Source organism: Variovorax sp. 679, from assembly GCF_003952185.1.
Taxonomy (GTDB): domain Bacteria; phylum Pseudomonadota; class Gammaproteobacteria; order Burkholderiales; family Burkholderiaceae_C; genus Variovorax.
On sequence record NZ_RXFS01000024.1, the window covers coordinates 1 to 52883 of the forward strand.

Here is a 52883-nt window from a genome sequence, read left to right on the forward strand (position 1 = left end):
TTGATTGCGAAAAAGACAGGCTCGTTCGCAAGATTGGTGTTCTTGCCCGCATTGACGTTGAAGTAGTACAGCGGCTCCGTGGCGTCGATCGGGATGTAGCCGGCCTGCCTGATCTGCTGGCCCAGCAGCCTGAACGCCAATGCCGACGATTGGTTGAGCGCGTTGACGTCGTCGCCCGTCATGGCGGTACTGCGCGTGCCGAGCATGCTGGCAATGGCGGCTAGCACCACCAGCATGCTGATGATCAGCGCGACGAGAAATTCGACCAGCGTGAAGCCGCCCTGCCACGGGCCGGGAGCGATTGCCCTGCAATTCATGGCAGCGGCGCCGCGACGATGACTTCCAGGCAGGCCTTGCCAGTCGGACAGCCCCAACTCGAATCCGGCGCGATCGGGTTGACGGCGGCGGGCTCGTCCCAGGCGACGTGCACGAACAGCAAGCCTCCGGCCGCCGCCTTGGCCTGTATGTCGGCCAGTCCGCCTGGCAACGCGCTCGCCACCATGCGCTTCCAGTTCCACAGGTCGTCAGCAGCAAGATCGGCTGCGCTGCAGCTGGCGCGCGCCCCTGCGCATGAGGACTCGGGTTCGTCGACACTTGCCGGCGACCAGTCGACCACATAGGGGCTGGCGGCTGCAGCGCCTGCAATGAGGTTGGAACGAATGCGATCGGCCATGTCGCCTGCCAGTTGCACCGCGATGCTCTGGTTGCTGGCGCCTGCGCTGTCGGCGAGCACGCGCAGTTGAAAGCCAGCCAGTGCCAGCAGGCCGAACGAGAGCACCAGAACGGCCACCATGGCCTCGATCATCGAGAAGCCCGCTTGCGCATTGCGCCCACTGCGCGGCTTGCGGATTGGAACGCTCAGCACCCCCTGCCTCCCTTCGCCAGCCGCACGCGCCCGCCGAGCGCCATGCACACCGTGACGGCATTGGATGAAGAGCCGTCGCTTCCCACCGGGTGAAAGCTGAAGCCGGCAGCGCCTGCGGAATGGCCCATGGCGTCGAAGGAGATGCTGCCGAGAGTGCCTTTCTGGACCGCGACGCGCGTGTCGGGGTCTTGCCGCTTGAGGGTTTCGGCGGCGGCCCCGCTGCCAACCACCGTGTCCCAACCGCAGCTCCAGTCTCTGCCGCGGCACCCCGCGCGCTGCTGGATGGTCACGGTCTTTCCGCGCCGCGCAGCCTCCGAGCGCGCATGGCTCACGCTCGCCATCAAGGCCGAGGCCATGCCTTCGACGCGATACTTTTCAATGAGGCCGCTGAAACTCGGCAGCGCCATTGCCAGCAGCACGGTCATCAGTACGATGACGACCATCATTTCGACAAGCGTGAAGCCCCGCAGCCTTTTGGCATGGCGCAAGCGCTCCCGCGAGGACGCGCAGAATCCGTTGTTCATGTTGTACCGTCCACCGCCTTGCACGACCGTGCCGGATGGGCGCCTCTCCCTGATTGCAATAGCCGGAAATTCTATTTTTCAATTTCTCATTGGCCGCCTATTGCACGACAAACGGTCGAAGCAAATGAGTCAGCGGTCAATTGTTTTCAGTTGACTTCGAATTGACGTCTCAAATAGATTTGATTTAACAAAAGAATGACAAAAGAAAATTCGAATTTCATGATCCAGGCGCTGAATCTCGCGCGCCAGGCCGGACCCGAGACCGATCCCAATCCGCGCGTCGGCTGCGTCCTCGTGGCTGCGAACGGCGCAGTCATCGGCCAGGGCTACACCCAGCAGGTCGGCGGCCCGCACGCCGAGGTCATGGCGCTGCGCGATGCGGCGGCGCGGTGCCATTCGGTCGCCGGCGCAACCGCGTACGTCACGCTCGAGCCCTGCTCGCACCATGGCCGCACCGGTCCGTGCTGCGATGCGCTGATCGCGGCCGGCATCGGCTGGGTCGTGGCATCGATCGCCGACCCCAATCCGCTGGTCGCCGGCCAGGGTTTCGAGCGGCTGCGCGCGGCAGGCGTCGAGGTCGAGGTTGGCCCGGGTGCGGAGGAAGCGCGCGAACTCAACATCGGCTTCTTCAGCCGCATGGTCCGCAAGACGCCCTGGGTCCGGATGAAGATGGCCGCCTCGCTCGACGGCAAGACCGGTCTCGACAACGGCGTGAGCCAATGGATCACGGCGCAAGCCGCGCGCGCCGATGGCCATGCATGGCGAGCGCGCGCCAGCGCGGTGCTGACGGGTGTCGGTACCGTGCTCGAAGACAACCCGCGCCTGGACGTGCGCCTGGTCGAAACCCCGCGCCAGCCGCACCTGGTGGTCGTGGACAGCCGGCTCCAGACACCGCCCGACGCTCACATATTCATAGCCGGCCGTCCCGTGTGGATCTATGCCGCCAGCCGGGACGAGAAGAAAGCCCAGGCGCTGGAAGCACGCGGCGCCACCATCACCTGCCTGCCCAACGCCGACGGCAAGGTCGACCTGGGCGCCATGCTGAAAGACCTGGCGGCCCGCGGCGTCAACGAGCTGCACGTCGAATCGGGCCACAAGCTCAACGGCTCGATGCTGCGCGAAGGCTGCGTCGACGAGCTGCTGGTGTACCTTGCGCCCAAGCTGATCGGCAGCGGGCTCGACATGGCAAGCCACATCCACGCCGACGGCCCGCTCACCTCGCTGACAGGTGTTCTGCCCCTGGAATTCAGGTCCGTCGACATGCTCGGGCCCGACCTGCGCATCGTGGCCCGGGTCGCCGGAAGGGACGCCTTCTAGCCCGCCAGCCCCGAAGCCCCTTCGTTCTCTGCGAAAATGCCGGGATGTTCACCGGAATCATCACCGGCGTGGGGCGCATCGCCGCCCTCCACGACCTCGGCACCACCTCCTCCCATGGCAAGAGACTCAGCATCGAGGTGCCTGACGGCTACCTCGACGACGTCGGTCTCGGCGACAGCATCGCGCTCAATGGCGCCTGCATGACCGTCACGACGCTCGTTCCCGAGCGACGGCAGTTCACCATCGACATCTCCGCCGAATCGCTCGACAAGACCGCGGGCCTGACCGACGAAGGCAGCCGCATCAACCTCGAGAAGGCCCTGCGCGCCAGCGACCGCCTCGGCGGCCACATCGTGTCGGGCCACGTGGACGGCATCGGCCGCGTGAGCTTCTTCGAGCCTGTCGGCGAAAGCTGGGAGCTGCGCGTGGTCGCGCCGCCCGAGCTGGCCCGCTTCCTCGCCTACAAGGGCTCGATCACCGTCAACGGCGTGAGCCTCACCGTCAACAGCGTGAAGGACATCGCCGACGGCGCCGAGATCAGCATCAACCTGATCCCGCACACCGTCGAAAACACCTCCCTCGGCGGCCTGAAGGCCGGCTCGAAGGTCAACCTCGAAATCGATACCGTGGCGCGCTACGTGGAGCGCATGCTCCAGGCGGGCGCGATCACTCCCCCACCCAAGGACACTTCGAAATGAACGCCTCCGTCACGCCGATCGGCGCTCCCCGCGCCGCGCGCGCTCCAGCCCCGATCTCGCCGGTCGAGGAAATCGTGGCCGAGCTCGCCGCCGGCCGCATGGTGATCCTGGTCGACGAGGAAGACCGCGAGAACGAAGGCGACATCGTCGTCGCGGCCGACCACATCACGCCCGAAGCCATCAACTTCATGGCGCGCCATGCCCGTGGCCTGATCTGCCTCACGCTCTCGCGCGAGATGTGCGAGCGGCTGAACCTGCCGCCGATGGTCCAGCGCAACGGCGCCAAGCACTCGACCGCGTTCACCGTCTCCATCGAGGCGGCCGAAGGCGTTACCACCGGCATCTCGGCCGCCGACCGCGCCCGCACCGTACAGGCAGCCGTCGCGCCCAACGCCGTGGCCGCCGACCTCGTGCAGCCCGGTCACATCTTCCCGCTGCAGGCGGTGGACGGCGGCGTGCTGATGCGCGCCGGCCATACCGAAGCCGGCTGCGACCTGGCCGCCATGGCCGGTTGCTCGCCCGCCTCGGTGATCTGCGAGGTGATGAACGAAGACGGCACGATGGCCCGCCTGCCCGACCTGCAGATCTTCGCGGCCGAGCACGGCCTCAAGATCGGCACCATCGCCGCGCTCATCGAACACCGCAGCCGGGTCGAATCGCTGGTCGAGAAAGTCGGCTGCCGCGAGATCCAGACCAACTGGGGCGCCTTCACCGCCCACGCCTTCCTCGATAAGCCCAGCCGCGGCGTGCACCTCGCGCTGGTGCGCGGCAAGTGGGCGCCCGAAGACACGGTGTCGGTGCGCGTGCACGAGCCGCTGTCGGTGCTCGACGCGCTCGAGATCAACCGCTCGCTGCATTCCTGGAGCCTGGACGCCAGCCTCTCGCACATCGCGAACGAGGGCAAGGGCGTGGCCGTGCTGCTGAACTGCGGCGAAACCGCCGGCGAGCTGCTCGCGCAGTTCGACGGCACCGCGCGCCCCGCGCAAGCGCCCGAGCGCGGCCGCATGGACCTTCGCAGCTACGGCATCGGCGCGCAGATCCTGCGCGAATGCGGCGTGCACAAGATGAACCTGCTCGGCACGCCACGTCGCATGCCGAGCATGGCTGCGGGCTACGGGCTCGAAATCGCCGGCTACCTCACGAAAGACTGAAAAGGATGAGGCAAACCCCCAGGCTTGCCCACTTCGTGTGGCCGCCAACCCCCTTTCAGGGGGCAATACCTGCGGCCCGGCGAAGCCGGTTCCGCGGTATTTCTGATAGGAGCAATTGAGATCATGCAAGATGCAAACAAGGGAGCGGACGCAAAGCTGCTCAACGGCAAGGGGCTGCGCATCGGCATCGTGCAGGCGCGCTTCAACGCCGACATCACCGACGCGCTGGCCTCTGCCTGCCTCTCGGAGCTCGAAGCCCTGGGCGTGGCCGCCAGCGACATCCATCACGTGCAGGTGCCGGGCGCGCTCGAAGTGCCCGTGGCGCTGCAGGCACTCGCCGAGCGCGGCGGCTATCACGCGCTCGTGGCGCTGGGCTGCATCATCCGCGGCGAGACCTACCACTTCGAACTCGTGGCCAACGAGTCGGGCGCGAGCGTGAGCCGCGTTGCGCTCGACTACCGCCTGCCCATCGCCAACGCGATCCTCACCACCGAAAACCTCGAGCAGGCCGTCGCCCGCCAGACCGACAAGGGCCGCGACGCGGCCCGCGTGGCTGTCGAGATGGCGCAACTGCTGGCCACTCTTTCATGACCGAAGACACCTCCAAGCCCACCAAGCCCGCTGGCGCCAAGCCGCGCCAGTCGCGCGTCGGCCTCACCAGCACCGGCGCGCGCAAGGCTTCGGCCAAATCGAACCGCAGCCGCGCACGCGAGTTCGCGCTGCAGGCGCTCTACCAGCACCTGGTGGGCCGCAACGACCCGACCGACATCGACCACTTCACGCGCGACCTCGCGGGCTTCCACAAGGCCGATGCCCTGCACTACGACGCGCTGCTGCACGGCTCCATCGAAGGCGCCGAACAGCTCGACGCGCTGATCCGACCGCTGCTCGACCGCAAGTTCGAAGAAATTTCACCCATCGAGCACGCCGTGATGTGGATCGGCGTCTACGAATTCCAGAACTGCCCCGACGTGCCATGGCGCGTGGTGCTCAACGAGTGCATCGAGCTCGCCAAGGAATTCGGCGGCACGGATGGACACAAGTACGTGAATGCAGTACTCAACGGGCTGGCGCCTCAGCTTCGTCCGCTCGAAGTGGAAGCAGACCGGGCTTCGGGGAAAGCAAGGGCATGAGGATCTCGACGCGCGCGCAGCGCATCGAGCCCTTCTATGTGATGGAAGTGGCGAAAGCGGCCGGCGTGCTGGCCCGCGAGGTCGCTCACACCGACCGCCCGATGATCTTCCTGAACATCGGCGAGCCCGACTTCACCGCCCCGCCGCTGGTGCAGGAAGCCGCCGCCCGCGCGGTACGTGCCGGCGCCACGCAGTACACGCAGGCCACCGGCCTCGACCACCTGCGCGAACGCATCAGCGCCTGGTATCGCCAGCGCTTCAATGTCGACGTGCCGGCCCGCCGCATCGTCGTCACCGCCGGCGCCTCGGCCGCGCTGCAGCTGGCCTGTCTCGCGCTGATCGAATCGGGCGACGAAATCCTGATGCCGGACCCGAGCTATCCGTGCAACCGCCACTTCGTGAGCGCTGCGGAAGGCAAGGCCGTACTGGTGCCGACCACCGCCGAGGAGCGCTTCCAGCTTACGGCCGCCAAGGTCGAGGCCGCCTGGACCGACAAGACGCGCGGCGTGCTGCTGGCGTCGCCGTCGAACCCGACCGGCACATCCATCGCGCCCGACGAGCTGCGCCGCATCCACGAGGTGGTGTCGCAGCGCGGCGGCATCACGCTGATCGACGAGATCTACCTCGGCCTCTCGTACGACGACGCCTTCGGGCAGACGGCGCTGGCCATCGACGAGAACGTCATCAGCATCAACAGCTTCAGCAAGTACTTCAACATGACCGGCTGGCGCCTCGGCTGGCTGGTGGTGCCCGAAGTGCTGGTGCCGGTGGTCGAGCGCCTGGCGCAGAACCTCTTCATCTGCGCAAGCACCGTGTCGCAGTTCGCGGCACTGGCCTGCTTCGAGGACGAAAGCATCGCCGAGTACGAACGCCGCCGTGCCGAGTTCAAGGCACGCCGCGACTGGTTCATTCCGCAGCTCAACGCGCTGGGCCTGAACGTGCCCGTGGTGCCCGACGGCGCCTTCTACGCCTGGGCCGACTGCACCGCCTTCGCCGAGAAGCTCGGCATCTCGGGCAGCTGGGACTTCGCCTTCGAGACCATGAAACGCGCCCACGTTGCCGTCACGCCCGGCCGCGACTTCGGCACTGCGGAGACCGCGAAGTTCGTGCGCTTCTCCACCGCCAGTTCGATGGCGCACCTCCAGGAATCCATCGAGCGCCTGCGGGCGATGGCAGAGAACCGGGCGCAATGAGCTACGCGTTCCCGATCCGCGTCTACTGGGAAGACACCGACGCCGGCGGCATCGTGTTCTACGCCAATTACCTGAAGTTCATGGAGCGCGGCCGCACCGAGTGGCTGCGCTCTCTGGGCGTCGAGCAGCGCAAGCTGCGCGAGGAAACGGGCGGCCAGTTCGTGGTGAGCGAGACGCAGCTGAAATACCATCGGCCCTCGCGGCTGGACGACGAACTCCTCGTTACTGCCGATCTTCAACAATTGGGCACCGCGTCACTGATAATCGGACAGCGCGTGCTATCGAAAACAGAGCAGGAGCGAACGGGTGCCCCGGAACCCGTCCTGCTGTGCGAAGGCACGATCCGCATCGGCTGGGTAAACGCCACCACATTGCGGCCCGCACGCATTCCGAAGCAGGTGACGGGAACCCTCGAGCGCTACAGCGGCTCCATGACTCAACCTTTCAAGCCATGAACCAAGACCTCTCCATCATCAATCTCCTGCTCCATGCGAGCTTCGTGGTTCAACTGGTCGTGCTGCTGCTGGTGATCGTCTCGATCGCAAGCTGGGCCGCGATCATCCGCAAGTACTTCGCACTGCGGCGCATGCGTGCCCTCAACGACGACTTCGAGCGCGAGTTCTGGTCGGGCACCAGCCTCAACGAACTGTTCGCCTCGGCCGCGCAGAACGCCAAGTTCGCCGGCCCCATGGAGCGCATCTTCGCCTCGGGCATGCGCGAGTACCAGAAGCTGCGCGAGCGCCACGTTAGCGACGCCGGCACGCTGCTCGACGGCGCCCGCCGCGCCATGCGCGCGAGCTTCCAGCGCGAGCTGGACGCGGCCGAGCAGAACCTGTCCTTCCTGGCAACCGTCGGCTCCGTCTCTCCGTACGTGGGCCTCTTCGGCACCGTGTGGGGCATCATGCACGCCTTCACCGGCCTGGCCGCCCTGGCCCAGGTGACGCTGGCCACAGTGGCCCCCGGCATCGCCGAGGCGCTGGTGGCCACCGCCATCGGCCTGTTCGCCGCCATTCCGGCCGTCGTGGGCTACAACCGCTTCGCCCGCGAGATCGACAAGATCGCCATCGCCCTCGAAACGTACATCGAGGAGTTCTCCAACATCCTGCAGCGCAACCTGTCGGCCAACCCGGCTGCCGGCGGCGGCGTCGCTCCCTCGGTGGCTCCGGCCAACCGCTGAACGGAGGCGCAGCGCATGCCCGCCGTTTCATCCCGGGGCCGCGGCCGCCGGACGATCAACGAGATCAACATGGTCCCGTTCATCGACGTGATGCTGGTGCTGCTGATCATCTTCATGGTCACAGCGCCGCTCATCACGCCGAGCGTGATCAACCTGCCCTCGGTCGACCGCGCCAACAAGCAGCCAGACAAGCCCATCGAGATCGTCATCAAGAGCGAAGACGAAGTGCAGATCAAGAAAGATCCGTCCACCGGCTCCGGCAGCACCTCGATCCCCATGACCCAGATCGGCTCGGCCGCCAAGCAGGCCCAGGGCGGCGACGACCAGCGCCCGGTGGTCATCAGCGCCGACAAGTCGGTGAAGTATGAGACCGTCGTGAAGGCGATGAACCAGCTCAAGCGCAGTGGCATCGAGCGCGTGGGCCTGTCGGTCACGACCACGGGCGGCAAATAAGGCATGTCGCTCGCACTGGATCGCCCAGAGTTCGCGCCGCCGCCGCAGCGCGGCACGCCGCGCGCCGTCGTGCTGGCACTCATCGCCCACGCGCTGCTGATCGCCGCGCTGACGTGGGGCGTGCGCTGGCGCAGCGATGCGGACGAAGGCGCCGTCGATGCGGAGCTGTGGTCGTCCACGGTGCAGCAGGCGGCTCCTCGCCTGCAGGCACCGCCGGCGCCTACCCCGGTTCCCGCACCGCCGCCGCCCGCTCCCGCTCCGCCCCCACCGCCGGTGGCCAAGGCCCCCGAGCCCGCGCCTGCGCCGAAGGCTCCTGACATCGCCCTCGAGCGCGAGAAGAAGCTCAAGGAGCAGAAGGAACAGAAAGAGCGCGAACTCGAGCAGCAACAGCAGCAGAAGAAGAAAGAGCTCGAGGCCAAACAGCGCGCCGAGGACGAGGCTCAGCGCAAGAAGGAACAGCAGCAGAAGCTGGCTGAACAGAAGAAGCAGCAGGAAGCCGAGGCCAAGCAGGTCGAAGCGAAGAAGGCCGAGGCCGCTGCGAAACAGGCGGCAGCCGACCGTGCCGCCGCGCTCAAGCGCATGCAGGGCCTTGCGGGCGCCAGTGGTGCCGACGATTCGAAGGGCACGGCGCTGCGCTCCTCGGGCCCGTCGAGCGGCTACGCCGGACGCATCGCTGCGGCGGTCAAGCCCAACATCACCTTCGACAACACCACCGTGGACGGCAATCCCGCAGCCGAGTTCGCGGTGAATCTCGCACCCGACGGCACCATCGTCGGCGTGAAGCTCACCAAATCGAGTGGCCTGCCAAGCTGGGACGAAGCAGCCGAGCGTGGCCTGCGCAAGACCGAGAAGGTGCCGCGCGACATCGACGGGCGCATCTTCCCGTCGCTCATCGTGACGCTGCGCCCCAAGTAAATCCCGGTCAGGGCGCATCTAACGCGCAGCTAAGAAAACGAGGCCTTCCGGGTGACGAAGACGTCACCCGGAACTCGATAATTCGGGTTCATGAACCCCAACGGCCGCATCCGCTACGGCAGCAGTCCACTGCTCGCCAGTCCCACCCCCGTGTGGCGCAGCAAGTTCATCGTGGCCAGCGTCGCCTTCGGCTTCGTGCTGCTGGCTGGGCGCGCAGCCTACGTCCAGATCTTCGCCAACGACTTCTTCCAGCACCAGGGCGAGGTGCGCTACCAGCGCACACTGGAGCTGCCGGCCAACCGGGGCCGCATCCTCGACCGCAACGGGCTGATCCTGGCCTCCGACATCCCCGCCCCCAGCATCTGGGCCATTCCCGAGGACATCGAGCGCGACGATCCCGCCACGCTCGAAAAGCTCAGGCAGGCCGCAAAACTGCTCGGCATGCCGCAGAAGGACTTCGACAAGAAGCTGGAGGACGAGGACAAGAGCTTCGTCTGGATCAAGCGGCAGGTCGACGAGCCCGTCGCGAAGCAGGTCGCGGCGCTCAACATCAAGGGCATCTACCTGCGCCGCGACTACCGCCGCCAGTACCCCGAGGGCGAAGCGGCGGCGCACCTGGCGGGCTTCACCAATGTGGAGGACGTCGGCCAGGAGGGCATCGAGCTGGCCTTCGAGCACGAGCTGGCCGGCAAGGCCGGCTCGCGCCACGTCCTGAAGGACCGGCTGGGCCACATCGTGGAGGACACCGAGGACCAGGTGCCGCCGACGCCGGGCCACGACATCCAGCTCAGCATCGACGACCAGGTGCAGTTCGTGGCCTACGAGAAGATTCGCGATGCCGTCATCGCCAACAAGGCGCGCGCGGGCAGCGTGGTGGTCGTCAATGCGCAGACGGGCGAGCTGCTGGCCATGGCCAACTACCCGAGCTACAACCCCAACGATCGCCGCAGCCTCACCGGCGAGCAGTTGCGCAACCGCGCGATGACCGACGTGTTCGAGCCGGGCTCGACGATGAAGCCCATCACCATCGCCACCGCGCTGCAGCTGGGCCGCGTCACGCCCAAGACCATCATCGACACCAACCCCGGGCGCATCACCGTCTCGGGCGCGACCATCCACGACGACGAGAATTTCGGCGTGTTGACGGTCGAGGGCGTGATCCAGAAGTCGAGCAACGTCGGCGCCACCAAGATCTCGCAGCGCATGTCGGCGCAGGAGATGTGGAATTCGCTCACCGCCGTGGGCCTCGGGCAGAAGCCGCAGACGCCCTTCCCCGGCGCGGTGACCGGCAGGCTGCGGCCGTGGAAATCGTGGCGCCCGATCGAGCAGGCCACCATGTCGTACGGCTACGGCCTGTCGGCCTCGCTCTTCCAGATCGCGCATGCGTACACGGCCTTCGCGCACGACGGCGAGGTGATCCCGATCAGCCTGCTGAAGAACCAGGGCGAGGAGCCCGCCGGCGTGCAGGTGTTCTCGCCGCTGGTGGCGAGCGAGGTGCGCCAGATGATGCACATGGCGGCCGCCCCCGGCGGCACCGCACCGCTGGCCCAGACCGTGGGCTACTCGGTGGGCGGCAAGACCGGCACCGCGCACAAGCAGGTCGGCAAGGGCTATGCGAGCAACAAGTACCGCGCCTGGTACACGGGCATGTCGCCCATCGACAAGCCGCGCATCATCGTCGCGGTGATGGTCGACGAGCCCAGCGCGGGCAAGTACTTCGGCGGACTCGTGGCCGCGCCGGTGTTCAGCCAGGTGGTGCAGCAGACGCTGCGCATCATGAACGTGGTACCCGACCTGGCCGTGGCGCCGATGGCGCACTGACGACGCACACGACGGGTCTCTCGCCGCGCTTCAGTCGTAGACGATCAGCGCCTTGCCGGCTTCCGCCTGCGCGGTCCAGCTGGCCAGCGCCGCGTCGGTCGGGAAGAACTTGGCGCGATCGCCCAGCTGCAGCTCGACCTGTGCGCCGCCGCGCGCCATCGACAGCCGCACCGGCAGCCCCTGGATCAGGTCACCGACCTCGGTCTGCTCGGTGCGCGGCGGAAAGTCTTTCAGCAGGCGCGCGATGTCGGGCGCCTTGCCGTTCACCGCCACGCGCAGGAACTTGCCGAAACGGCAGCGCGCCGAGGCCAGGTCCCACACCTGCTGCACCTGGAAGCGCGCCTCGAAGCCGCCGCGCGCGGGCTGCAGCCGGCCGCTGACGATGACCAGTTCGTCGTCCTTCAGCGTGTTGCGGTTGGCGTTGATGGTCGCCTCGTCGGCGGTGGCGTCGATGGCTTCCGACTTGTCGTCGAGCTTGAAGATCGCCAGCCGGCCGCGCTGGCCGTTGATCACGCGGAAGTCGCTCACGATGCCGGCAATGACCTGCTGGTCGCGGCTGTCGAGCAGGTCGGCGATCTCGCGCTTGCAGAAGCGCCGCACCTCGTGCGAAACCTCGTCGAACAGGTGGCCCGAGAGGTAGAAGCCGACGGCCGTCTTTTCCAGCGTCAGGCGCTCCTTCACGCCCCAGGGCGTGGCGTCGACGAGGTCGGGCTCGGCGGTGGCCGAGCCGTGCTCGGAGTCGCCGAAGATGTCGACCTGCGAGGCATTGGCCGCCGTGGCGTTGGCAAACTCGAAGGCGCGGTCCAGCGAGGCGACCAGCGACGCGCGGTTCTGCTGGATGGCATCGAAGGCGCCGGCCTTGATGAGCGCTTCCACCGTGCGCTTGTTGATGCGCTGGCGGTCGATACGCACGCAGAAGTCGTACAGGCTCTTGAACGGCCCGCCTTCCTCGCGCGCGCGCACCACGGCCTCGACCGCAAGCTGGCCCGTGCCCTTCACGGCACCCAGCCCGTAGCGGATCACCTTGTTGGTGACCGGCTCGAAGCGGTAGTTGCCGCGGTTCACGTCCGGCGGCTCGAAGGTGATGCCGAAGTTCTTCTGGGCGTCCTCGAACAGCAGCTTGAGCTTGTCCGTGTCGTCCATTTCCACGGTCATGTTGGCGCAGAAGAACTCGGCCGTGTAGTGGACCTTGAGCCAGCCCGTGTGGTACGCCAGCAGCGAGTAGGCGGCGGCGTGCGACTTGTTGAAGCCGTAGCCCGCGAACTTCTCCATCAAGTCGAAGATTTCGTCGGCCTTGTCCTGGACGATGCCGTGCGTGGCAAGGGCGCCCGCGCGGAATTTCTCGCGGTGCTCGGCCATCTCCTCGAGCTTCTTCTTGCCCATCGCGCGGCGAAGCAGGTCGGCGCCGCCGAGCGAGTAGCCGCCCAGGATCTGCGCGGTCTGCATCACCTGCTCCTGGTAGACCATGATCCCGTAGGTCTCGGAGAGCATCTCGGCCACGGCCGGATGCGGGTACTCCACATCTTCGCGGCCGTGCTTGCGCGCCACGAAACTGGGGATCAGGTCCATCGGGCCCGGGCGGTACAGCGCGTTCAGCGCGATCAGGTCTTCCAGGCGCGTCGGGCGCGCGTCCTTCAGCATGCCCTGCATGCCGCGGCTTTCAAACTGGAACACGGCCTCGGTCTTGCCGTCGGAGAAGAGCCGGTAGGTGGCCGCGTCGTTCAGCGGAATGTTCTCGAACGCGAAGTTCTCCTGGCCCTTGTGGCGCTTCATGATGAACTCGCGCGCGATCTCAAGGATGGTGAGCGTCGCAAGACCCAGGAAGTCGAACTTGACGAGGCCGACGGCTTCGACGTCGTCCTTGTCGTACTGGCTCACGGCCGATTCGCTGCCGGGCTGCTGGTAGAGCGGGCAGAAGTCGGTGAGCTTGCCCGGCGCGATGAGCACGCCCCCGGCGTGCATGCCGATGTTGCGGGTCATGCCTTCGAGCTTCTGCGCGAGCTCGACCAGCATCTTCACTTCTTCTTCCTTCTCGATGCGCTCCGCAAGCTGCGGCTCCATCTCGATGGCGTAGTTGTTCTTGTCGCCCTCGATCTTCTTCTCGGGCGGGTACTGCAGCGTGACCGACATGCCGGGCTTGTTCGGAATCAGCTTGCTGATGCCGTCGCAGAACATGTAGCTCATGTCGAGCACGCGGCCCACGTCGCGGATGGCCGCGCGCGCGGCCATGGTGCCGAAGGTGGCGATCTGGCTCACGGCGTTGCGGCCGTACTTGTCCTTCACGTAGTCGATGACGCGGTCGCGGTTGCCCTGGCAGAAGTCGATGTCGAAGTCGGGCATCGAGACGCGCTCGGGGTTCAGGAAGCGTTCGAAGAGCAGCTTGTATTCGAGCGGGTCGAGGTCGGTGATCTTCAGCGCATAGGCCACCAGCGAGCCGGCGCCCGAGCCCCGGCCCGGGCCCACCGGGCAGCCGTTGTTCTTGGCCCACTGGATGAAGTCGCCCACGATCAGGAAGTAGCCGGGGAAGCCCATGTTCAGGATCGTCTTGATCTCGAACTCGAGCCGCTCGACGTAGCGCGGGCGCTCGGCATCGCGCTTGGTTTCGTCGGGGTACAGGTGCTTCAGGCGAAGCTCGAGACCCTCGTACGATTCCTGGCGGAAGAAATCGTCGATGGGCATGCGCACGCCCTCGGCGATGAAGGGCGTCGGAAAGTCCGGCAGCTGCGGCTTGCCCAGCACCAGCGTCAGGTTGCAGCGCTTGGCGATCTCGACCGTGTTGGTCAATGCGCTGGGCACGTCGGCGAACAGCGCCTGCATCTCGGCGGTCGACTTGAAATACTGCTCCTCGGTGAACCGGCGCACGCGGCGCGGGTTACCCAGAATTTCGCCTTCGGAAATGCACACGCGCGCCTCGTGCGCCTCGTAGTCTTCGCGCCCCGCGAACTGCACGGGGTGTGTGGCGACCACCGGCAGATGCAACCGGGCCGCCAGCTGCACGGCGGCAACGACGTGCGGCTCGTCTTCAGGCCGGCCCGCGCGCTGCAGCTCGATGTAGAAGCGATGCGGGAAGATGCCCGCCAGCTGCAACGCCAGCTCGGCGGCGCGCTCGCCCTGCCCTTGCAGCAACGGCTGCCCCAGCGGCCCTGCCTGCGCGCCCGAAAGCGCGATCAACCCACCCGAGAGTTCCTGCAGCCATTCAAGCTTGCAGGCCGCCTGCGACTGGCCCCGGCCCACGTTCTGCGTCCATGCCCGCGCCAGCAGCTCGGACAGGTTCAGGTAGCCCTCCATGTTCTGCACCAGCAGCACGATGCGGGTCAGCGCGCCGGGCTCCTTGCCCAGCCCGTCAATGAAGGCTTCGGCGCCGATGATGGGCTTGACGCCCTTGCCCCGGCCCTGCTTGTAGAACTTGACGGCCCCGAACAGGTTGTTCAGGTCGGTGATGGCCAGCGCGGGCTGCTTGTCGGCAGCGGCGGCCTTGACGACATCGTCGATTCGGTTGGTGCCGTCGACGACGGAAAACTCGGTGTGCAGGCGCAGGTGAACAAACATGCTTCCATTGTAGAAAGCACCGTCTCCACGATGTGGGTTGGCAATCCCTGAAATCGCCCCCGGCCTTCGGAGAAGAGGCCCCGAGCCCGGGAGCAACCCCGGCGGCACCTAAAATCCCGCCCCGTGCAAGAGATTTTGAATATCGCGGCCTACAAGTTCGTGGCCATAGACGACAGCCCCGCGCTGCGTGAAGACCTGCGCGCCCGCACGCAGGCCCTGGGGCTCATGGGCACCATCCTGCTGGCACCCGAAGGTATCAACCTGTTTCTGGCCGGCACCGGCGAAAACGTACGGGCTTTCCTGGCCCATCTGCGCGCCGACGCCCGTTTCGCCGACCTCGAAGCCAAGGAAAGCTGGTCCGCCACGCAGCCCTTCCGGCGCATGCTGGTGAAGCTCAAGCGCGAGATCATCCGCATGGACCACCCTGCCATCCAGCCCGCCGCGGGCCGGGCACCCGGCGTGGACGCCCCGACGCTCAAGCGCTGGCTCGACCAGGGCCACGACGACGAGGGCCGCGAGATCGCCCTGCTCGACACGCGCAATGCCTTCGAAGTCGACTACGGCAGCTTCGAAGGTGCCATCGACTGGCGCATCGGCAAGTTCACCGAATTCCCGCCCGCCCTGCGCGCGCACAGCGACGAGTTCAAGGGCAAGACGGTAGTGAGCTTCTGCACCGGCGGCATCCGCTGCGAGAAGGCGGCGATCCTGATGCGCGAGGAAGGCGTGGAGCACGTGCTCCAGCTCGAAGGCGGCATCCTCAAGTATTTCGAGGAAGTCGGCAGCGCGCACTACAAGGGCGACTGCTTCGTGTTCGACGGCCGCGAGGCCCTGGCGCCCGACCTGAGCGCGCGTTCGGCACGCGCCAGCGCCCGCGCCTCGGAAGACCCCGACCTCGCCATCAAGCAGTAACGACGACGACAACGAGACGCGACAGGCCTCCCATGCGCATCCTCCTGGTGGAAGACGAACTGGACATGGCCTCCTGGCTGATCCGCGCGCTCACCCAGAGCGGCTTCGTACCCGATCACGCGCCCGACGGGCGCACCGCCGAAGCCTTCATGGCCGGCACCGAATACGACGCCATCGTTCTCGACCTGCGCCTGCCCGACAAGCACGGACTTAGCGTGCTGGCCGACATGCGCGGCGCCGACGACCGCACGCCGGTGCTGATCCTCACCGCGCAGGGCGCGCTGCAGGACCGGGTGCGCGGCCTGAACCTCGGCGCCGACGACTTCCTCACCAAGCCCTTCGAGCTGGCCGAGCTAGAGGCTCGCCTGTCGGCGCTGGTGCGGCGCAGCCGGGGCAAGCAGCACCCGCGCCTGCAGTGCGCCTCCCTTTCGTACGACAGCCAGAGCCGCGCCTTCACGCTGCGCGGCACGCTGCTGTCGCTCACGCCGCGCGAGCAGGCCGCGCTCACCGCCCTGCTGCTGCGCAGCGGATCGCCGGTCGGCAAGTCGCAGCTCTTCGCCAAGGTGTTCACCAACGACAGCACCGCCGGCCCCGACGCCATCGAGGTGGTGCTGCACCGGCTGCGGCGCAAGCTCGCCGACAGCGACGTGCGCATCGTCACCGTGCGCGGCCTGGGCTACATGCTGGAGAGCATTGCCGATGGTTCCTCAGCCCCGGTCCACACCGAGCTCCCCGGCGAAAGCGGCTGAGCAGCCGCAGCGCTTCGGCATCCGCGCGCGCCTGCTCGCGCTGCTGCTGCCAGGCATCGGCGCGCTGCTGGCGCTGGACAGCTGGAACGACTACCGCGCGCTGACCGAGTCGCTCGTGGTCGCCTACGACCAGAGCCTGCTCGAACCGGTGCAGGCGCTGGCCAACGGCATCGTGGTCGCGAGCGACGGCAGCGTGCGCGTGCAGGAGCCGTTCTCGATCCAGGCGATGTTCGATTCCACGCGCCTGCGCTACAAGTACCTGCACGTCGGCGTACAGCGCATTCCCAAGGGCGGGACGCTGGACGTGAACTCGCCCGAGACCACGCTCATGGGCGTGCCCGGCCTGCCCCGCCCCGCGCAGCGCCCGCCCGACGGCACGCCGGTGTTCTACGACGCGGTGCACGAGCAGCACCCCGTGCGCGTGGCCGCGCTGCGGCAGACGGTGTACGACACCGTGCACCCCGGCGTCGCCTACAGCGTGCTGATCCAGGCGGCCGAGGGCACCGGCCCGCGCACCGAGGCACAGGCCGAGACGCTGCGCCAGGAGCTGCTGCGCGACACGCGCACGGTGCTGGTGATGGCGCTGCTGGTATGGCTGGGCGTGGCCTGGACACTGCGGCCGCTGGAGCGCCTGCGCCGCTCGCTGCGCGAGCGCCCTCGCGACGACCTGACACCGCTCGACGCCGGCGGCGTGCCGCGGGAAGTCGCGCCGCTGGTCGACGCCGTCAACCACCACATCGCAGGCCACCGGCGCATGGTGGCGGAGCAGTCGCAGTTCCTGGCCGATGCTTCTCATCAGTTGCGCACGCCGCTGAGCATCCTGTCGATCCAGGCCGGCTACGCGGTGCGCGAGACCGATCCTGCACGCATGCGCGAATCGCTGCACGCCATCGTCGCGCAACTCGCGCGCACGCGCCGCCTCAGCGAGCAGCTGCTGGCGCTGGCGCACGCAACAACAGAAAGCGAAGCCGCGCCTGCCGAGCCCCCGGTGGCCGACCTCAACGCCGTCGCGCGCGCGGTGGTGCTGCAATACCTGCCGCTCGCACGCGAGAACGACCAGGACCTCGGCTGGGTCGATGCGCGCGGCGACGTCGGCGATGGAGACGACACCGACGGAACCGACGAAGCAGGTGAAGGAGAAGACCCACTCGTGCTGCCCGTCGCCGCCGATGCCGCCGAGCTGCACGAGGTGCTCTCCAACCTCGTGCACAACGCCATCAAGTACACGCCGCGCGGCGGCAACATCACGGTGACCGTGCGGCGCGAGACTGCGCATGCGATCGCCGAGGTGTGCGACAGCGGACCGGGCATCGCGCCCGATCGGCGAGAGAGCGTGTTCGAGCGCTTCCATCGCGACACCTCCGCGAGCACCGGTGCTGCACAAGGCGCGGGCCTGGGCCTGACCATCGCGCGCAGCTATGCGCGGCGCAACGGCGGCGACATCGAACTGGCCAACGCCGACACGCCCGAGAGCCCCAACGGCGGCGGATTGCGCGCAACGCTGAGGCTGCCGCTGCGCGCCTTCTGAGAAGCGCGTTTTTGCGAGGGTTTCACCGGATGGGCCGGTACGTGATTACACGTATTTTGCGGCTCGCCGAGCCATTTGCACCCGTTGCGAAAGGCGATTGAAAGTCTCGATTCCTAGACTGCGCTCCTTCCAATCGAAGGAGACTCAATGCAGCACCAGCTCGGTGAAGATCCGGCCTCGCACGCGCTTCGGCCCGCTTCAAGATTCAAGAAGGATTACTACGGCGGCGCACTGCTGATCGTCATCGGACTGGCCGCCGTCTACGCCGGCATCGGCTATCGCGTTGGCGAACTCGCGCACATGGGACCGGGCTTCTTCCCGGTCGCGCTCGGCGCGCTTCTGGCGCTCACGGGGCTGCTGATCGCGGTGTCCGCGCGCGGCGACAAGACCAGCGACGGCCCGAGCGAGGAAGCCGCCTCGCATGGCCACCCGGGCGGCATGCCCGACCTGCGCGGCTGCATCTGCATCGTGCTCGGCATCCTCGCGTTCCTGCTCTTCGGCGAATACGGAGGCCTGCTGCCTGCGACCTTCGCCATCGTGTTCATCTCGGCGCTCGGCGACCGCGACAACACGCTGACCGAAGCGCTGCTGCTCTCGCTCGCGATGTGCTTCATCGCGGTGGTGGTCTTCTGGTGGGCGCTGAAGCTGCAGCTGCCCCTGTTCCAGTGGGGAGGCTGAAGCCATGATCGGTCAATCGCTCCACGACCTCTGGTTCGGCTTCGGCGTGGCCTTCCAGGGCTCGAACCTGATGTGGTCCTTCTTCGGCGTGCTGGTGGGCAACCTGATCGGCGTGCTGCCGGGCATGGGCGCGCTGCAGGCCATCTCGATCCTGCTGCCGCTCACCTACGTGATGCACCCGGTGCCCGCCATCCTGATGCTGGCCGGCATCTTCTACGGCTCGCAGTACGGCGGTGCCATCGGCGCCATCCTGATGAACATGCCCTCGCACCCGCCGCACGCGGTGACCTGTCTCGACGGGTACCCGATGACCAAGCAGGGCAAGGGAGGCGTCGCGCTCGGGGTGACGATGATCGCCTCGTTCCTCGCGGCGTCGGTCGGCATCATCGTGATGATCTTCGCCTCGCCGCTCCTGGTGCAGATCGCGTTCAAGTTCGGCCCGACGGAGATCTTCTCGATCATGCTGCTGGGCCTGCTCGCCGGCTCCACCATGTCGCGCGGCTCGCCGCTCAAGGGCGTGGCGATGACGCTGTTCGGCCTGCTGTGCGGCGTGGTCGGCACCGACGTGAACAGCGGCAGCTTCCGCTTCGCCTTCGGCCTGCCAGAGCTGAGCGACGGCCTCGAGCTGGTCGCGATCTCGATGGGCCTGTTCGGCGTGGCCGACTTCCTGCTCAACGTGAACCGCATGAAGACCATCGGCGACACCGGCACGCTCAAGCTCAGCGACATGCGCCCGAGCAAGGAAGAGCTCAAGCGCGCGTTCCCCGCGATGATCCGCGGCACCATCGTCGGCACGGTGTTCGGCGCGATGCCGGGCACGGGTCCGACCATCACCACCTTCATCGCCTACGCGCTGGAGCGCAAGGTGTCTAAGACGCCGAACAAGTTCGGCACCGGCATGATCGAAGGCGTGGCCGGCCCCGAGGCCTCGGCGCACTCGAAGACGCAGGTCGACTTCATCCCGACGATGAGCCTGGGCATCCCGGGCGACGCGGTGATGGCGCTGATCCTCGGCGCGCTGCTGATCCAGGGCATCCAGCCCGGCCCGCAGCTCATCACCGAGCATCCGGACATCTTCTGGGGCCTGATCGCCTCGTTCTGGATCGGCAACGTGATCCTCGTCATCCTGAACGTGCCGTTGATCGGCGTGTGGGTGAAGCTCTTGAAGGTGCCCTACAAGTACCTGTTCCCGGCCGCGATGTTCTTCATTGCAACCGGCGTGTACAGCACGCAGAACAGCCTGTTCCAGATCTGGGAAGTGCTGGTGTTCGGCATCGTCGGCGCGGTGCTGATGACGCTGGAGTTCTCGGTCGCGCCGATCCTGCTGGGCTTCGTGCTCGGGCCGATGGTCGAGGAGAACTTCCGCCGCGCGCTGCTGCTGTCGCGCGGAGACATGTCGGTGTTCGTGACGCGGCCGATCAGCGGCACCTTCATCGGGCTGTGCGTGCTGCTGCTGCTGGGCGTGGGCTACTCCGCGTGGCGCGGCCGCGGCGGGCGCAAGAGCGTGGTCGAGTTGCCGAAAGCGCCGCCGGGCGCATCGCCGTCGGAGACGGTGGCGATCGGCAACGAGTAACTGCAGAAACAAAAAGGGCCCGATACGTCGGGCCCTTTTTCATTGGTGCTTCAGTTTCAGCTTCAAGCCGGCCTGGTACCCGTGTCAGGCTCGCGCACGCCGAAGGGCTTGCCCGGCAGCGGAATGAACTCAGTCTCGCCCGGCACGTGGCCCATGCGCTGGGCGGCCCAGTCGTCGCCAGCCTCGAGGATGCGCTCGCGCCGGCTCGACACGAAGTTCCAGGTGATGTAGCGCGGGCCATCGAGCGGCTCGCCGCCAATCACCATCAGGCGCACGGCGGTGTCCGACGTGAGCACCGCGCCCTGCCCGTCGGGCAGCACGGCCATGGTGTGCGCCTCGACCGGCTCGCCATTGACGCGCGCGTCGGCATCGACGGCGTAGACAGCCAGCTCGGGTGCAAGCGCAGGCAGTTCGAAGCGCCCTCCCGCTGGCAAGGCGATGTCGAGATACACGGTCTGCGAGAGCGTCTTCACCGGCGAGCGAACGCCGAAGGCTTCGCCCACCAGCACGCGCACTGCCGTGCCCTGCTCCACCAGCTCGGGAATCGCGTCGGCCGGCGTGTGCTCGAAGCTCGGTTCGACTTCTTCATGCGCCTGCGGCAGCGCGGCCCACAGCTGCAGGCCGTGGTTCACGTAGGTGTCGGCCTTCAGGCGCTCGGGCTTGCGCTCGGAGTGCACGATGCCGCGCCCGGCGGTCATCCAGTTGATGGCACCCGGCAGGATCTCCTGCACGCTGCCGAGGCTGTCGCGATGCATCATCGCGCCCTTGAAGAGATAGGTGACCGTCGAGAGGCCGATATGCGGATGCGGCCGCACATCGTGTTCGGTGCCCGGCTGCTCGGTGGCCGGGCCGAAATGGTCGAAGAACACGAAGGGGCCGACCGAGCGGCGCTGCGCCGCGGGCAGCAGGCGCCGCACCTTGAAGCCACCGCCGAGGTCCTTGTCGTGCGGCTTGAGCAGTTGAGTCTCGGGGGTGGCGTCGGTCATCGTGTTTCTCCGTGGGTGGCGAGGTGCCGGTCAGTTATCCGCGTGATCTTGCCACTGCCGCGACGCGCTCGCCGAAGGCGCGGGCGGTGTCGAAGTCGCCCTTCTGCATTTCTGCGGGGCTGGCGTCGGACGGCGACTGCGTCAGCAGGCCACCGTAGCCGCCCACGTAGTTCAGCGCGTCGCGCGTGGCGGCCTTGCTGTTGCTCGGAAGAATGCCCATGCTGACCCAGATGCCGCTGTGCTGCATCGCGAGCGTCCACAGGTAGGTCATGGTCGTGACCTTGTCGCCGTTCATGGTGGCGCTGTTGGTGAAGCCGGCGAAGAGCTTGTCCTTCCAGCCCTGCGTGTACCAGACCTTCGACGACGCATCGGCGAACTTCTTGAACTGCCAGCTCACGCCGCCCATGTAGGTCGGCGAGCCGAGGATGATCGCGTCGGCCGCGGCCAGCAGCTCCCAGCCGCCTTCGGGCAGGTTGCCGTCCGCGTCGATGGCGAGCAGCTGCGCGCCCGCGCCGTCCGCCACGGTTTGCGCCACGCGCTGGGTGTGGCCGTAGCCGGAATGGAAGACGACGACGATGTTTGCCATGTTTCGGTGCTCCTGGTGATTGAGGGTGATCAGCGCTTGTCGATGCTGAAACGGCCAGCGCCGAAGGCAGCAAACGAGAGCAGGCCGCCGGCAATGGCCATGTTCTTGAAGAACTGGATGTTCTGCGTCGCATCGGCCCAGAACTTGTGGAAGAACAACGCCGTCGCGACCGTGAAGATGGCCATGATCAGGGACACCAAGCGCGTCTTGAAGCCGACCAGCAGCGCGATGCCGAGGCCGAGCTCAACGACGATGGCGATCACCGCCGCGATCTCCGGCAGCGGCAGGCCTGCGCTGGTGATGTAGCCGACGGTGCCCGAAAAGCCCATGAGCTTGCCGAAGCCGGCGGGAATGAACAGCGTGGCGACCAGGATGCGACCGATCAGGGCCTGCAGGTCTTGTGCCGAATTGGGGGTGGTTGTAGTTGCCATGATTGAAAAACTCCTCGGTTGTTGAAATAGAAAAGAAAAGGGGAAGAAAAAAGCCGGGCGACAAGCGCCCGGCAAGGGGGAACTCAGGCGGCCAGGTCGAACACCAGCACTTCGGCGTCCTTGCCGGCGCCCAGCGTCACCTGCGACTCGCCTTCGAGCATCGCGGCGTCGCCGCCCACGAGCTTCTGGCCGTTCACTTCGAGCTCGCCGCGCACCAGGTGCACGTAGCTCTTGCGCTTCGGGTCGAGCGCCAGGCTGGCCTTTTCATCGCCGTCGAACAGGCCTGCGTACAGGCTGGCGTCGGCATTCACCTTCACCGAGCCTTCGCTGCCGTCGGGCGATGCCACCAGGCGCAGCTTGCCGCGCTTCTCGGCGTCGCTGAACTGCTTCTGCTCGTAGCCCGGCTCGATGCCGCGCACGTTCGGCAGGATCCAGATCTGCAGGAAGTGCGTGGTCTGGTCGGCCTTGTGGTTGAACTCGCTGTGCATCACGCCGCGTCCCGCGCTCATGCGCTGCACGTCGCCGGGCGGAATGCTTTCCACGTTGCCCATGCTGTCCTTGTGCGCCAGCTCGCCCGAAAGCACGTAGCTGATGATCTCCATGTCCTTGTGGCCGTGGGTGCCGAAGCCGGCGCCCGCCGCCACGCGGTCTTCGTTGATCACGCGCAGGTTGCCGAAGCCCATGTGGGCCGGGTCGTAGTAGTTGGCGAATGAAAAGCTGTGGAACGAGCGCAGCCAGCCATGGTCGGCATAACCGCGTTCCTGTGATTTACGGACTTGCAACATCGTCTTGCTCCTTCTGCCCTGCCCCGATTGGGGGGTGTTCGGGCTTTTTCGTATGCCGCGCCGGATGCGCAGCGGATGTGAAGAATTTTGGGCCGACGCCCCCTTCGGAAAGACGCCGCGGTTTGATGGCACCATTCAAATATTTTGATCAATGGAGCCGCCATGCCCAGCCCCAGAGACGTGCTGACCCCCGACGCCCTTGCCATGCTCCAGACCGTGGCCGCCGCGGGCAGCTTTGCCGCCGCCGCGCGCGAGCTGAACCTCGTGCCCAGCGCGCTGAGCTACCGGGTGCGCCAGATCGAGGACGCGCTCGACGTGCTGCTGTTCGACCGCAGCGCCCGCCAGGCCCGGCTGACCGAAGCCGGCGCCGAGCTGCTGCGCGAGGCCGACCGGCTGCTCAACGAGATCGACGCGGTGGCCAACCGCGTCAAGCGCGTGGCCACCGGCTGGGAGCCGATGCTGACCATCGCGGTCGACAGCGTGATCGCGCGCGACCCGCTGCTGGACCTGGCCTGCGCCTTCTTCGCGCTGGAGCCGCCCACGCGGCTGAAGCTGCGCGACGAGACCCTGCTGGGCACCATCGAGGCGCTGACCAGCGGCGAGGCCGACCTTGCCATCGGCGCGGTGCTCGATGCGGCGAGCCTGGCGCTCACCGCCACGGGCATCCGCACCCGGCCGATCGGCGAACTGCGCTTCGTCTACGCGGTGGCGCCGCACCATCCGCTGGCGCGCCTGCCCCAGCCGCTGAGCGACGCGGTAATGCGGCAGCACCGCGCGGTGGCGGCGGCCGATTCGGCGCGCCACGGGCCGAGCATGACGGTGAACCTGATGGGCGGGCAGGACGTGCTCACCGTGCCGAGCATGCAGGCCAAGATCGCGGCGCAACTGCACGGGCTGGGCGGAGGCTTCCTGCCCGACCCGATGGCCCGGCCGTACATCGAGGCCGGGCACCTGGTCGAGCTGAAGACCGAGCGCAAGCCGCCGATGGGAACGATGCACTGCGCGTGGCGCGTGCGCAGCGCCGGAAAGCCCGGGCGCGCACTCGAATGGTGGCTGGAACAGTTCGAGCACGAAGGCACGCGGCGCGCGCTGCTCGAACGGCATCGGGGCCGGTAGGAGGCCGATGCGAGACCGACGAAGAGCTGACCAGTATTGCCGAGGATCGCGCGGCGCCGCTAAGGGTGTGCCCTCAGGCGGAGCCGCTGCCGGACCGATGTAGAGTGCAGACACATCCATCCGCATTCCATCCAGAAGAAAAGAGTCCGACATGAGCACTCGCGCAACTGCAAAGCCCGCCGTCCGCCACCGAACCCCCGCCACCCCGCGCCCGTCGCGCCATTACGCCGTCGTCGGCGCCGGCATCGCAGGGGTGGCTTGTGCACGAACGCTGGTCCAGGCCGGCCACAAGGTCACGCTGTTCGAACGCGAGGCCACGGCCGGCGGGCGCATGGCGAGCATCGACACCGCATTCGGCCGCTTCGACAGCGGCGCGCAGTACTTCACCGTGCGCGATCCGCGCTTTGCCCTGGCACTTGAAAACGCGCCCGGCGTCTGCAAGCGCTGGAGCGCCAACCTCGTGCGCGTGCTCGACGCCCACGGCCGCGTGGCCGAGGCGGCCCTGCCCTCGCTCGAACCGCACTGGGTGGCGCAGCCCGGCATGGACGCGCTGGCGGCCCACTGGGCGGCACCGCTGGGCGACAGCCTCGTCACCGGCACGCAGGTCACGCAGATCGAGCCCGATGCGCTCGACCCGAAGCGCTGGCAACTCCGTACAACGGGCGCCGACGACTCGCGCCACGTGTACTCGGGCTTCGACGCCGTGCTGCTCGCCGTGCCGCCCGCCGGCGCCCGCGCGCTGCTGGGCGACGGCAAGCTCTCGGCCACGCTCGCCCGCAAGATCGAACCCGTGAGCATCGCGCCCTGCTGGACGCTGATGATCGCCTACCCCCAGGCCAACCAGCCCAACATGTCGCACCTCGGTCCGCAGTGGAACGCGGCGCGCAGCACGCACCACCGCGTGGCGTGGCTGGCGCGCGAATCGTCCAAGCCCGGCCGCGAGCAGGTGGAGCGCTGGACGCTGCAGGCCAGCGCGACGTGGTCGCAGGAACATCTGCGCGACACGCCCGCACGCGTCGAGGCCAAGCTGCTGCGCGCCTTCTCCGAGATCACGGGCATCCATGCCACGCCCGCTCACGCCCAGGCCCTGTGCTGGAACGAAGCGCAGACGCAGGTGCCCGTGGGCACCACGCACCTCTGGGACGCCAAGGCCCGCATCGGCGTGGCCGGCGACTGGTGCACCGGCCACCGCGTGGAAGACGCCTTCCTCTCGGGCCTGTCGCTCGCGCTCGACGTGATCTGACCGGGAGATGAGGGAGACCGGCCGCTTCGCGCCTTCGCCCACCGGCCCGCTGCACGCGGGCTCGCTGGTGGCCGCGCTTGCGAGCTGGCTCGACGTGCGCGCGCGCGGCCCTCAGGCGCGCTGGCTGATCCGCATCGAGGACGCCGACACCGAGCGCTGCCTGCCCGGCATGGGCGAACACATCCTCCAGCAACTGGCCGACTGCGCCCTGCTGCCTGACGAGCCTCCCGTGTGGCAGACCGCGCGCACCGACCGCTACGACGTCGCGCTGGCCCGGCTGAAGGCGCGCGGCCTGGCCTACCCCTGCGGCTGCTCGCGCAAGGACATCAACCAGGCTCTCGCGCGGCTGGGCCAGCATCACGAGCGCCACGGCGAGCGCGTCTACCCCGGCACCTGCCGCGACGGGCTGCACGGCAAGCCCGCACGCGCCTGGCGCTTTGCCACCGAGAAGTTCGAGACCGACCGCCCACCCACGCCCGGGGTGCCCTGGGAGGAAGACGGCGATGACGCGGCAGCCGCCGCCGGCGATCTCTGCTTCGTCGACCGGCGCCTCGGCCGCCAGTGCCAGAACGTGAGCCGAGAAGTCGGCGACTTCGTGCTGCGCCGCGCCGACGGTCCCTGGGCCTACCAGCTCGCCGTGGTGGTCGACGACGCCGAACAGGGCGTGACCGACGTGGTGCGCGGCGAGGACCTCACCGACAACACCGCGCGCCAGATCCTGCTGCAGCGCGCGCTGGGCTTTCCCACGCCGAGCTATCTTCATACGCCGCTGGTGCGCGGCGCGGACGGCGACAAGCTCTCGAAGCAGAACGGCGCCACCTCCATCGACACGGACTCACCAGCCGCCGCGCTGGCAGCGCTCGACGCCGCCGCGCGGGCGCTGGGCCTGCACCCCGCCACGGCCACGGACTGCCCGGCGGCACTGGCCGGCTGGGTGCCCGAATGGCGCGATCTCTACAATTCGCGGCCGTGATGAACCTTTCCGATACCGTGTCCAACGACCTCCCACCCAGCGACGACGAGGACTCCAAGCCCCATCCGCTGCACCGCCGCCTCAAGAGCTTCGTCAAGCGCGGCGGCCGCACCACCGAGGGCCAGGCACGCGCCTTCTCCGAACTGGGCCCGCTCTACCTCGTGCCCTACAAGCCCGAGCCGGTCGACCTCACTGCCGCCTTCGGCGGCCGCGCCGGCCCGACCGTGCTGGAGATCGGCTTCGGCATGGGCGAGGCCACCGCGCACATCGCGACGGTGCTGCCCGACACCAATTTCTTCTGCTGCGAGGTGCACGAGCCCGGCGTGGGTGCGCTGCTCAAGCGCATCGGCGAGCAGCAGTTGTCGAACATCCGCATCTGCGCGCACGACGCGGTCGACGTGCTCGACCACATGCTGCAGCCCGGCACGCTGGCCGGCGTGCACGTGTTCTTTCCTGACCCATGGCACAAGAAGCGCCACAACAAGCGCCGCCTGATCCAGCCCGGCTTCGTGACCAAGCTCGCGCAGCACCTGCGCCCCGGCGGCTACATCCATTGCGCCACCGACTGGCAGCCCTACGCCGAGCAGATGCTCGAAGTGCTCGCCGCCGAGCCGCTGCTGCGCAACACGGCCGAGGGCTACGCGCCCAAGCCCGACTACCGTCCGCTCACCAAGTTCGAGAACCGCGGCATCAAGCTGGGCCACGGGGTGTGGGACCTGGTGTTCGAGCGCAAGGCCTGATCCTTTCCCCGCGCCGGCCCCGCCCGCCGGGGCTGCCGGGTTGAGCCTGCCGGTCCGGCATGGCACGATCCCGCGGATGACCAGCAGCAAACCCGACGCCGAGCAACTGCACCTGCGCGAACTCGCCCGCTTGCGCCGCGTTCGCGACCGCATCGACCGCGACTACGCGCAGCCCCTGGACGTCGAAGCCCTCGCCTTCGGCGTGCACATGTCGGCGGGCCATCTCAGCCGCCAGTTCAAGCTCGCGTATGGCGAGTCGCCCTATTCCTACCTGATGACGCGGCGCATCGAGCGCGCGATGGCGCTGCTGCGCCGCGGCGACCTGAGCGTCACCGACGTCTGCTTCGAGGTCGGCTGTTCGTCGCTGGGCACCTTCAGCACGCGCTTCACGGAGCTGGTGGGCATGCCGCCCAGCGCCTACAAGCGCGAGGCCGCGCTGCAGACCGCGGGATTGCCCTCGTGCGTGGCGAAGCAGGTCACGCGACCGATCAGGAATCGAGAAGCGCCGGTGGTGGAGCCACATCTAGACTGAGCGCTCCTCGACAACACACCGACCGGACGACCACCATGAACCTCAGCATCCACGCCAGCTTTCTTCCGCACAACGACCCCGAAGCCTCCCTCGCCTTCTACCGCGACCTGCTCGGCTTCGAGGTTCGCAACGACGTCGGATACGGCGGCATGCGCTGGATCACGGTCGGCCCGGTGGGCCAGCCCGCCGTGTCCATCGTGCTGGCGCCGCCGGCCGCCTACCCCGGCATCACCGACGAAGAGCGCCGCACCATCGCCGAGATGATGGCCAAGGGCACCTACGCCGCCATCCTGCTGGCCACGCCCGACCTCGAAGGCACCTTCGCGAAGCTGCAGGCCAGCGACACCGAGATCGTGCAGGAGCCGACCGACCAGCCCTACGGCGTTCGCGACTGCGCGGTACGCGACCCCGCGGGCAGCATGATCCGCATCCAGCAACTGCGCTGAGGCGGAGAACCGATGAGCACGAAGGTAGCAAGGAAGACCACGACCGCGACGAAGACAGCGAAAGCAGCGACGACTGCGCCCTCCGCGCAGCACGCCGCCGACAGCCACGACATGATCCGCGTGCACGGCGCGCGCGAGAACAACCTGAAGGACATCAGCATCGAGATCCCGAAGCGCAGGCTGACGGTGTTCACCGGCGTCTCGGGCTCGGGCAAGAGTTCGCTGGTGTTCGGCACCATCGCGGCCGAGTCGCAGCGGCTCATCAACGAGACCTACAGCGCCTTCGTGCAGGGCTTCATGCCCACGCTGTCGCGGCCGGATGTCGACGTGCTCGACGGCCTGACCACCGCCATCATCGTCGACCAGCAGCGCATGGGCGCCGACCCGCGCTCCACCGTGGGCACCGCCACCGACGCCAACGCGATGCTGCGCATCCTGTTCAGCCGCCTGGGCAAGCCGCACATCGGCCCGCCGGGTGCGTTCGCCTTCAACGTGCCTTCGGTCAGTGCGGCCGGTGCCATCACCATCGAGCGCGGCGCGAAGACGAAGACCGTGAAGGAAACCTTCAATCGCATCGGCGGCATGTGCCCACGCTGCGAGGGCCGGGGCTCCGTCACCGACTTCGACCTGTCGCAGCTCTACGACGACGGCAAGTCGCTCAACGAGGGCGCGCTCAAGATTCCCGGCTACAGCATGGACGGCTGGTACGGCCGCATCTTCCGTGGCTGCGGCTTCTTCGACGCCGACAAGCCGATCCGCAAGTTCACGAAGAACGAGCTGCACGACCTGCTCTACAAGGAGGCCACGAAGATCAAGGTCGAGGGCATCAACCTCACCTACGCGGGGCTGATCCCGACGATCCAGAAGTCATTCCTGGCGAAGGACGTTGAAGCGATGCAGCCGCATGTGCGTGCCTTCGTCGACCGCGTCGTGACCTTCTCTACCTGCCCCGAATGCAACGGCACGCGGCTCAGCGCGGCCGCGCGCTCGTCGAAGGTCAAGGGCATCAACATCGCCGATGCCTGCGCGATGCAGATCAGCGACCTGGCAGTGTGGGCACGCGGCCTGAAGGAGCCCTCGGTGGCGCCGCTGCTCGAGGCGCTGGCGGCGACGCTCGATTCCTTCGTGGAGATCGGGCTGGGCTACCTCTCGCTCGATCGGCCCTCGGGCACGCTCTCCGGCGGCGAGGCGCAGCGCACGAAGATGATCCGGCACCTCGGATCCTCGCTCACCGACGTCACCTACGTCTTCGACGAACCGACCACCGGCCTGCATCCCCACGACATCCAGCGCATGAACGGCCTGCTGCTGAGGCTGCGCGACAAGGGCAACACGGTGCTGGTCGTGGAGCACAAGCCGGAGGTCATCGCCATCGCGGACCACGTCGTCGACCTCGGCCCGGGCGCGGGCACGGCGGGCGGCAGCGTGTGCTTCGAGGGCAGCGTCGAGGGGCTGCGCGCCAGCGGCACGGTCACCGGCCGTCATCTGGACGACCGGGCCACGCTGAAGAAGAAGGTGCGCAAGCCGGCCGGCAAGCTCGAGATCCGCGGCGCGACGGCGCACAACCTGCGCAAGGTGAACGTCGACATTCCGCTCGGCGTGCTCGCGGTCGTCACCGGCGTGGCGGGCTCGGGCAAGAGCTCGCTGGTGCACGGATCGATTCCGGCCGGAGCAGGCGTGGTGAGCATCGACCAGGGCGCCATCCGCGGCTCGCGGCGCAGCAACCCTGCAACCTACACCGGGCTGCTCGACCCGATCCGAAATGCCTTCGCGAAGGCCAACGGCGTGAAGCCGGCGGTATTCAGCGCCAACTCCGAAGGTGCCTGCCCCACCTGCAACGGCGCGGGCGTCGTCTACACCGACCTGGCGATGATGGCCGGCGTCGCCACCACCTGCGAGGAATGCGGCGGCAAGCGCTTCCAGGCCTCGGTGCTGGAGTACCGCTTCGGCGGGCGCGACATCAGCGAGGTGCTGGCAATGCCGGTGGACGAGGCCTTCGCCTTCTTCGGCGAGGGCAAGGCGCGCACACCGGCCGCGCACGCCATCCTGCAGCGGCTGGCCGACGTGGGGCTGGGCTATCTCAGACTCGGGCAGCCGCTCACCACGCTCTCGGGCGGCGAACGGCAACGGCTCAAGCTGGCCACGCAGATGGCGGAGAAAGGCGACATCTACGTGCTCGACGAGCCGACCGCAGGCCTGCACCTTGCCGACGTGGCGCAGCTGCTCGGGCTGCTCGACCGGCTCGTGGATGCGGGCAAGTCGGTCATCGTGGTCGAGCACCACCAGGCCGTGATGGCGCATGCCGACTGGCTCATCGACCTCGGCCCCGGCGCAGGCCACGACGGCGGCCGGGTCGTCTTCGAAGGTACGCCGGCCGACCTCGTCGCGAAGCGCTCCACGCTGACCGGCGAACACCTCGCAACCTACGTCTCCGGAGGCTGATTCCCCCTCGCGCTTCCCGCCTTTCCCCCTGGCCCCGATATTGCTACACTTTTTTACTAATGTGAAAGAAGGTGTCCAATGAACAGGTCACGCAGGGAATGGTTGGGCAAGGCATGTGGCGCGCTGATGCTGGGAAGCGGCATCGGGGTTACCCACTCCGCCATGGCGCAAGCCACGCGGGCGCCAGCGGCGGGCGGAGCGCGCGTCGTGCTGCTCGGGCAATCGGTGCCGCTGACGGGCAGTGCTTCAGAAATCGGCACCGCCTTCGCCGCCGGCAGCCGCCTCGCGGTGAGCAGCTTCAACGAACGCAACGCCGCCAGTGGCCTGCAGCTGAAGCTGCTGCAACTCGACGACGGCTATGACGCGGCCCGCGCCACGGCCAACGCACGCACCCTGCTCGGCACCGACAAGGCCGACATGCTCTTCGGCTTCGTCGGCACGGCCAGCAGCGAGGCCGGCGCGAACGTCGCCACGCAGCAGGGCAGCCTGCTGTTCGCGCCCTTCGCCGCCTCCGACACGCTGCGCGGCGCCGACCATCCCAACGTGTTCCACGTGCGCCCCGGCATGATCGACGAGGCGATGAAGATCGTGAAGCAATGCGCCACCGTGGGACAGACGCGCGTCGCGCTGGTGGGCGACGACGATGCCATGGGCCGCGCCGGGCTCGCGGCCGTGGAACAGGCCATCACCGAGCTCAGGCTCACGCCGCTGGTCGCGTCGGCTCTGGTGCCGGCCACGGGCGACAAGCTCGACGCGGCGCTGAAGGAAGTGCAGAAGCAGTCGCCGCAGGCCATCGTGCTGGTGTCGCTCTCGGGCACCACCGCCAATGCCATCCGCAAGCTGCGCAAGAGCGGCTATGCGGGCAGCTTCATGGCCTTCTCGATCGTCGGCATCGACCCGCTCTACGCCACGCTCGGCAAGGACATCGGCGGCATCGTGATCTCGCAGGTGGTGCCCTCGCCGCGGCCCTCGGCCATTCCGATCGTCAAGGAATACCTCGCGGCCGTGGACAACTCCGACCAGACCGCGTCGTACGAGGGCCTCGAAGGATTCATCGCGGCCAAGGCCGCCGGCGAGGCGGTGCGCCGCGCGGGCAAGGGCTTCAACACCGCGAGCCTGCAGCGCGTGATGTCGGGCATGACCGACTACGACGTGGGCGGCTTCCGCATCAACCTGCGCCCGGGCCTGCGCGACAGCGTGCGCAACATCGACCTGATCAGCATCTCGGCCGACGGGCGCGTGCTGCGGTAGTTCGTTCGCGGCGCGCGGCGGACAGTCACGCCGGCGTGTCGCGCAGCAGCTCGGTGAAGCGCTTCTGCACGTAGCTCGCCGTCGCGCCGAGCTGCCGCCCCTGCAGCCACAGCATGCGCACCGACAGCCTCGGCAGCGCCAGCGAGGGGCAAGGCACCTCCTGCAGCGCCTGCCTGAAGCCCTCGTAGTGCGCGATGTTGACGGGCAGCACCGCCCAGCCCAGCTTGTCGGCCACCATCTCGGCCGTGCTGTAGAAGCTGTCGGAACGCCACACCCTGGGGCTGTAGGCCACCTCGTGCACGTCGTCGGCATGCATCAGCAGTTGCCTGTGCCGGGCCAGGTCCTTGCGTCGCACGACGCGCCCGTCGGCCAGCGGGTGGCCATTGGCGACGAACACCCCCTGCGGCACGGTGCCGATGTGCCGCTGGTCGAAGCTCTCGCGCACCGGGCCCCTGTCGAAATGGAAGGCGACGCTGGCGCGCTCCTGCTCCACGTAGTCGGCCACCTCGGTGGCGGTGCCATTGAGCAGCGTGAGTTCGAGGCTGGGGAATTTGACCGAGATCTCGCGCATCAACGTGGCGATGGCGGTATACGGCAGCGCCTCGTCGAGCGCCAGCGACAGCGCAGCCTCGTTGCCCGCATTGAGCGAGCGAGCGCGCTGGTCGAGCTGCTCGGCCTGGCGCAGCAGCTCTCGCGCCTCCAGCAGCAGCACCTGCCCCGCCTCCGACAACTGCGCATTCCTGCGCGAGCGGTCGAAGAGCGCCACGCCCAGGTCGACTTCGAGCAGGCCGATGGCGGTGCTCACGGCCGACTGCGCCTTGCCCAGGTGGCGCGCAGCGGCCGAGAACGAACCGCACTCGGCGGTGGTCACGAACTGGCGCAGTTGATCGACGGTCCATTCCATACGGTATTCCCGAACTCCATCCATCTTGTTTTCAGATGGATTTCATCTTTATCCATCCATTTTAATGGCGCAACATGGCGCCCATGCAAAAAAACTCCCGTCAAACCAAGGCTCCGCTGCAAATCGAGTGGTGCAGCGATTCCACCAAGGAGCGGGCCATCGTCGAGTTGTTCATGAAGCAACTGAGCCCCCGCTACATCTCCCACTCCGAGCTGCAGGAGCAGCGCGCCGTCGCCATCGGCGAATGGCGCTCCGACCTGCCCGAGGTGCTGGGCGCGCAGGTGCGCCACGCCCTCGCCCAACCCGCCGACGCGTCGAACACGCTGATCGCGACCGCGCACGACGGCGACGACGGTGCCCTGCTTGGCATCGCATTTGTTTCCATCGACGAGGCCCGGCTGGCCTCGCGCGCCTTCGCCACGCTCGACGACATCGTCGTCGATGCGTCCCGCCAGGGCAGCGGCGTTGGCGGACTGATGTTCGACTGGATCTGCGACCAGCTGCGGCAGCGCGGCATCCAGCGCATCTTTCTCGAAAGCGGCATCGGCAACGAAAGCGCCCATGGCTTCTTCGAGGCACGCGGGTGCACGCCCGTGTCCATCACGATGCTCAAGGAACTGGAGGCCTGAGCCATGACGAACAACACAAGAAAGTGGATCACGCTGCTGATCGTCTCGACGGCGCTGCTGCTGATCGTGATCGACATGACCGTGCTCTACACCGCGCTGCCCAGGCTCACGCACGATCTCGGCGCGTCGGCCTCGGCGAAGCTCTGGATCATCAACGCCTACACCGTCGTCGTCTCCGGCTTCCTGCTGGGCATGGGCGCGCTGGGCGACCGCGTGGGCTACAAGCGCATGTTCATCGCGGGACTGGCCGTGTTCGGCGTGGCCTCGCTGTGCGCGGCCTACGCGCCGGGCGCGGGCTCGCTCATCGCCGCGCGCGCCTTCCTGGGCCTCGGCGCCTCGATGATGATGCCGGCCACGCTGGCGATCATCCGCCTTGCCTTTACCGACGACCGCGAGCGCGCGCTGGCCATCGGCGTCTGGGCTGCGGTGGCCTTCGGCGGCGCCGCGCTCGGCCCGGTGGTGGGCGGCGTCCTGCTCGAGTACTTCTGGTGGGGCTCTGTCTTCCTCATCAACGTGCCGGTGGTGATGGTGTCGCTGGTGCTGGGCCTGTGGCTGCTCCCGGACCAGCGCACGGCCAACCACAGGCCGTGGGACTTCATCGGATCGGTGCAGGTGCTGGCCGCGCTGGTCTGCCTGGTGCTCACGATCAAGGAGTTCGCGAAACCCGAGCCCTCGTTCGCGATGGCCATGACGAGTGGCACGCTGTCGGTCGTCGCCATGCTGCTTTTCGTGCGGCGCCAGCGCCGCAGCGCGGCACCGCTGATCGACTTCAGCCTGTTCCGCAATCCGCACTTCTCCAGCGGCGTGATCGCGGCCACCGTGGCCTCGGCGGCGCTGGTGGGCGTCGAGCTGGTGTTCAGCCAGCGGCTGCAACTGGTGACGGGCCTCACGCCGCTGCAGGCGGGCCTGGCCATCCTGCCGATTCCGCTGGCCGCCTTCGTGGCGGGGCCCGCCGCAGGCCTGATGCTCTCGCGCATCGGCTCGCGCCGCATCATCGTGCTGGGCCTTGCGACCACCGCCGTGGCGCTCTTCGGGCTGGCATTAACCGTCGACGCGTCGGGCCTCCCGAGGCTGGCGGTGCTGGCGGTGCTGGCGCTGCTGGGCATGAGCGTCGGAGCCACCATGACGGCGGCCTCCAACGCCGTCATGAACAACGCGCCGGAAGACCGCGCGGGCATGGCCGCGTCGGTCGAGGAGGTGTCGTACGAACTGGGCAGCGTGCTCGGCGTGGCGCTGCTGGGCAGCGTGCTCTCGTCGAGCTACACGGCCGCGCTGGTCATTCCGCGCACGCTGGCGGTGCCAGCCTCGGCCAGCGACGGCATCGACGCCGCGCTGCTGGCCGCGGAGAGCCTGCCGGCGCATGCGGCGACGCAGCTCGTGTCGCTCGCGCACGCGGCGTTCGACAAGGGCTTCTTCGCGGTGATCGCCGTGGCGGTGCTGATGGTGATCGCGGCCGCGGGCTCGGTCGCCGCAATCGGGTAACAAGCCGGCGCGCGGCGGCAGCGCACGCGCACTGGAGAGTGCGCGTCCTGAACCGCCGGCGGCGCTATCAGGCGGCGCTCGCCGCCTCGTCGATCAGTGCCGCCACCTCGACCGGCTTCGAAGCCAGCGAGGCATGGCTCGCCGCCAGCGTGATGACCTTCTTCGCACCCAGCCGCGCCGACATGCGCTCCTGGTTGGCCGGCGCGATCATGCGGTCGTCGCTGGAGATCTGATACCACGACGGCTTCTTCTTCCACGCGGGCGCGGTGATCGTGTCGCCGAAGGTGCTGGCGACCGGCGCCTTCTGCGTCACGCCCATCACCAGGCCTTCCTCGGGCGTGAGGTCCTGGCAGAAGCTCTCGTGGAACTTCTCGGGCTTGACCCACAGGTAGCCGTCGCTGTCGGGCGCCAGGTTGGGCACGGCCACCGGCGGGTGCTCCTGCGTGATGCCGCCGGGGCTTTCGCCCGCATCGGGCGCGAAGGCCGCGATGTAGACCAGCCCCGTCACGTTGGGCAGGTCGCCCGCCTGCGTGATGACCGCGCCGCCGTACGAATGGCCGACGAGCAACACCGGCCCGCCCACCTGGACCACCATCTTGCGCAGCCGCTCGGCATCGTCGGCCAGCGAGGTCAGCGGCATCTCGACCGCCCTGATTCCCGTGTGGCCCTTGCGCGAAAGCTCCACGATGACTTTCGCCCAGTGTGCCGCGCCACCCCAGAACCCATGGACCAGAACGACTGTCGGTTTGTTGCTCATGATTGATGACCTTCCCGCGTGTGTGGATGACCGCACCGGCGTCCGCTCTTTTTCTCTTCCTGGCTCTGGCCGGCGCGGGACTTGCCGGCCGGAGGCCGACGCGCACTTATACGCCTCGCAGCCTGCGACCACATGAACAACCATGCGTGCAGTCGGAGCGGTCTCGGCACGCCCGGCCTTAACGCTGGCCTAACAGTTGCATAAAAGTTCTATAAACCACGGCTCATAGATTGCCCGCTCGTTCCCTGAAGCGAAGAAACCGATGAATGACATCGAAGCAAGGAAAGGTCGCGCCATTCGCCCGGCGCAGCCTCCCGTCAAGCAAGTACGCCGAAAGCATGCGGCCGTGCTCACGCAGGGCCTCACGCTGGGCCTCGCACTCCTGCTGGGAGGCTGCATGCTCGGCCCGGACTACCGCCGGCCGGCCATCGACATTCCCGCGTCGTTCAAGGAAGACGACGGCATCACCTGGCTGCGCACGCAGGCCGACCCGCAGGCGGCGCTGCCCGGCAACTGGTGGACCGCCTACGGCGACGAGCAACTCGGCTCGCTGATCGACCGGGCGCTCGCGGCCAACCAGAACATCGCGGCAGCCGAAGCCTCCTATCGCGCCGCGCGGGCCTCCGTGGCATCGAGCGAGGCCGGCCTCTATCCCACGCTCTCGGCCGGTGCGTCGGCCAGCCGCAGCCGCAACCTCGCGAGCAGCGGCAGCTCGTCGGGCAGCGGCACGCAGTCGACCCTGCTGTCCACGCAGGTCAGCGCGAGCGCCACGGCCAGCTGGGAGCCCGACCTGTGGGGCGAGGTGCGGCGCCAGGTCGAAGCCAGCCGTGGCAGCGCGCAGGCTTCGGGCGCACTGCTGGCGGGGCAGCGGCTGTCCATCGCCGCGACGCTGGCCAACAGCTATTTCGCGCTGCGCCAGCTCGACATCGACATCGCGCTGCTGGGCCAGCAGGAGCGCATCCGCGCACGCGTGCTCGAGATGACCCGCGCCAGCTTCCAGCATGGCCTGGTCGCCGCCGACCAGGTGCTGGTGGCGCAGGACAACCTGGCGGCGGCCATCGCCACCCTGGCCGCCTCGCGCGCCGCACGCGCCCAGTACGAGCATGCGATCGCGGTGCTGACCGGCGTGCCTCCGGCGGCCTTTGCGATCGCCGCGCAGCCGGACTACCGCTTCGCGCTGCCGCCCGTCCCGCTGGCCCTGCCCTCGCAGCTGCTGCAGCGCCGCCCCGACGTGGTGGCGGCGGAGCGCAACGCGGCTGCCGCCAATGCGCGCATCGGCGTCGCGCAGGCGGCCTTCTTCCCCTCGCTCACGCTGTCGGCCCAGGCCGGCTACCGCAACAACAGCCTGGCGCAGCTCTTCACCGCGCCGCACCGTTTCTGGACAGTGGGCCCCGCACTGGCCGGCACCCTGTTCGACGGCGGTGCACGCAGCGCCGCGCTGGAAAGCGCGCGCGCCGGCTACGACCAGAGCGCGGCCAACTACCGGCAGACCGTGCTGGGCGCGTTCCAGAGCGTGGAGGACAGCCTCGCCTCCTATCAGCAACTGCAGAACCAGGCCAGCGCCTTCGCCGGCATCCTGCAGCGCAACCAGCAGCTGTTCGCCAGTGCGCGCGCGCAGCGCAGCGCCGGCAGCACCAGCGAACTCGACCTGCTGAGCCAGCAGCTCGCGCTTCTCACCGCCGAGCAGAACCTGCGCGATACGCAGGGGCTGCTCACGCAGAGCAGCGTCACGCTGATCAGGAACCTCGGCGGCGGCTGGCAATGGGACGACACCCAGGGCGCCCCTGCTCCCGCCTCCTCTGCCACAGCTTCTTCCTCCACACCCGCAACACCGCACACGACGCCCTAGCCGCCATGCGCCTCCACCATCTCCATTCATCGACGCGCTGGCGCCTCACGGCCGGCATCGCACTGGCCGCGACGCTGCTCGCGGCCTGCGGCCAGCAGGCAACCCCGCCTGCCCCACCGCCGCCCGAGGTCGGCATCGTCACCGCGCAGCCGCGCGACGTGCCGCTGGTCAAGGACCTGGTCGGCCGGCTCTCGCCTTTCCTGAGCGCCAACGTCACCGCCCGTGTGTCGGGCGTACTGCAACGCCGCACCTACGTGGAAGGCGCCAACGTCAGGCAGGGGCAGGTGCTGTTCGAGATCGACCCCGGCTTCTACCGCACGCAACTGGACAACGCGCTGGCCGTGCTCGCGCAGGACCAGGCCACGCTGGCCAACGCCCGCGTGACGGCGCAGCGCAACCGCCAGCTGCTGCCCGTGGGCTCGGTCTCGCAGCAGGCGGTGGACAACACCGACGCCGCCGAGCGCAGCGCCGCCGCCAGGGTGCGCGCAGACGAGGCTGCCGTGGCCACCGCGCGGCTCAACCTCGGCTACACCAAGGTGACCTCGCCCATCGACGGCATTGCCGGCCAGCAGCAGCTCACCGTGGGCGCGGTGGTGGGCAACGGCACCAGCGACGGAGGCGCCAACGGCACGCTGCTGGCCACCGTGCAGCAGATCGATCCGCTGTACGTCAACTTCACGGTGAGCGCCGACGAGCTGATGGCGCTGCGGCAGGCGCAGTCGCAGGGCCGGGTCGCGCTCGCGCAGCAGAACCAGGTGCAGGTGAAGGTCAGGCTGCCCAACGGCGCGCCGTACGAGCACCCCGGCACGCTGGACTTCACCGCCGCCGTGGTGAACGCCGCCACCGGCGCGGTCAACCTGCGTGCGCGGCTGCCCAACCCGCAGCAGACGCTGCTGCCCGGCCTGTACGTCACGCTGTCCGCCGAACTGGGCGAGCAGAAGCAGGTGTTCCTGATTCCGCAGCGCGCGATCCTGCGCGACACGGTCGGTGCCTACGCGCTCGTGGTCGGCCCCGACTCGAAGGTGCTGCGCAAGAACGTGCAGGCCAACACGGCGCGCGGCAGCGACTGGATCGTCACCAGCGGTCTCGCCGCGGGCGACCGCGTGATCGTGAGCGGCCTGCAGGGCGCCGCGCCCGGCAAGGAGGTCAAGGCTTCCGACTGGCGGCCTCCGGCGGCCGCGCCAGCTGCCCCCGCTTCCGCCCCTGCTCCCGCTCGCTGAAGGACCGACCGCATGCCGAAGTTCTTCATCGACCGCCCGGTCTTCGCCTGGGTCGTCGCCATCTTGATCTCGCTGGTCGGCGCCATCGCCGTGGGCCGGCTGGGCATCGCCTCGTACCCCAACGTCGCGCCGCCGCAGATCACGGTCACAGCCACCTATCCCGGCGCCAGCGCCGAGACGATGGAAACCACCGTCACGCAGGTGATCGAGCAGCAGCTCATCGGCCTGGACAACCTGCTGTATTTCAGCTCCACCTCGCGCGCCAACGGCACCGCCACCATCACGCTGAGCTTCGCCACCGGCACCAACCCCGACACCGCCGCGGTGCAGGTGCAGAACAAGGTGCAGCTGGCGCAGCCGCTCCTGCCCTCGCAGGTCACGCAGCAGGGCGTGGTGGTGGCCAAGGCAAGCCCGGACATCCTGATGTTCATGCAGCTCATCTCGGACGATCCGACGATCGACTCGGGCCGCCTGAACGACATCATCGCCTCGCGCATCCTGCCGGTGATCGCGCGCATCGACGGCGTGGGCAGCACCATCACGCCGGGCTCCGAATACGCGATGCGGCTGTGGCTCAACCCCGACAAGCTGCAAGCCTACGGTCTCTCCGCCAGCCAGGTGCTGGCCGCCGTGCAGGCGCAGAACGCCCAGTTCGGCGCGGGCTCGCTCGGCGCCGATCCGGCCGCGCCGGGGCAGGAAGTGACAGCCACCGCGGCGGCCGACACCCTCTTCACCTCGCCACAGCAGTTCCGCGACATCATCCTGCGCGCCAACAACGACGGCACCGTGGTGCACCTTTCCGACGTGGCGCGCGTGGAGTTCGGCCCGCAGACCTACGGCCAGCGCGCCCTGCTCGACGGCAAGCCGGCGGGCGGCCTGGGCATCAACCTCGCGCCCGGCGCCAACGCGCTGCAGGTGGGCGAGACCATCAAGAAGCAGATGGACCTGCTCGTGCGCGAACTGCCCGGCGTGCGCTGGACGGTGGCCTACGACACCACGCCCTTCATCACAGCCTCGATCACCGAGGTGGTGAAGACGCTGTTCGAGGCGATCGTGCTGGTGTTCCTGGTGATGCTGGTGTTCCTGCAGAACCTGCGCGCCACGCTGATCCCCACGCTGGTGATTCCGGTGGCGCTGCTGGGCACCTTCGCCGGCATGCAGCTGCTGGGCTTCTCGCTCAACCAGCTGACGCTGTTCGGAATGGTGCTGGCGATCGGCATCGTGGTGGACGACGCGATCGTGGTGATCGAGAACGTCGAGCGGCTCATGACCGAGGAAGGCCTGCCGCCCAGGGAGGCCACGCGCAAGAGCATGGGGCAGATCACCGGCGCCATCGTGGCGATCACGGTGGTGCTCACGGCCGTGTTCGTGCCCTCCGCGCTGCAGCCCGGGGCCACCGGCATCATCTACGCGCAGTTCGCCTTCACCATCGCGCTGTCGATGGCCTGCTCGGCCTTCCTGGCGATGACCTTCACGCCCGCGCTGTGCGCCACGCTGCTCAAGCCCACCGACCACGCGCGCAAGAACGCGCTCTTCCGCGGCTTCGACCGCCTCTTCGACTGGGTGGCTCGCACCTACCACGGCCATGTGGGCTGGGCGCTGCGCCATGCGCCGCGCTGGATGCTGGCCTTCGTGCTCGTCACGGTGCTCACGGGCTTCCTCTATGCGCGTATGCCCACGGGCTTCGTGCCGGGCGAGGACCAGGGCTCGGTGCTGGTGTCGGTCACGCTGCCGCCCGGCGCCACGCTGGAGCGAAACGACCGCGTGATGGCGGAGATCCGTGAGCGCATCCTGAAGAGCCCGGTGGGCGCGAGCGTCGACGCGATCTTCCAGGCTCAGGGCTTCGGCTTCGCCGGCAACGCGGAGAACGCAGGCACGGTGTTCGTCAAGCTCAAGCCGTGGGAGCAGCGCGACAAGACCGCGATGGAGCTCATTCCCGAGATCACGCGCGCGCTGCGCGGCCTGCCCGACGCGCAGGCCATCGCCTTCAACCAGCCGGCCATCCGCGGCCTGAGCCAGCTCGGCGGCATCGACATGTTCCTGCAGGCGCGCGCCGGCCAGTCGCGCGCCGAGCTGGCGCAGGCCTCGCGCACGCTGGTGGAGAAGGCCGCCCAGAACCCGACGCTGTCGAGCATCCGTCCCAACGTGCTGCCCGACGCGCCGCAATGGCAGATCGCGGTCGACCGCGCGCAGGCCTACGCGCTGGGGCTGACGCTGACCGACGTCTACAACGGCGTCGCGATGCTGCTGGCGCCCACCAACGTCAACCAGTTCCGCTACGACGGGCGCATCAAGCGCGTGTACATGCAGGCCGACGCGCCCTTCCGCATGGGTCCCGAGGCGCTCGACCGTGTCTACACGCCGAGCACGCTGGCCGGCAGCGCGGGCGCGATGGTGCCGCTGTCGAGCGTGGTGAAGGCCCAGTGGGGCACAGGCTCGATCGCGCTGCAGCGCTTCAACGGCAACGCGGCGGTGCAGATCGTCGGCAACCCCGCGCCCGGCACTTCCACCGGGCAGGCGATGGTCACGCTGCAGGACATCGTGCGCAACGACCTGCCCGCGGGCTTCGGCTACGACTGGAACGGCCTGTCCTACCAGGAACAGCAGGCCGGCAACTCGGCCACGCTGCTGCTGGTGCTGTCGGTGGTGGTGGTGTTCCTGTGCCTTGCCGCGCTGTACGAGAGCTGGTCGATACCGGTGGCGGTGCTGCTGGTGGTGCCGCTGGGCATGCTGGGCGTGATCGCCTTCTGCTGGCTGGCCGGCTTCTCCAACGACGTGTTCTTCAAGATCAGCCTTGTCACGGTGATGGGCCTGGCGGCGAAGAACGCGATCCTGATCGTCGAGTTCGCGGTGGAGGCGCAGCAGCGCGGCCTGACGCTGTACGAATCGGTGCTGGAAGCCGCGCGGCTGCGGCTGCGCCCGATCCTGATGACCTCGATGGCCTTCATCCTGGGCGTGTTCCCGCTGATCGTCTCCAGCGGTGCCGGCGCGGTCTCGCGGCACGAGATCGGCATGGGCGTGACCGGCGGCATGCTGTTCGCGACCTTCCTCGGGCTGCTGATGATCCCGGTGTTCTACGTGGTGGTGCGGCGCGTGCTGGGCGACAAGATCGACGAGCCTTCGCGCAAGCTGGCGAAGACAGCAGCGAAACCGGAAGCAGGTCACGCGCCGCCCGACGAGTCCGCCGACGGCGTGCGCCCCTAACCGGCGCTCACCAGCCTCTGGAGCGCATCGAGCGACAGCAGCTCGATGCGCCCGTAGCCCAGCGCGATCACACCCTCGGTCGACAGCGCGTTGAGCTCCTTCGACAGCGTCTGGCGCGTCACGCCGAGCATCATCGCCAGCGCCTCCTGCGGCAGCTGCAGCTCGTGCCGCAGGTGCACCGACTGCGTGGCGTCGCCGCGCGCCAGCACCAGCAACCGGTGTGCCACGCGCGCGCGCAGGCTGCGCAGCGTGGCGTCTTCCGCCAGGCCGTAGAGCATGCGCACACGCGCCGCCAGCATCGCGGCGATGGCGTTGGAAAACACCACCTCGCGCATCAGCTGCACGAAGGCCGCGGGCGGCACCACCAGCAGGTCGAGCGCTTCCAGCGCGGTTGCGTCGTGGGTGCGCGGCGAGCCGTCGATCAGCGTGATCTCGCCGAACCAGTTGCCCGGCTCCAGCACCGCGAGGATGGCCTCGCGGCCGTCCTGCCGCAGCGAGGAGATCTTGATCGTGCCCGCCACCAGCCCGTAGAAGCCGCCGCCCGTCGCATGGAGCGGATCGCCCTGGCGGAACACCATCGCGCCGCGCCGCACGTGGTGGAGCTCGGCCGCGGCGACCAGCGCCTCGCGCTGGGCTCTCGGCATGCTCATGAACCACGGATTGCCTTCCAGCGCGGCACGGTGCGTGGCGGACAGGCGCGGTTTCGGGGAGGTGGCCATGAAAGAGGTGTGACAGGAAATCGGGGGTTTACCAGAACCCCGCATTGTCAAATTCTTGACAGTTGATGGTCAAGCGCAGGCATACAGTGACCAGCTCCCCACAAGACAAGAACGGAGACTCCGGCGATGAACGCACGCGCAAGTTTCAAGAGCATGCAGGAAAGCACGCGCGAAGACTGGCAGCTGATCGGTGGCGAATTCATGCAGTTCGCGGGCGGCCTGCCCGCGCGCGTGATCAAGCACCTGCAGATCCTCGAAGGCGACTACGGCGGCTTCCCGGTCGACCGCTACACCCACTCGCTGCAGACCGCCACCCGCGCCCTGCGCGACGGCCGCGACGAGGAATACGTGGTGTGCGCGCTGCTGCACGACATCGGCGACACGCTCGGCAGCTTCAACCACCCCGACATCGCCGCCGCCATCCTCAAGCCCTTCGTGAGCGAGGCCAACCACTGGATGGTGCAGAACCACGGCATCTTCCAGGGCCACTACTTCTTCCACCACATCGGCCTGGACCGCGACATGCGCGACAACTTCAAGGGCCACCCGCACTACGAGCGCACGGCCGAGTTCTGCGCGCTCTACGACAACCCCGCCTTCGACCCCAAGGCCGAAACGCTGCCCATCAGCGAGTTCGAGCCCATGCTGCGCCGCGTGATGGCGCAGCCGAAGCAGAGCATCTACAAGGCCGCGCTGACCGAGCCCGCGGCCGCCTGACCCACACGACACAGACTCGAGGACCAATCCCATGAACGCCTTCGCCCAACCCGAAATCCAGAAGCTCGTCTCCGCCGAGGAGTGGCAGCTGCGCGTCGACCTCGCCGCCTGCTACCGCCTCGTGGCGCTGCACGGCTGGAGCGACCTCGTCTTCACGCACATCAGCGCGCGCATTCCTGGCCCGGAGCATCACTTCCTGATCAACCCCTACGGCCTGATGTTCGACGAGATCACCGCGTCGAGCCTGGTCAAGGTCGACCAGCAGTGCAACAAGATCATCGACTCGCCCTACCCCGTGAACCCGGCGGGCTTCGTGATCCACAGCGCGGTGCACGCCGCGCGGGAAGACATCCAGTGCGTGCTGCACACCCACACCCGCGCCGGCATCGCCGTGAGCGCGCAGAAGAACGGCGTGCTGCCCATCAGCCAGCAGTCGACCTTCGTGCTGGCCTCGCTGGCCTATCACGACTACGAGGGCGTGGCTTTCCGCGACGACGAGAAGCCGCGCCTGCAGGCCGACATGGGTAATGCGAACTTCCTCATGTTGCGCAACCACGGCCTGCTGACCTGCGGCAAGACCATTGCCGACGCCTTCCTTTCGATGTACACCTTCGAGGCCACCTGCCAGATCCAGATCGCGGCGCAGTCCGGCGGCAGCGAACTCACGCACGTGGACCCGCGCATCGTGGAAGGCGTGGGCCAGGCCATGAAGGTGCAGACTGGCGGCATGGGCGGCCAGTTCGTCTGGCCGTCGCTGATCCGCAAGCTCGACCGCATCGACGACAGCTACAAGCAATAAGACCTTCGTCGGTCCCGGTTTCCACGGCTGCCAGCGCCTGCGCGACAGGTGCTGGCAGCCATTTTTTTACCGCATCAAAACTACAAGAGCCACCGAGGAGACAACCCAATGGACAGTACCGTCATCGTCACCCGCTTCCTGTTCGGCGCGCTCGCGCTCGTGATGTTCGGGCTCGGGCTTTCGCTTTCGCTCGCCGACTTCAGGCGCCTTTTCAAGCACCCCAAGGCCGTGACCATCGCGCTCGTGCTGCAGGTCATCGGCCTGCCGCTGGCGTGCTACGCGATCATCGTGGGCTTCGGGCTGTCGCCGGTGTTCGCGGTCGGGCTGATGCTGCTGGCGGCCTCGCCCGGCGGCATCTCGGCCAACCTGTTCTCGCACCTGTTCGGCGGCAACGTGGCGATGAACATCTCGCTCACGGCCGTGAACACGCTGCTGTCCATCGTCACGCTGCCGCTGATCACGAACTGGGCCATCGGCCATTTCGCGCAGGGCGGCCAGGTGGTGCCGCTGCAGACGCGCAAGCTGGTCGAAGTGATCGCCATCGTGCTGGTGCCTGTGGCGCTGGGCATGTTCGTGGCCTCGCGCCGGCCCGGCTTCGCGGCGCGCATGGAGAAGCCGACCAAGGTCTTCAGCGGCGTGGTGCTCGCTGTGGTGACGGTGCTCGCCATCGCCAACGAGTGGAAAACCATCACGAGCACCTTCGCGCAGATCGGCATTCCCGTGCTGCTGTTCAACCTGCTGAGCCTGCTGGCGGGCTACTACCTCAGCCGCGCCGCCGGGCTCGACAAGCCTCTGGCCACCGCCATCAGCTACGAGATCGGCATCCACAACTCCACGCTGGCGATCTTCATCGCGGTGAGCGTGCTGGGCAGCTTCCCGCTGGCGCTGCCAGCCGCCATCTACTCGGTGGTGATGTACATCACCGCCCCATTCTTCGGATGGCTGCTGTTGCGCCGGCCGGCGCCCAGTACCGCGCCTGCGCGATGATCGGCGGATGGAACTCCGGCAACTGCGCTACTTCGTCAAGGTCTGCGAGCTTCGCAGCATGGGCCGCGCAGCGGTCGAGCTGGGCGTCGTCACCTCGGCGCTGAGCCAGCAGATCAGCCGGCTCGAGGGCGAGCTCGCCACCCGGTTGCTCAAGCGCAGCTCCAGCGGCGTGGTGCCCACCGATGCAGGCGTGGCCTTTCTCCATCAGGCGCAGCTCGTGCTGCGGCATGCCGACGACGCGGTGCTCGCGGCGCAGCAAGCGCGGCTCTCTGGCCACGTGAGCGTGGGCCTGGCGCCCACCACCGCCACGGTGCTCGGCGTGCCGCTGATGCGCGCCATGCGCGAGCGCTACCCCGAGGTACGGCTGCACATGGTCGAGGCTCTGTCGGGCCATCTCACGACCATGCTGCAGGCGCGGCAGCTCGACCTGGCCGTGCTGTTCCAGACCGACACCCCGAGACGCTGGAGCGTGACGCCGCTGCTGGCCGAAAAGCTCTTCGTGATCGCATCGCCAGCGCTTGCGCAGCGCCCCACCGGTGCGCGCGTGCGCCTGTCGCAGCTGGGCGACCTGCCGCTCATCCTGCCCAGCGGCAGCCACGGCCTGCGCGCCACGCTGATGGCCGCCTTCGCGCGGGCACGCATCGCACCGCGCATCGTGGCCGAGGTCGACGGCCTCGCGCTGCTGATGGACGCGGTGCGCGCCGGACACGGTGCGACCATCCAGCCCGGCGCGGCCTCCGCGCGGCACGACCGCGACGACCTGCAGCTCACGCAGATCGCCGACGCGCACGTTGGCCGCAGAAACCTGCTCGTGAGCCTGTCGGACGACGAGCTCTCCCCCGCCGCGCTGGCCACGCGCGTGGTGGTGGCCGACACGGCGCGCGCCCTGGTGCGCGAGGGCCGCTGGGCCGGCGCCAGTCTTCTCGAAACGTGAACACCCGTTGCCCGAACCGGCCTTTCGCCTGAAGGCCGGCCTGCCTAGAGTCTCCTGATCCCAAGGAGACCCACGAGTGATCGATGTACTGGTTGTCGGGGGCGGCAATGCCGCCCTCTGCGCCGCCCTGATGGCGCGCGAGGCCGGCGCCTCGGTGCTGCTACTCGAAGCCTCGCCCAAGGCATGGCGCGGCGGCAACTCGCAGCACACGCGCAACCTGCGCTGCATGCACGACGCGCCGCAGGACGTGCTGGTCGATGCCTATCCCGAAGAGGAGTACTGGCAGGACCTGCTGAAGGTGACCGGCGGCCTCACCGACGAGCACCTCGCACGTCTGGTGATCCGCGCCTCGTCGAACTGCCGCGACTGGATGCGCAGCCACGGCGTGCACTTCCAGCCACCGCTGTCAGGCGCGCTGCACGTGGCGCGCACCAACGCCTTCTTCATGGGTGGCGGCAAGGCATTGGTCAATGCCTACTACCGCAGCGCTGAAAGGCTCGGCGTGCAGGTTCGCTACGACACGCCCGTGGCCTCGGTCGAACTCGACGGCGACCGCTTTGTGGCCGTGCGCACCGAAGCCGGCGAGCGCATCGAGGCGAAGAGCTGCGTGCTGGCCGCCGGCGGTTTCGAGTCGAACCGCGAATGGCTGCGCGAGGCATGGGGCCGGAACGAGCGCGGCGAATGGCCGGCCGACAACTTCCTGATCCGTGGCACGCGCTTCAACCAGGGCGTGCTGCTCAAGCACATGATCGAGGCAGGCGCCGACAGCATCGGCGACCCTTCGCAGGGCCACATGGTGGCCATCGACGCGCGCGCGCCGCTGTACGACGGCGGCATCTGCACGCGTATCGACTGCGTGTCGCTCGGCGTGGTCGTCAACCGCGAGGCGAAGCGCTTCTACGACGAGGGCGAGGACTTCTGGCCCAAGCGCTATGCCATCTGGGGCCGGCTGGTGGCTCAGCAGCCGGGGCAGATCGCGTGGTCGGTCATCGACCAGAAGGCGGTCGGGCGCTTCATGCCGCCGGTGTTTCCAGGCACGCAGGCAAACACGCCCGGCGAGCTGGCACGCAAGATCGGCCTCGACGAAGCCACCTTCGTGCGCACCGTGGACGACTACAACGCCGCATGCCGCGTCGGCCGCTTCGACCACACCACGCTGGACAACTGCCGCACCGAAGGCGTCGCGCCCGCCAAGACGCACTGGGCACGCCCCATCGACACCGCGCCCTTCCAGGCCTACCCGCTGCGTCCCGGCATCACCTTCACCTATCTCGGGCTGAAGGTGGACGAGACGGCGGCCGTGCGTTTCGGCGGTCGCCCGAGCCCCAATCTCTTCGTGGCCGGCGAAATGATGGCCGGCAACGTGCTCGGCAAGGGCTACACGGCGGGCGTGGGCATGAGCATCGGCACGGCCTTCGGGCGCATCGCCGGCACGCAGGCAGCGAAAGCCGCGCGGGCTTCCACGAAGAACAACAAGGAGGCCGCGCTTGCAGCAGCTCACTGATCTCGTCGCACACGCACGGGCGGACGCCGAAGGCACGCCCACGCAGCGCGTGATTCCCATCGCCCCCGCGCTGCCGTTGACGGCAACCGAGGACGAAGTCGCGCGCATCCTGCAGATCTGCAACGCCTGCCGCTACTGCGAAGGCTTCTGCGCCGTGTTCCCGGCCATGACGCGCCGGCTCGAGTTCGGCAACAAGGCCGACACGCACTACCTCGCCAACCTGTGCCACAACTGCGGCGCCTGCCTGCATGCCTGCCAGTACGCGCCACCGCACGAGTTCGCGGTGAACGTGCCGCAGGCTATGGCGCAGGTGCGCATGCAGACGTACCACGACTACGCCTGGCCGCCCGCGATGGGTGCGCTGTACCAAAGGGCCGGCCTCACGGTCGCCCTGGCACTGGCGGGCGGGCTCGCCCTCTTTCTGGTGCTGGCCGTGGCGATGTCGGGCTCGCTGCTGCACGAACCGATGGCGGGCAACTTCTACGCGATCTTTCCGCACAACCTGCTCGCGCTGGTGTTCGGCGTGGTGTTCCTCTTCGTGATGTTCGCGCTGGCCATGGGCGTGCGCCGCTTCTGGCGCGAGGTATCGCCTTCACGCGACAACCCGCGCGCCGAGGTGGCCGGCGTGCGCGCCTCAGCCGGCGCCGAAGCCGCGCACGACGCGCTGCGCCTGAAGTACCTCGACGGCGGCCACGGCGAAGGCTGCAACAACGAGGACGACCGCTTCACCCTTTGGCGCAGGCGCTTCCATCACTTCACCTTCTACGGCTTCATGCTGTGCTTCGCATCGACCTGCGTGGCGACGCTCTACCACTACCTGCTGGGCTTGCACGCGCCCTACGCGCTGACCAGCCTGCCGGTGCTGCTGGGCACGGCAGGCGGCATCGGCCTCGTGGTGGGACCCGTCGGACTGCTGTGGCTGAACCTGCGGCGCGACCCGGCGCACGGCGACGCCACGCAGCGGCCCATGGACCGCGGCTTCATCGCGCTGCTGCTGCTCACCGGCATCACCGGCCTCGCGCTGCTCGCGTGGCGCGACACGCGCTTCATGGCGCTGCTGCTGGCGGTGCACCTGGGCGTGGTGATGTCTCTCTTTCTCACGCTGCCCTACGGCAAGTTCGCGCACGGCATCTTCCGCTCGGCAGCACTGCTGAAGTTCGCCATCGAGAAAAGGCTGCCCAGCCGCCTGCAGCTGGGCGCCGACTGAGGAATTCGTCGGCTATCGCATCCGCTCGCTGGTGATCGTCTCGAACCAGGATGAGCAAGCAGCGCAAGCTACCGCCTGATTGCCAAGCACGGCACGCCGGTGCCTACCATGGAATCCCGCGCAACCTGCCACGCATAAAATGCGAGCGCCAGGGAAGATTTCTCCCTGCGACGCTGGAGTCTCCCAATGACTACGATTGCCGAGAACGCAGATCTCGTCACGCTCATCAACGTATTCACGGTCGAGCCATCGAATCAACAGCAGTTGCTCGACATACTCGCACGCGCCACCGATACATCCGTTCGCGACGTGCAGGGGTTCATCTCGGCGGCGCTTCATCGAAGCGTCGATGGAACAAGGGTCACGATGTACTCGCAGTGGAAGAGCGCGGAGCACTACCAGAGCTACCAATCGATGCTTTCGAACCCGGCGACATCTCCGTATGTGGAACAGGTGCTCGCCATCGCCAGGTTCGACCCCGGGATGTACGAAGTGGTCAAGGTCTTCGCCGGGCCATCCGAGCCTGCGCGTTGATGTCTACCCCTCCACCGTCGCCCGTCCCCAATGTCATTCGTCAGACCTCGGAGTGCCATTCATGCCAAGCGAACTCACGCCAGTAAAGCCGGTTGCCCTCCCCACGCAGTCCGCCGTCGCTGCAATCTATGAATCGACGGATCTCGCGGACGCGTTTGCAGTTCAACTGCCCTTGGGCACATCCAGCGATCCGGATGTCCTGTGGCGATTCCTCATCTCGCAGCAGCCGTCCTGGATCGGATGGCTCACCAGCGTCCGGGATGCAATCGTCGCGTGCTTTGGCTTGAAGACCGCCAAACACCTCGCGACGCTCTCCGGCGAAGCCAACGCCGACCGCATCGGCATCTTCAGGGTCTACGGCAGGAGCGAAGCCGAGATCGTCCTGGGCGAGGACGACAAGCACCTCGATTTCAGACTGTCGGTGCTCCACACCCCAGGCTTGTCTCCAACACTCGGCGGCCAACTGACTGTCTCGACCGTCGTCCACTGCAACAACCTCCTGGGCCGAGCCTACATATCGGTGATCGCGCCTTTTCACCGCCAGGTCGTGAAAGCCAGTCTTCGTCGCGCTGCACTTATCGGTTGGCCCAAGGCAGCCGCAAGATAGAGGCGTACCGTGTCTGTGCCATTGGGGCCCAAAGGTGGCCTCCATGGCACGTGCTGCGAATCCCGCTGAAGCCATGAGCTTCAAGATGCTGAGCGGCTGCATCCTGTCGCCGTCCGCATCGACATTTATTCCCTTCCGAATAGCAGCAGCTTCGCCTCGCACGCGCCGCGAGCATTTCTTCACGTATTTCCCCTGATCTTGAGTGCCTGTCACCAAGCGCGAGCCTGCCCTTCGAATAATCAGGAATAACTATTTCATTCGAGCAATCGAATATCCAGGGAGGATTTCTCGTGTCCATGTCCAGCGTCACCGGCCGCCGCCGGTGCAGGCGCCGCGCAAGCTTGCCTTCTTCATTTCCGCCAGCGCGATGAGCCGCCGCGTCACCATTGCCACACCGATGGGCGAGGCACTGCAGTTCCATCGGCTGGTCGGGCGCGAGGCGCTGAGCCGGGCCCATGCCTTCGATGTCGAACTGCTGGGCAGCCACAACGCCATCGACCCCAAGGCCCTGCTCGGCAAGACCGCCACGGTGTCGATGCAGACCGGGCACGGCGGCACGCGCCATCTCGCCGGCATCGTCACCCGCTTCGGGCTCGCGCGGGAAGACGCGCGGCACTCCTTCTACGCGATGAGGCTGCGCCCGTGGTTCTGGCTCGCCTCGAAACGGCACGACTACAGGATCTTCCAGGACCGCAGCGTTCCCGAGATCCTGGCCGAGGTGCTCGGCCGCTACGGCCATCCCTTCGAGCAGAAGCTCTCGCGCAGCTACCGGGTCTGGAGCTACTGCGTGCAGTATGGCGAGAGCGACTTCGATTTCGTGTCGCGCCTGTGCGAGCACGAAGGCATCTGCTACTTCGTCCGGCACGAAGCCGCACAGCATGTGCTGGTGTTCGCGGACGACATCGCCAGCTCGCACGCCCCGCTGCCCGGCGGCGAGACGGTGCGCTACCACCCGCACGAGCAGTCGGGCATGACCGGTGGCGACGAGACGGCCGAGCGCATCTACGCATGGGAGATGGCCGAGGATCTGCGCTCCGGCCACCACTGCACCGACGACTACGACTTCGAGAAGCCCAAGGCCGACCTCAAGAGCCGGCGCCAGATGCCGCCGGGGCACGATCACGACGGCCATGAAGTCTTCGAGTGGCCCGGCCACTACCTGCTGAACGGCGATGGAGAGGCCTATGCCGGTATCCGCAACGAGGAACAGCTGAGCGCGCGAAGCCTCGTCTCCGGACGGTCCAACCTGCGCTCGCTGGCGCCGGGCCACACGCTGCGGCTCGCCGGCCATCCGCGCGACGACCAGAACCGCCAGCATCTTGTACTCGGCGTGGCCTATCACCTGCAGGAGAACCTGCGCGCCAGCGAAGGCACGGGCGGCACATCGGGTGGCTCCATCCAGCGCTTCGCATTCGATGCGCAGCCCACCAGCTTCGCGTGGCGCCCGCCGCGCATCACGCCGAGGCCCCGCACCGGCGGCCCGCAGACCGCCGTGGTGGTCGGCCCGGCGAGCGAGGAAATCTGGACCGACCAGCACGGCCGGGTGAAGGTGCAGTTCCAGTGGGACCGCCTGGGAAGCAACGACGAGAACTCCTCGTGCTGGCTGCGCGTATCGCACGGCTGGGCCGGCGCGCAGTTCGGCACGGCGGCGCTGCCGCGCATCGGGCAGGAAGTGATCGTCGATTTCCTCAACGGCAACCCCGATCGCCCGATCGTCGTGGGCCGCTTCCACAACGCCGACGAAATGCCGGCCTGGAAGCTGCCCGCCCAGACTCACCTGATGGGCATCCGCAGCCGCGAACTCGGAGGCAGCCTGCGCGGCAACCACCTGGCGCTCGACGACAGCGCGAGCAGGGTGCAGGCGCAGCTGAAGAGCGACCACCAGTGCAGCAGCCTCAGCCTCGGGCACATCGGCCGCATCGACGACACCGCCGGCCGCAAGGACGATCGCGGCCAGGGCTTCGAATTGCGCACCGACGGACACGGTGCGCTGCGCGCCGCGCGCGGATTACTGGTGAGCACCGAGTCCCGGCCGAACGCGCAGGCCCACATCACCGACATGGGCGAGACGGTCGCGCGGCTCACACAGGCCCGCGAAGTGCACGAAGGCATGTCGCAGGTCGCACTGGACGCCGGGGCCCACGAGGAAGGCGATCAGAGCGAGGTCGCCAGGGAGCTCAAGCAGCAGAACGACGCGATCAGGGGCAAGGCCAGCGGCACCGCGCAGGGCGAGTTCCCGGAATTCGACCAGCCGCACCTGACGCTCGCCAGCCCCTGCGGCATCCAGACCGTCGCGCAAGGCTCCAGCCACTTCGCGAGCGCCGGACACAACGCGCTCACCAGCGGCGGGCATACCAGCGTCGCCAGCGCGAAGAGCTTCCTGGTCTCGGCCAGGAACGCCGTGCGCATGTTCGCCTACAGGGCCGGCGTGAAGCTGGTGGCCGGCAACGCGGACATCGACATCACGGCGCTGAAGAACAGCATCAACATCCTTGCGAAGATGAACATCCGGCAGGAGGCCAACCGGATCACGATCACGGCGGCTGAAGAGGTCGTGATCAACGGCGGCTCGAGCTACACATGCTGGAACGCTTCGGGGATCGTGCACGGCACCCGGGGCACCTGGCGGGCGCATGCGACGACGCACAGCTTCGTAAAGCCCGACAGCCGCACGCCCGACAAGATGAATCGGGACGTGCAGACGCGCTTCGACCAGGAGGTCATGTTTCATCACATCGATGAAAAGGACACGCCCGCAGCGAGGCAGCGCTTCGAGCTCGTGCGCAACGGCGAGCCCAACTCGCGGGCTGCGCCTTCCGGTGAGACGACGGGGCCGGGCCGGCAAGGCGGCGAGGCCACAGGCACTGATGGCACCACGCGACAACAGCGATCGGATGGTCCGGAGGTCTACAAGGTCCGATGGCTCGGGAGGACAAAGTGATGGCAGTACAGGGAGAAGAAGAGGACATCTGGCTGGACTTCAGCCTGGGCCTGGACGGCTTCGCGGAAGTCACGGCGGTAACGACGCCGCTCGACGACAGGAGAAAGATCCGCGTGCGCGTGCCT

Annotated in this window: 50 protein-coding genes; 39 read left to right on the forward strand and 11 right to left on the reverse strand. The window is 67.9% G+C overall.

Annotated elements, in window-relative coordinates; genetic code table 11:
* The 3 genes from EJO71_RS33375 to EJO71_RS33385 all read right to left on the reverse strand — a co-directional run.
* Positions 1 to 317, reverse strand: a 317-nt coding sequence (locus EJO71_RS33375) for a prepilin-type N-terminal cleavage/methylation domain-containing protein (RefSeq protein WP_125952976.1), incomplete at its 3' end; no start/stop codon positions are given.
* On the reverse strand, positions 314 to 865 hold the full coding sequence (gene pilV, locus EJO71_RS33380) for a type IV pilus modification protein PilV (RefSeq protein ID WP_125952975.1): 552 nt from the start codon (positions 863 to 865) through the stop codon (positions 314 to 316). The genes EJO71_RS33375 and pilV, both read right to left, overlap by 4 nt.
* On the reverse strand, positions 859 to 1389 hold the full coding sequence (locus tag EJO71_RS33385) for a GspH/FimT family pseudopilin (protein ID WP_125952974.1): 531 nt from the start codon (positions 1387 to 1389) through the stop codon (positions 859 to 861). The genes pilV and EJO71_RS33385 overlap by 7 nt, the downstream gene beginning before the upstream one ends.
* A gap of 195 nt (positions 1390 to 1584) precedes the next feature.
* On the opposite strand from EJO71_RS33385, the gene ribD reads away from it, so the two are divergent.
* The 11 genes from ribD to EJO71_RS33440 all read left to right on the forward strand — a co-directional run bounded on the left by ribD (position 1585) and on the right by EJO71_RS33440 (position 11247).
* Positions 1585 to 2706 (forward strand): bifunctional diaminohydroxyphosphoribosylaminopyrimidine deaminase/5-amino-6-(5-phosphoribosylamino)uracil reductase RibD, encoded by a 1122-nt coding sequence (gene ribD / locus EJO71_RS33390; protein ID WP_125952973.1) that lies wholly within the window; start codon positions 1585 to 1587, stop codon positions 2704 to 2706.
* A gap of 44 nt (positions 2707 to 2750) precedes the next feature.
* Positions 2751 to 3404, forward strand: a complete 654-nt coding sequence (locus EJO71_RS33395) for a riboflavin synthase (RefSeq protein WP_125952972.1) — start codon at positions 2751 to 2753, stop codon at positions 3402 to 3404.
* Positions 3401 to 4555: a bifunctional 3,4-dihydroxy-2-butanone-4-phosphate synthase/GTP cyclohydrolase II gene (ribBA, locus tag EJO71_RS33400; RefSeq protein WP_125952971.1), complete on the forward strand. Its 1155-nt coding sequence runs from the start codon at positions 3401 to 3403 to the stop codon at positions 4553 to 4555. The genes EJO71_RS33395 and ribBA overlap by 4 nt, the downstream gene beginning before the upstream one ends.
* Positions 4556 to 4678: 123 nt before the next feature.
* Positions 4679 to 5146: a 6,7-dimethyl-8-ribityllumazine synthase gene (gene ribH / locus EJO71_RS33405; protein ID WP_125952970.1), complete on the forward strand. Its 468-nt coding sequence runs from the start codon at positions 4679 to 4681 to the stop codon at positions 5144 to 5146.
* On the forward strand, positions 5143 to 5688 hold the full coding sequence (gene nusB, locus EJO71_RS33410) for a transcription antitermination factor NusB (RefSeq protein ID WP_125952969.1): 546 nt from the start codon (positions 5143 to 5145) through the stop codon (positions 5686 to 5688). Before ribH ends, nusB begins: the two co-directional genes overlap by 4 nt.
* Positions 5685 to 6881: a pyridoxal phosphate-dependent aminotransferase gene (locus EJO71_RS33415; protein ID WP_125952968.1), complete on the forward strand. Its 1197-nt coding sequence runs from the start codon at positions 5685 to 5687 to the stop codon at positions 6879 to 6881. Before nusB ends, EJO71_RS33415 begins: the two co-directional genes overlap by 4 nt.
* Complete coding sequence (gene ybgC / locus EJO71_RS33420) at positions 6878 to 7336, forward strand: tol-pal system-associated acyl-CoA thioesterase (protein ID WP_125952967.1); 459 nt, start codon at positions 6878 to 6880, stop codon at positions 7334 to 7336. Before EJO71_RS33415 ends, ybgC begins: the two co-directional genes overlap by 4 nt.
* Positions 7333 to 8058, forward strand: coding sequence for a protein TolQ (gene tolQ, locus EJO71_RS33425; RefSeq protein WP_125952966.1), 726 nt, complete (start codon positions 7333 to 7335; stop codon positions 8056 to 8058). Before ybgC ends, tolQ begins: the two co-directional genes overlap by 4 nt.
* A gap of 15 nt (positions 8059 to 8073) precedes the next feature.
* Entirely contained in the window at positions 8074 to 8511 is a 438-nt protein-coding gene (locus EJO71_RS33430; RefSeq protein WP_125952965.1) for a biopolymer transporter ExbD, read from the forward strand.
* Between the two features lie 3 nt (positions 8512 to 8514).
* Positions 8515 to 9426 (forward strand): cell envelope integrity protein TolA, encoded by a 912-nt coding sequence (locus tag EJO71_RS33435; RefSeq protein ID WP_125952964.1) that lies wholly within the window; start codon positions 8515 to 8517, stop codon positions 9424 to 9426.
* Between the two features lie 90 nt (positions 9427 to 9516).
* On the forward strand, positions 9517 to 11247 hold the full coding sequence (locus EJO71_RS33440; RefSeq protein WP_125952963.1) for a penicillin-binding protein 2: 1731 nt from the start codon (positions 9517 to 9519) through the stop codon (positions 11245 to 11247).
* Between the two features lie 30 nt (positions 11248 to 11277).
* Here EJO71_RS33440 and dnaE read toward each other — a convergent pair whose 3' ends face one another.
* Complete coding sequence (gene dnaE / locus EJO71_RS33445) at positions 11278 to 14796, reverse strand: DNA polymerase III subunit alpha (protein ID WP_125952962.1); 3519 nt, start codon at positions 14794 to 14796, stop codon at positions 11278 to 11280.
* 123 nt (positions 14797 to 14919) lie between these two features.
* On the opposite strand from dnaE, the gene EJO71_RS33450 reads away from it, so the two are divergent.
* From EJO71_RS33450 to EJO71_RS33470, 5 genes are all read left to right on the forward strand, one after another.
* Positions 14920 to 15705 (forward strand): sulfurtransferase, encoded by a 786-nt coding sequence (locus EJO71_RS33450; protein ID WP_125952961.1) that lies wholly within the window; start codon positions 14920 to 14922, stop codon positions 15703 to 15705.
* Between the two features lie 32 nt (positions 15706 to 15737).
* On the forward strand, positions 15738 to 16454 hold the full coding sequence (locus EJO71_RS33455; protein WP_125952960.1) for a response regulator: 717 nt from the start codon (positions 15738 to 15740) through the stop codon (positions 16452 to 16454).
* Entirely contained in the window at positions 16405 to 17982 is a 1578-nt protein-coding gene (locus EJO71_RS33460) for a sensor histidine kinase (RefSeq protein ID WP_125952959.1), read from the forward strand. The genes EJO71_RS33455 and EJO71_RS33460 overlap by 50 nt, the downstream gene beginning before the upstream one ends.
* A gap of 147 nt (positions 17983 to 18129) precedes the next feature.
* Positions 18130 to 18660 (forward strand): tripartite tricarboxylate transporter TctB family protein, encoded by a 531-nt coding sequence (locus EJO71_RS33465; RefSeq protein WP_171022521.1) that lies wholly within the window; start codon positions 18130 to 18132, stop codon positions 18658 to 18660.
* Positions 18661 to 18664: 4 nt separating this feature from the next.
* The gene (locus EJO71_RS33470; protein WP_125952958.1) at positions 18665 to 20233 is read left to right on the forward strand and encodes a tripartite tricarboxylate transporter permease; all 1569 of its coding nucleotides are present in this window, start codon (positions 18665 to 18667) and stop codon (positions 20231 to 20233) included.
* Between the two features lie 62 nt (positions 20234 to 20295).
* Here EJO71_RS33470 and EJO71_RS33475 read toward each other — a convergent pair whose 3' ends face one another.
* From EJO71_RS33475 to EJO71_RS33490, 4 genes are all read right to left on the reverse strand, one after another.
* Entirely contained in the window at positions 20296 to 21219 is a 924-nt protein-coding gene (locus tag EJO71_RS33475; protein WP_125952957.1) for a pirin family protein, read from the reverse strand.
* A gap of 34 nt (positions 21220 to 21253) precedes the next feature.
* Entirely contained in the window at positions 21254 to 21805 is a 552-nt protein-coding gene (locus tag EJO71_RS33480; protein WP_125952956.1) for a flavodoxin family protein, read from the reverse strand.
* Between the two features lie 29 nt (positions 21806 to 21834).
* Entirely contained in the window at positions 21835 to 22236 is a 402-nt protein-coding gene (locus EJO71_RS33485) for a DoxX family protein (RefSeq protein ID WP_171022520.1), read from the reverse strand.
* Positions 22237 to 22319: 83 nt separating this feature from the next.
* Positions 22320 to 23021 (reverse strand): pirin family protein, encoded by a 702-nt coding sequence (locus tag EJO71_RS33490; RefSeq protein WP_125952955.1) that lies wholly within the window; start codon positions 23019 to 23021, stop codon positions 22320 to 22322.
* A gap of 162 nt (positions 23022 to 23183) precedes the next feature.
* Here EJO71_RS33490 and EJO71_RS33495 point away from each other — a divergent pair, with 162 nt between their 5' ends.
* The 8 genes from EJO71_RS33495 to EJO71_RS33530 all read left to right on the forward strand — a co-directional run bounded on the left by EJO71_RS33495 (position 23184) and on the right by EJO71_RS33530 (position 31764).
* On the forward strand, positions 23184 to 24137 hold the full coding sequence (locus tag EJO71_RS33495) for a LysR family transcriptional regulator (protein WP_125952954.1): 954 nt from the start codon (positions 23184 to 23186) through the stop codon (positions 24135 to 24137).
* A gap of 151 nt (positions 24138 to 24288) precedes the next feature.
* Positions 24289 to 25380 carry an FAD-dependent oxidoreductase gene (locus tag EJO71_RS33500; protein WP_125952953.1) on the forward strand — a complete coding sequence of 364 codons (1092 nt, stop codon included), beginning with the start codon at positions 24289 to 24291 and terminating at the stop codon, positions 25378 to 25380.
* A 7-nt stretch (positions 25381 to 25387) separates the two neighbouring features.
* The gene (gluQRS, locus tag EJO71_RS33505; protein ID WP_125952952.1) at positions 25388 to 26353 is read left to right on the forward strand and encodes a tRNA glutamyl-Q(34) synthetase GluQRS; all 966 of its coding nucleotides are present in this window, start codon (positions 25388 to 25390) and stop codon (positions 26351 to 26353) included.
* A complete protein-coding gene (trmB, locus tag EJO71_RS33510) occupies positions 26353 to 27093 on the forward strand; it encodes a tRNA (guanosine(46)-N7)-methyltransferase TrmB (protein ID WP_125952951.1) in 741 nt (246 codons plus the stop codon). The genes gluQRS and trmB overlap by 1 nt, the downstream gene beginning before the upstream one ends.
* 76 nt (positions 27094 to 27169) lie before the next feature.
* Positions 27170 to 27625, forward strand: coding sequence for a helix-turn-helix transcriptional regulator (locus EJO71_RS33515; RefSeq protein ID WP_125952950.1), 456 nt, complete (start codon positions 27170 to 27172; stop codon positions 27623 to 27625).
* A 35-nt stretch (positions 27626 to 27660) separates the two neighbouring features.
* Entirely contained in the window at positions 27661 to 28071 is a 411-nt protein-coding gene (locus EJO71_RS33520) for a VOC family protein (protein ID WP_093202862.1), read from the forward strand.
* A 12-nt stretch (positions 28072 to 28083) separates the two neighbouring features.
* Positions 28084 to 30513, forward strand: a complete 2430-nt coding sequence (locus EJO71_RS33525; RefSeq protein WP_125952949.1) for an excinuclease ABC subunit UvrA — start codon at positions 28084 to 28086, stop codon at positions 30511 to 30513.
* Between the two features lie 78 nt (positions 30514 to 30591).
* Complete coding sequence (locus tag EJO71_RS33530) at positions 30592 to 31764, forward strand: ABC transporter substrate-binding protein (protein ID WP_125952948.1); 1173 nt, start codon at positions 30592 to 30594, stop codon at positions 31762 to 31764.
* 25 nt (positions 31765 to 31789) lie between these two features.
* Here the strand turns inward: EJO71_RS33530 and EJO71_RS33535 are convergent, their stop codons facing one another.
* A complete protein-coding gene (locus tag EJO71_RS33535; RefSeq protein WP_125952947.1) occupies positions 31790 to 32668 on the reverse strand; it encodes a LysR family transcriptional regulator in 879 nt (292 codons plus the stop codon).
* A gap of 83 nt (positions 32669 to 32751) precedes the next feature.
* Here EJO71_RS33535 and EJO71_RS33540 point away from each other — a divergent pair, with 83 nt between their 5' ends.
* Positions 32752 to 33297 carry a GNAT family N-acetyltransferase gene (locus EJO71_RS33540; RefSeq protein WP_125952946.1) on the forward strand — a complete coding sequence of 182 codons (546 nt, stop codon included), beginning with the start codon at positions 32752 to 32754 and terminating at the stop codon, positions 33295 to 33297.
* Positions 33298 to 33300: 3 nt separating this feature from the next.
* Complete coding sequence (locus EJO71_RS33545) at positions 33301 to 34779, forward strand: MFS transporter (protein ID WP_125952945.1); 1479 nt, start codon at positions 33301 to 33303, stop codon at positions 34777 to 34779.
* A gap of 67 nt (positions 34780 to 34846) precedes the next feature.
* Here the strand turns inward: EJO71_RS33545 and EJO71_RS33550 are convergent, their stop codons facing one another.
* On the reverse strand, positions 34847 to 35536 hold the full coding sequence (locus tag EJO71_RS33550; protein ID WP_125952944.1) for an alpha/beta hydrolase: 690 nt from the start codon (positions 35534 to 35536) through the stop codon (positions 34847 to 34849).
* Between the two features lie 262 nt (positions 35537 to 35798).
* Here EJO71_RS33550 and EJO71_RS33555 point away from each other — a divergent pair, with 262 nt between their 5' ends.
* Genes EJO71_RS33555 through EJO71_RS33565 form a run of 3 tightly spaced genes read left to right on the forward strand, consistent with a single transcriptional unit; the run spans position 35799 to position 41809 of the window.
* Positions 35799 to 37385 (forward strand): efflux transporter outer membrane subunit, encoded by a 1587-nt coding sequence (locus tag EJO71_RS33555; protein WP_125952943.1) that lies wholly within the window; start codon positions 35799 to 35801, stop codon positions 37383 to 37385.
* Between the two features lie 5 nt (positions 37386 to 37390).
* A complete protein-coding gene (locus tag EJO71_RS33560; RefSeq protein WP_125952942.1) occupies positions 37391 to 38605 on the forward strand; it encodes an efflux RND transporter periplasmic adaptor subunit in 1215 nt (404 codons plus the stop codon).
* A 12-nt stretch (positions 38606 to 38617) separates the two neighbouring features.
* Entirely contained in the window at positions 38618 to 41809 is a 3192-nt protein-coding gene (locus tag EJO71_RS33565) for an efflux RND transporter permease subunit (protein ID WP_125952941.1), read from the forward strand.
* Here EJO71_RS33565 and EJO71_RS33570 read toward each other — a convergent pair.
* Positions 41806 to 42528: a Crp/Fnr family transcriptional regulator gene (locus EJO71_RS33570; protein WP_125952940.1), complete on the reverse strand. Its 723-nt coding sequence runs from the start codon at positions 42526 to 42528 to the stop codon at positions 41806 to 41808. The two genes, EJO71_RS33565 and EJO71_RS33570, sit on opposite strands and share 4 nt — an antisense overlap.
* Before the next feature lie 126 nt (positions 42529 to 42654).
* Here EJO71_RS33570 and EJO71_RS33575 point away from each other — a divergent pair, with 126 nt between their 5' ends.
* The 10 genes from EJO71_RS33575 to tssI all read left to right on the forward strand — a co-directional run bounded on the left by EJO71_RS33575 (position 42655) and on the right by tssI (position 52758).
* A complete protein-coding gene (locus tag EJO71_RS33575; RefSeq protein ID WP_125952939.1) occupies positions 42655 to 43245 on the forward strand; it encodes an HD domain-containing protein in 591 nt (196 codons plus the stop codon).
* Positions 43246 to 43276: 31 nt separating this feature from the next.
* A complete protein-coding gene (locus EJO71_RS33580) occupies positions 43277 to 44044 on the forward strand; it encodes a class II aldolase/adducin family protein (RefSeq protein ID WP_093202892.1) in 768 nt (255 codons plus the stop codon).
* A 108-nt stretch (positions 44045 to 44152) separates the two neighbouring features.
* Positions 44153 to 45031, forward strand: coding sequence for a bile acid:sodium symporter family protein (locus tag EJO71_RS33585; protein ID WP_125952938.1), 879 nt, complete (start codon positions 44153 to 44155; stop codon positions 45029 to 45031).
* A gap of 7 nt (positions 45032 to 45038) precedes the next feature.
* The gene (locus EJO71_RS33590; RefSeq protein ID WP_125952937.1) at positions 45039 to 45965 is read left to right on the forward strand and encodes a LysR substrate-binding domain-containing protein; all 927 of its coding nucleotides are present in this window, start codon (positions 45039 to 45041) and stop codon (positions 45963 to 45965) included.
* A 76-nt stretch (positions 45966 to 46041) separates the two neighbouring features.
* Positions 46042 to 47469: an FAD-dependent tricarballylate dehydrogenase TcuA gene (gene tcuA, locus EJO71_RS33595; protein ID WP_125952936.1), complete on the forward strand. Its 1428-nt coding sequence runs from the start codon at positions 46042 to 46044 to the stop codon at positions 47467 to 47469.
* A complete protein-coding gene (gene tcuB, locus EJO71_RS33600; RefSeq protein ID WP_125952935.1) occupies positions 47453 to 48676 on the forward strand; it encodes a tricarballylate utilization 4Fe-4S protein TcuB in 1224 nt (407 codons plus the stop codon). The genes tcuA and tcuB overlap by 17 nt, the downstream gene beginning before the upstream one ends.
* A gap of 186 nt (positions 48677 to 48862) precedes the next feature.
* Positions 48863 to 49210, forward strand: coding sequence for an antibiotic biosynthesis monooxygenase family protein (locus tag EJO71_RS33605; protein WP_125952934.1), 348 nt, complete (start codon positions 48863 to 48865; stop codon positions 49208 to 49210).
* A 61-nt stretch (positions 49211 to 49271) separates the two neighbouring features.
* On the forward strand, positions 49272 to 49817 hold the full coding sequence (locus EJO71_RS33610) for a DUF2867 domain-containing protein (protein WP_125952933.1): 546 nt from the start codon (positions 49272 to 49274) through the stop codon (positions 49815 to 49817).
* A gap of 73 nt (positions 49818 to 49890) precedes the next feature.
* The gene (locus tag EJO71_RS35005; RefSeq protein ID WP_276311729.1) at positions 49891 to 50013 is read left to right on the forward strand and encodes a hypothetical protein; all 123 of its coding nucleotides are present in this window, start codon (positions 49891 to 49893) and stop codon (positions 50011 to 50013) included.
* 171 nt (positions 50014 to 50184) lie between these two features.
* Entirely contained in the window at positions 50185 to 52758 is a 2574-nt protein-coding gene (gene tssI, locus EJO71_RS33615; protein ID WP_125952932.1) for a type VI secretion system Vgr family protein, read from the forward strand.
* The last annotated feature ends 125 nt before the right edge of the window (positions 52759 to 52883 follow it).

Coding starts and splice junctions, on each gene's coding strand:
- EJO71_RS33490 (WP_125952955.1), bottom strand. CDS start 23,021: ATGTTGCAAGTCCGTAAATCACAGGAACGCGGTTATGCCGACCATGGC.
- EJO71_RS33455 (WP_125952960.1), top strand. CDS start 15,738: ATGCGCATCCTCCTGGTGGAAGACGAACTGGACATGGCCTCCTGGCTG.
- EJO71_RS33610 (WP_125952933.1), top strand. CDS start 49,272: ATGCCAAGCGAACTCACGCCAGTAAAGCCGGTTGCCCTCCCCACGCAG.
- EJO71_RS33535 (WP_125952947.1), bottom strand. CDS start 32,668: ATGGAATGGACCGTCGATCAACTGCGCCAGTTCGTGACCACCGCCGAG.
- EJO71_RS33465 (WP_171022521.1), top strand. CDS start 18,130: ATGCAGCACCAGCTCGGTGAAGATCCGGCCTCGCACGCGCTTCGGCCC.
- tolQ (WP_125952966.1), top strand. CDS start 7,333: ATGAACCAAGACCTCTCCATCATCAATCTCCTGCTCCATGCGAGCTTC.
- EJO71_RS33385 (WP_125952974.1), bottom strand. CDS start 1,389: ATGAACAACGGATTCTGCGCGTCCTCGCGGGAGCGCTTGCGCCATGCC.
- EJO71_RS33530 (WP_125952948.1), top strand. CDS start 30,592: ATGAACAGGTCACGCAGGGAATGGTTGGGCAAGGCATGTGGCGCGCTG.
- EJO71_RS33575 (WP_125952939.1), top strand. CDS start 42,655: ATGAACGCACGCGCAAGTTTCAAGAGCATGCAGGAAAGCACGCGCGAA.
- EJO71_RS33520 (WP_093202862.1), top strand. CDS start 27,661: ATGAACCTCAGCATCCACGCCAGCTTTCTTCCGCACAACGACCCCGAA.
- nusB (WP_125952969.1), top strand. CDS start 5,143: ATGACCGAAGACACCTCCAAGCCCACCAAGCCCGCTGGCGCCAAGCCG.
- EJO71_RS33495 (WP_125952954.1), top strand. CDS start 23,184: ATGCCCAGCCCCAGAGACGTGCTGACCCCCGACGCCCTTGCCATGCTC.
- ribBA (WP_125952971.1), top strand. CDS start 3,401: ATGAACGCCTCCGTCACGCCGATCGGCGCTCCCCGCGCCGCGCGCGCT.
- EJO71_RS33460 (WP_125952959.1), top strand. CDS start 16,405: ATGGTTCCTCAGCCCCGGTCCACACCGAGCTCCCCGGCGAAAGCGGCT.
- gluQRS (WP_125952952.1), top strand. CDS start 25,388: ATGAGGGAGACCGGCCGCTTCGCGCCTTCGCCCACCGGCCCGCTGCAC.
- tssI (WP_125952932.1), top strand. CDS start 50,185: ATGAGCCGCCGCGTCACCATTGCCACACCGATGGGCGAGGCACTGCAG.
- ybgC (WP_125952967.1), top strand. CDS start 6,878: ATGAGCTACGCGTTCCCGATCCGCGTCTACTGGGAAGACACCGACGCC.
- dnaE (WP_125952962.1), bottom strand. CDS start 14,796: ATGTTTGTTCACCTGCGCCTGCACACCGAGTTTTCCGTCGTCGACGGC.
- EJO71_RS33580 (WP_093202892.1), top strand. CDS start 43,277: ATGAACGCCTTCGCCCAACCCGAAATCCAGAAGCTCGTCTCCGCCGAG.
- EJO71_RS33550 (WP_125952944.1), bottom strand. CDS start 35,536: ATGAGCAACAAACCGACAGTCGTTCTGGTCCATGGGTTCTGGGGTGGC.
- EJO71_RS35005 (WP_276311729.1), top strand. CDS start 49,891: ATGAGCTTCAAGATGCTGAGCGGCTGCATCCTGTCGCCGTCCGCATCG.
- EJO71_RS33540 (WP_125952946.1), top strand. CDS start 32,752: ATGCAAAAAAACTCCCGTCAAACCAAGGCTCCGCTGCAAATCGAGTGG.
- EJO71_RS33605 (WP_125952934.1), top strand. CDS start 48,863: ATGACTACGATTGCCGAGAACGCAGATCTCGTCACGCTCATCAACGTA.
- EJO71_RS33415 (WP_125952968.1), top strand. CDS start 5,685: ATGAGGATCTCGACGCGCGCGCAGCGCATCGAGCCCTTCTATGTGATG.
- EJO71_RS33480 (WP_125952956.1), bottom strand. CDS start 21,805: ATGGCAAACATCGTCGTCGTCTTCCATTCCGGCTACGGCCACACCCAG.
- trmB (WP_125952951.1), top strand. CDS start 26,353: ATGAACCTTTCCGATACCGTGTCCAACGACCTCCCACCCAGCGACGAC.
- EJO71_RS33395 (WP_125952972.1), top strand. CDS start 2,751: ATGTTCACCGGAATCATCACCGGCGTGGGGCGCATCGCCGCCCTCCAC.
- EJO71_RS33565 (WP_125952941.1), top strand. CDS start 38,618: ATGCCGAAGTTCTTCATCGACCGCCCGGTCTTCGCCTGGGTCGTCGCC.
- EJO71_RS33515 (WP_125952950.1), top strand. CDS start 27,170: ATGACCAGCAGCAAACCCGACGCCGAGCAACTGCACCTGCGCGAACTC.
- EJO71_RS33525 (WP_125952949.1), top strand. CDS start 28,084: ATGAGCACGAAGGTAGCAAGGAAGACCACGACCGCGACGAAGACAGCG.
- EJO71_RS33500 (WP_125952953.1), top strand. CDS start 24,289: ATGAGCACTCGCGCAACTGCAAAGCCCGCCGTCCGCCACCGAACCCCC.
- EJO71_RS33435 (WP_125952964.1), top strand. CDS start 8,515: ATGTCGCTCGCACTGGATCGCCCAGAGTTCGCGCCGCCGCCGCAGCGC.
- EJO71_RS33470 (WP_125952958.1), top strand. CDS start 18,665: ATGATCGGTCAATCGCTCCACGACCTCTGGTTCGGCTTCGGCGTGGCC.
- EJO71_RS33570 (WP_125952940.1), bottom strand. CDS start 42,528: ATGGCCACCTCCCCGAAACCGCGCCTGTCCGCCACGCACCGTGCCGCG.
- EJO71_RS33590 (WP_125952937.1), top strand. CDS start 45,039: ATGGAACTCCGGCAACTGCGCTACTTCGTCAAGGTCTGCGAGCTTCGC.
- EJO71_RS33560 (WP_125952942.1), top strand. CDS start 37,391: ATGCGCCTCCACCATCTCCATTCATCGACGCGCTGGCGCCTCACGGCC.
- EJO71_RS33430 (WP_125952965.1), top strand. CDS start 8,074: ATGCCCGCCGTTTCATCCCGGGGCCGCGGCCGCCGGACGATCAACGAG.
- EJO71_RS33440 (WP_125952963.1), top strand. CDS start 9,517: ATGAACCCCAACGGCCGCATCCGCTACGGCAGCAGTCCACTGCTCGCC.
- EJO71_RS33555 (WP_125952943.1), top strand. CDS start 35,799: ATGAATGACATCGAAGCAAGGAAAGGTCGCGCCATTCGCCCGGCGCAG.
- ribH (WP_125952970.1), top strand. CDS start 4,679: ATGCAAGATGCAAACAAGGGAGCGGACGCAAAGCTGCTCAACGGCAAG.
- EJO71_RS33485 (WP_171022520.1), bottom strand. CDS start 22,236: ATGGCAACTACAACCACCCCCAATTCGGCACAAGACCTGCAGGCCCTG.
- ribD (WP_125952973.1), top strand. CDS start 1,585: ATGACAAAAGAAAATTCGAATTTCATGATCCAGGCGCTGAATCTCGCG.
- EJO71_RS33585 (WP_125952938.1), top strand. CDS start 44,153: ATGGACAGTACCGTCATCGTCACCCGCTTCCTGTTCGGCGCGCTCGCG.
- EJO71_RS33545 (WP_125952945.1), top strand. CDS start 33,301: ATGACGAACAACACAAGAAAGTGGATCACGCTGCTGATCGTCTCGACG.
- EJO71_RS33475 (WP_125952957.1), bottom strand. CDS start 21,219: ATGACCGACGCCACCCCCGAGACTCAACTGCTCAAGCCGCACGACAAG.